This window comes from Rubripirellula reticaptiva (assembly GCF_007860175.1).
Taxonomy (GTDB): domain Bacteria; phylum Planctomycetota; class Planctomycetia; order Pirellulales; family Pirellulaceae; genus Rubripirellula; species Rubripirellula reticaptiva.
Window position 1 is genome coordinate 1,038,087 of the sequence record NZ_SJPX01000005.1, and the last position, 52,028, is coordinate 1,090,114.

The window sequence follows — 52,028 nt, forward strand, 5'->3', positions numbered from 1 at the left end:
TTGGTCGGGCGACGATGTCCGGGCGCGAAAACGAGCGACAAAAGGTTCGCGGTGCAACAAATCGTTTGCATCCGTCATCGAACCGTAGGCGTACGGGTCATGTTCGATGCGAGTGGTGTCGTATACGAAAGCGTACTGTTCAGTACTAATCGTACGGCCCAAACGGGGACCGATTAGGAAGCTGTACTGGCTGCCATCGGCGTTGATCGCTTCGATAAAACGCGGCAGAATCTCATCGCTTTGCGCTCGTATTTCTTGAATCGCGACCACATCGAACTGGCGAACCGCGTCAGCCAAAACATTGACAACCTCGGGCTTGGACAACTTGCTTTCGCCAAAGACTTGAATGTTGAAGGTTGCGATCAGAATTCGATCGCTTGGCCGTCCTGTTGCTGATTGTGTGGCTGCTGACTGTGTCGACGTTGACCGAGTTGGCTGAGACTGCGCTGACGCAAGTTGCCCCTGCACTGAACGATCGGACGTCGAATCGGAGCCCGTGAGCGCGTCTACAATACGGTCTTTGAACGACGGCCTATTCGATGGTGGATTGTTTGGGCCGGTTTGCGAAGGAGATTCCTGCGACGAATCAACTTGCGATGGGCCACCTTGGGCAATCCCAGACGGGTCGGGACCTGCCTCATCACCCGCCAAGATGCTGTCAACGATGGGTCCGACGATGGGGAAGTCGCGATAGAAATAGCCACCCGCACCGCTGCCGAACGTTGTCAGCAGTAGCGTTTTGAAAATCGTCGGTAACCACGACGAACGTCGCGATCGACTATTCCTGCTTGCCACACCAGGCCTCCCTGCCTGTTGTCTTGATCCGGCCTGCCGTCCTGGCAAACAACTTTTCTGCGGCCGATTACTCGGCGAAATCCCGCTTCGAGAACGTCATCGTTCCCTAGCGACTGTGCTTCGCGACTATCGCAACGCGCCACCGCTTTTTTCCAGTGGACACTCATTCACGATGATCGAGAGTTGATCCATAGTCGCTGAGGCAACAGTGAAGCAAGGTCAGATCTTGCTTAGGTTGCCTGCCGACCTTCGGCGAAACGTTCCACGACAATCACGACAACTGCAGCGCCCAAAGCAAGCGTCACCAGCGTGATCAGGCTGCCATCCCAGTTCGCGGGTGAGACGTATTCCATGACTTGAAATTTCAGTTCTTCCGATGCCGTTTCCGAAGTCGGGCGCTGCAGCGGCCACAGCTTGCCGGCGCTGCCGATCATCAATCCCATCAACCACGCCATCGTGGTGCCGCGATGATGTTCAAGCAACCAACGCAGCACGCGTGAAAACGCCAACAATCCGATCAAGCAACCGCTCGCAAACACGGCGATCTGCGTCAGTGATTCGACCGAGAAGTTCCCCTTGGCGGCGTCTTTGATCAGACCCGTGACGCTGTGATAGACGCCTAGTAACAGCAAAACAAACGCACCGCTGATGCCGGGCAAGATCATCGCGCAGATGGCGATCGACGCCGAAAAGAACAGATACGGCAAACTCATGTTGCCGGTTCCCATGGGCAACAATGTGATCGCAATCGCTACGGCCGCGCCACACACCAGCGCAGCAATCCGGCTTGGCGTCCAGCGATCAACATAACCCTTGACGATCCAAACACTGGCCACCAACAAGCCCAAGAAAACGGCCAACGTTTCGGCCATTCGGAATTCAAGCAACCAGTGCATCAACCCCGAAAGAGTCACGATGCCAGTCGCAATTCCCAGTCCAAGTGCTGCCAGAAAACGCACGTCCAGATGCCGAGCCGCGTCGGCGAACCGTTTGTCTCTGACCAGCCCAAACAATTGGCTGTCGATGTGACTGATCGCTGTGACCAGCCGCGTGTAGTGACCCAAAATCAACGCCACTGTCCCGCCGCTGACTCCGGGCACCGTATCGGCGGCTCCCATGCAGAATCCACGAACCACGTTGATCACGTCGCCACGAACCGTGGCGGCCGGAACCGAACCACCGGCTTTGACGTGCCCCGAGCTTCCATCGCCAGACGTTTCACCAGCTGCCAACCCGTCATGTCCCTCCGTTGCGACCGATGCAAGTGGTGTATCCGTTACATCGGTGGATTTGCGGACATCAGAGCGTTCCATCAGTGCTTCCTTCGAGCGGGCCGGGCAACGATACTTGCGGCAGCGAATAAATGCGGGACATCGGTACAGCCATCGGCGACCGAGTTCAGCCACGCAACGTACAGCCACACAACATCGTCTGACCTTCCCCGAGTATCAACGACCCGTGATCGAAATTTTCATTCTTGCCGTGGTGCAAGGCATCGCCGAGTTCTTGCCAATCAGTTCGTCCGGCCACCTGGTTGTCTTGGGCGCGCTGATGGGCGAACTGAGCGAGTCGCCGACGTTAGAAGTGATTTTGCACGCCGGCACACTGGGGTCGATTCTGGTGGTTTACTGGCGACGCATCTTGGACCTGCTGACGCGCGACCGACGCGTGATCCCATTGTTAGTCGTCGGAACGATTCCCGCCGTCGTCATCGGGCTGACGATCAAGACTCAATTCGAACACATCATGCGATACCCGCTGTTGGCCAGCCTGATGTTGATTGTGACCGGCGGATTGCTGATCGTGCTGGGGCGACTGAAACCTCGTGACAGCGATTACCAGTCCATGTCACTGAAGAACGCCTTTGTGATCGGATGCTTCCAAGCCTTTGCGATCCTGCCAGGAATCAGCCGCAGCGGATCCACCATTCTGGGTGGCCGGCTGCTGGGGTTGAAAAATGAGGATTCGGTGACCTTTTCTTTCTTGCTAGCAATCCCAGCAATTCTGGGTGCAACCGTACTGACGCTTAAGGATGTGGTCGAGCAGCGAAGTGAAGGAATCCCGATGGACTTCACAGTTGCGGAGTTGGGAATTGGCGCGTTTGTGTCGTTTTTCGTGGGGATTTTCGCATTAAAGTGGCTGATTGGCTGGTCTCGCCAAGACCGCCTTCACTGGTTCGCATGGTGGTGCATACCGGTCGGAATCGCGGCCTCAGTCTACTTCGGGCGACTTGCTCTTTTTTCCTGAAACCCTTGACGGGACGATGGACGCGTGTTTAGCGTGTGGTAGAATCGACGTCACCCATAAGCGCCGTCGCACGCCTCCATTCGTACGAGTCAACCTATGTCCATGCAGCTAACCGATCGCCAACAAAATGTCTACGACATGATCCGTGGCTTGATCGTCAAACGTGGCTATGGCCCGACGGTGCGAGAAATTGGTGAACACTTTGGCATCAAGAGCCCTAACGGAGTGATGTGCCACCTGCGTGCACTGGAACGCAAAGGTCTGATTTCGCGAAGCCCGAACAAGTCTCGCGCAATCGAACTGACCCACGCCGCTGACCGCAATGGAAACTCGTTGCCGATGGCAGGAATGGTTGCCGCGGGTCCGACAACATTGGCGTTTGAACAGAACGACCGAATCGATTTCAGCGAAATGCTGTTCAAAGAAGATCGATTCATTCTGCAGGTGTCGGGTGATTCGATGATCGAAGCCCAGATTGCTGATGGCGACTACGTCGTTGTGCAAAAGCAAGAAACTGCGTTACCAGGCCAAATGGTTGTCGCGCAAACCGACGAAGGCGAAGCGACTTTGAAGTTCTGGTTCCCCGAAGGCGACCGCATTCGCTTGCAACCCGCCAATTCGTCGATGGAACCTATCTACGTCCGCAACGCAAGCGTCCTAGGTGTCGCCGTCGGCGTCGTCCGCGCTGGGCTGTAGTCCACGGTTTAAGCTGCAAAAGCTTTAGCACGAGCTCATGCCGCGTTTCTTGACTTAGTCACTCAAATGCGTCCCTGCTTCGGCGGCTAGTTGATCTTCGCCTAGCGATAGATGAATGCTGACCAATAGGTCCAGTGCTGCTTCGCGTGTGCGAAGCTTCTCGGACGCGGTCGCTAGAGTGGCATAGAACTTTGCCGTTTCTAGATGGCCGGCGTCGGCTAGCACAAACGCGAACGGTAAAATCGCTCGTTCATATTCTGCTACCTCAAAAAGCTGCTCGTAGCGTTCGATCGCTTCGTTGGGCCTGCCTTGCTGAGTCAAACAATCCGCCAACACGAACAGACTTTCGGGGTCGCTCGGCCGAAGTCGTAGCGCATCTTCCGCTGATCGCTGCGCCTCGGAAAACTTCCCGGCCCAGTGCAACACTTTCGCTAAATTGCGGAACGCAATCGCTTGATCGTCGACGTCGATAGCCCCGCGAATCGCAGCGTCCACGCGCGCCGTTGCAGTGGTGTCGGGGACCGTGCCGTCGACTTGTCCTGAACGGACCAGTGTTTCTATGATCTGGCGAGCGAACTTTCCATGCACGTCGACCGTCGGATGAACGTGATCGAGAAAATACTCGTTACCCAAACAGGAGTGCCCGTATTCGGTCTCGCACATCGTGTGCAGAAGGTCGTTGAACCGAACCAACGGGACACCGTTTTCGCTGGATACTTCGCGGACAATTTCACGGATCGCTGATGTCGCTCGCAGGGAGCAAATGTCACGGTCGATTGCGGCCAGAAATTCATCACTCGCTTCGTCAAAAAGCCCTTGCTCAAAGAACCCAGTACCACGTTCAAAATGGTCGTCATCACTTTTGAACGGCGCACAGTCTTTTTCGTTGCAGGAGGGTTCAACAAAAACAATCGCCGCGTCGGCGTGTCGAGCGATTGAAATCATGCGTTCCAAGTTGGACCGATAATGCCGCAGCACGTCGGCGGTCCAGGCGTCGTCTCTTACATAGTCGACGGGACCGACGGTGTGATTGAGCCGTTCATCAACTTCGCCTGGCAACATTTCGATCGGCGAGTCATCACGCCCGCGAACTTCATCCACTGCGTCCTGAAGCACGGCGAAGGTTCGCGTCTTTCGAAGCGCCGCATCAATCGCCAGTTTCCAACGCGGCGTTTCGATGAGCCCTGCGTAGGTTCGGCGTTCCAAAAATTCGTTATGCGCCGAATAGACAATGAAGATGTCCGGTTCGAACTGCACCAGTTCTTCCATCACCGACGCGACTCGATAACTGGCATAGCTGACTCCGCCCGCGTTGATCACCTCCCATTGATTCGATGAGCCAGTTTCAGGCAACAACTTGCGAAGGTAGCCACTGTACGAAGTCGCATCGTCGAAGGGACGCCCAAACGTTGTCGACCCACCCACACAAAAAATCCGCTTAACGCCTGTTGGCTTTTTGGCCGCGAAGGATTGCGGATTGAACAGGCGAAGTTTTTCCGGCGCGGTGACCATCAAAACCTGCCCCTGTTCGTCGATTGACTCTTTCATCAACGGAATCTGCGATGAAAAACCGACGTAGGGATCTTCCAGGACTCGATCTTTCGGCAGACCTAGGACAGCCAAGCCGATTTCGATCATGCCAAAGAAAGCTACAACGGTTGCCGCGGCAAAGCATGCTTTTTTGCGCCACGTCAAATTCAAACGTCCACCCAACGCCTTTCGCGATGACTGGCCAACACGGCTTCACATAGCCGAACTTCGCGATCGCCATCGGTAAACGTTGGAAACGGAGCAGTGGCGGCGAAGTCGCCGGCGGCAATGTAGCCATAAAACGTCCGAAACATCTGCTTGAAGGTGTCCGGGAACCCTTCGTTGTGCCCGCCCGGATACTGCGAAATCCCGGCGGCCGAATCGCTCATCAACGCAGGATCCCGAATCAACGTTTCACTGGCTCGATCCCGGTTGCCGATCCACAAATCGTTCGGCGATTGGCTGTTCCAGGCCAGCGACTGTTCGGTGCCACCGATCTCGAACTGGCACATGTTTTTGCGTCCGGCCGTCGTTTGCGAAACCCAAAGACATCCGTTTGCACCGGAGTCGAGCTGCAGCATCACGGTACCGCAGTCTTCGGTATCAACGCGGACCGATTCCGTTGGCGGATTCGCCGCTGATTTCGCAGCTCCCGAGAACGTTTCGGCGCCGCCGATTGGGCGTAGGCGATTCGGATGCACTGTTCGTAAGTCCGCCATCACCGAAACGACTTTGCGTCCGGTCACGAACTGCACCAAATCCAGCCAGTGGGTGCCAATGTCCGCGACAGCTCGCAGTTCACCGCCGGCCTTCGATTCGACTCGCCAGTTGTAGTCGGTCGGACGCAGCAACCAGTCTTGCACGTACGATCCGTGAACGTGCATCACTTCACCGATCGATCCAGCAGCGACTCGCGACGCGGCTTCGTGACAGAGCGGATAGAACCGAATGTTGTACGCCACGCCGGCAACGCAGCCACTTTTGGCCGCAATCTGCAAAAGCTCGGCTGTTTGCGACGAAGTCATCGCCAATGGTTTTTCGCACAAGACATGGCGGCCCGACCGCAGCACCGCCGCGGCTTGTTCGAAATGCAGCTCGTTAGGCGTGGCGATATGAACGGACTGGACTTCGTCATCGGCTAGCACATCCGCCAGCGAGGCGTAACCTTTGGGAAGCCCCAACCGGGCTGCGGAAGCTGCTGATTTTTCGGGCGACGAACCGACGATCCCCGTCACGATCTGGCCAGCCCGGCGTAGGGCTTCGACGTGGACGGGACCGATAAATCCGGTGCCGACGACGGCAACTTTCAATGCGTTCATGGTGAGAGGTTGGTTGCAGTTTTTCAGGGTGAATAGCGGCGGTCGATTCACTGTAGCGGCCGAACTTTGCAATGCAACTGACGGGCCCCCATGCCCCCTCGCCACTGGCATCTGATTGCCTTCCCGCTATGCTTGGAAGATCGCTAGCGTGGCCTAAGAAAGACCCGCCGGCGGAGTCACCGTTTCAACGCTTGAGGTTTCGTTTTTCCATGTCTTCACCGATCACTTCGCCCGCCACTTCCACCGAAAAGACAGTCCCATTCACCAAAGCTCAGATCGACGAGATCCGCAAAACTCACCCGACTCCGTTTTACCTGTACGACGAAGCGGCGATCCGGGCCAATGTTCGGGCTCTCAATGAAGCCTTTTCGTGGTGCCCCGGGTTTCGTGAATACTTCGCGGTCAAAGCGACGCCGAACCCGCGACTGCTGCAAATTTTGATGGAAGAAGGCTGCGGCGCCGATTGCAGCAGCCTTGGCGAACTGTTGCTGTGTGAACGCGTTGGCATGACGGGCGAGAAAGTCATGTTCACGTCCAACAACACGCTGGCCAAGGACTACCAGAAGGCTCGCGACCTGGGTGCGGTCATCAACCTGGACGACCTGACTCACGTCGAATACCTAGACGAAAACGTTGGCACGCCCGATCTGATCTGTTTCCGCTACAACCCGGGCCCGCTGCGTGAGGGCAACGTCATCATTGGCAAGCCCGAAGAAGCCAAATTCGGATTCACTCGCGAACAACTGTTCACCGGATATCGCCAAGCGTTGGAAAAAGGCGCGACGCGATTTGGCCTGCACACGATGGTCGCCTCGAACGAATTGAACCCCGAATTCTTCGTCGAAACGGCCGTGATGCTGTTCGAATTGGCGATCGACTTGCACAAGGAACTGGGCATCAAGTTGGAATTCGTCAACCTGGGTGGCGGCATGGGCATTCCCTATCGCCCAGGCGAAATTGCACTGGATTACGAAGTCATCGGCAGCGGCGTGAAAGCCGCCTATGACCGCTTGATCGGCGGCACTGAACTCGACCCGCTAACGATTTACTTGGAAAATGGCCGAATCATCACGGGCCCGTATGGATACCTGGTCACCGAAGTGGTGCACGCTAAGAACACTTACAAAAACTATGTCGGCGTCGACGCTTGCATGGCAAACCTGATGCGTCCGGGCATGTACGGCTCGTACCACCATATGTCGATCTTGGGCAAAGAATCCGCACCGCATGATTTGAAGGCCGACGTGGTCGGATCGCTATGCGAGAACAACGACAAGTTTGCGATCGACCGCCAACTGCCGCAGGTCGAGCGGGGCGACGTGATGATCATTCACGACGCGGGGGCCCACGGCCATTCAATGGGTTTCCAGTACAACGCGAAACTTCGCAGCGCTGAACTGCTGCTAGGTGCCGACGGCAATGTTGAGCTGATCCGCCGCGCGGAAACGATGGACGACTACTTCGCAACGCTTAACTTCTAAGACTGCAGAACCCCGTTGGGGGTTTGCGACTTGGGCAACGACAGAAATCCAGGGCACGCCAACGCTGCGCGGGCGACCCTGGCCTTGGAATCAACACCGTTAGCGTATGCACTATGCCTTTGGCGTAGGTACTCTGGTCGGCGCATAAAAAAACCGCGACCTGGTTTACTGACCAGCCGCGGTTCTTTTGATTCGTTGAAGCCGTTTGGCTTACCAAGCGAAGTGAGCGAATGCCTTGTTAGCATCAGCCATACGGTGCGTGTTTTCGCGTTTGGTGTAGGCGACGCCTTCCTTCTTGTACGCTGACATCAATTCGTCAGCCAACTTCAGGTGCATCGGGCGGCCTTTTTTGTCCCGCACAGCGGTCAACAACCAACGGAACGCCAAGCTTTGCTGACGAATGCGGTTGACCTGCATCGGCACTTGGTAGCTAGCACCACCGACTCGCTTGCTGCGAACTTCGATGTACGGCTTGATGTTTTCAATCGCTGCTTCGAAGACTTCGATCGAGGTCAGATCCGCGATTTCGCCACGGCGACCGATTTCGTCGAGTGCGTCGTAGAAAACTCGAGTTGCGGTCGACTTTTTACCGTCTAGCATGAGGCAGTTGATGAACTTACCGGCCAGTTTCGAATTGTGCCGCGGGTCGCCTTTAAGCTGCGTGCGGCTGGATGTGATACGTCCCATCGATGACTTCTATTACTTTGATGAAGGTTGTTTTGCGGTTGGCAGAGATCGTTTGCGGGCATATCCCGCGTGAAACGACTATTTTTTCTTCGCACCGTAACGGCTGCGAGACTGCTTGCGACCATCGACGCCCAATGCATCGCGTGAACCGCGAACGACTTGGTAGCGAACACCCGGCAAGTCACGAACACGACCACCGCGAATCAGCACGATCGAGTGCTCTTGCAAGTTGTGCCCTTCGCCTGGGATGTAAACCGTGACTTCTTTGCCATTGCTCAAACGAACCCGCGAGATTTTTCGCAGAGCCGAGTTCGGCTTCTTGGGGGTCATCGTCCGAACTTGCAAACAAACGCCCTGCTTTTGCGGGCACTTTTCCAGCACCGGCGACTTGCTTTGGGTCTTTTTCAGTTTGCGTCGTTTACGGACGAGTTGATTGATCGTTGGCATAAAAAATGAATGGATACGGCTTTGCAGGAAAACGCGGCCAGACCTCGGCGGCGAATCGGCAAAGTATCGCCATCAAGAAATATCTGTCAATAGCTGACAGCGGTTATCTGGGAGTTGAGCCGAATTGGATGCGAAATGCGTCCCGATGCTTTCACCAGCCTCACTAGCCCGGTGGACACGAGATCACTGTTTTACCCCCGAAAATGATTTGTCTGATATTTCAAACTTTTCTCTGGCAAATCAGGCGGGAATGCGTCCGAGTCTTCGCCTAGTCACTTCGACGGCATGACGTCTGAGGCGAAACGCCCAATTCCCTAACCATTTTTGATCAATTCTTATCTCTGAACGTCTTAACTCTGAACGAAGGAACCATTAGCGTGAATCTCACTTTGGCACCTGTCTCTCAAACCCGCCCCACTGTCGAAGCAAAGCCAGCGTCTTCTGTTTCTGCACCTGCCAAGTCCGCACCCACTAAGCCTGCACTGGCCGACGTGGTTGCCGCGATCATCGGCGACGCTGGCTCGAATTCGCTGAAGTATGTGTTGCGAAGCAATACGCATCACGACGGCGAATAAGCCGGCTTTCAGCTTAGCGATTGAGTTTCACCAGATCGGCGTACCGGACTCCGTTGCCGCCGAACAGATCCAGAGCACTGCCGACGGTCACGTCGATTGCTCCACCGCTAGACTTCGAAATTTGTTGGACGTCGCCCATCGTGGCGACTCCGCCGGCATAGGTCATTGGGATCGCCACATCGCTGGCGGTCGCCCAGCGACCAAGCTGCTGGACCAATTCGTAGTCAATTCCCTGGCATAATCCTTCGACATCGGCGGCATGGATCAGAAACTCCGCTCCGTAGACGGCCAATCGGTCCAAAGACTCGGGCGTGATTTCGATTTCAGTGATCGTCTGCCACCGATTCATCGCGACTCGCCAGGTCATTGACTCCGCACCGGAAACTCGCCGACAGCTAAGGTCCAGGACAATCCGGTCACGACCGATGCACTGAACGAGTTCTTTTAAGCGGTTTTCGAGCAGGTTCCCAACGGCGTCGAACAGCCAACTGGTCACGATCACATGGCTGGCGCCGGCCTCGATCCACTGTTTTGCATTGTCGACCGTGATTCCGCCGCCAATTTGCATTCCGTCCGGATAAGCCGCCAGCGCCTCGGTGGCTGCTTGGTCGTTTCCGGGCCCCAGCTTGATGATGTGGCCACCGGTCAGCCCGTCGTCCCGGTACTTGGCTGCGAACCAGCCCGCGGGTTGGTCGGCGACGTAATTTTCGACGAGCATCTCCGCTGGTTTTTCGATCGGGCCACCGCCCTGGTCCCGCAGCGAACCGCCGACAATCTGTTTGACGCGGCCATCGTGCAAGTCGATGCAGGGGCGAAATTTGGTCACAAGTGCCCTAACAGGTTTAAGTGGACTGATCTGGTATAAATGAGTTGGCTCTAGCGATTGGCCCAACACCTTATCATTTGAACACGACTTTGATGCCTGCCAACCGACCCCTCGATCCGAAACTGACCTCGCTGTTGGAAAACCTGCGGGGACGGGTTCGCCGCTATGTGGTTTGGGATTCAGCCCTGGCGATCGCGGCAGTGATCCTGGCCGCGTTTTGGATTGGCCTGGCGCTCGACTATCTGCCCGTCCAGCTTGGCGGCACCGAGATGCCTCGGTTAGCCCGAATGTTACTATTAGCGGTGGTCGCCGCGGTCGTGATCGCCATTACCGCGTTGATGCTGGTTGGGCGTTTGCGCCGGCCGCTGCCGGACGACAGCTTAGCGCTGCTGGTTGAACGTCACCATCCGACTCTTGGCGGCCGATTGGTCACGGCCGTTCAATTGAGCCGCCCTCGGCGTGAAGGCGACTCGCACTCAGCCGCATTGCTGAATCACGTGCACCGCGAAGCGGCTGCAGAAATCGACAAAGTCGACCCGGGCAAAGTATTTCGCTGGCAACCGCTGGTTCGCAAAGCGATGGTAGCGGGACCGCTGGCGATCCTATCGCTGGGGCTGCTGATCATCAGCCCCTCGTCGTTCGCGCGTGCCGCTTCGCGGTTGACGCTGCTGTCGGATGAACCGTGGCCTCGGCGGGCTCACTTGGAAATGGTCGGCGTCGAGCTGCCCATCGTGACCGCCGTCGAAAGCGATATATCGGCGCCTAAATTGATCGAGTTCAACGACGCCAAAACCGTTCGATTGCCCCGTGGCAGCAATCCAACGCTGCGGATTCGGGCCGATGCCGAGACGTCTGAATTGCCGATCGTTTGCATCGTCTACTATCACACCGACGGCGGAACTCGCGGCCAATCCAATATGCGCCGAGTGGGACGAATCACCGACGGTTACCAATCGTTCGTGTTGGACGGACCGCCGCTGACTGGGCTTAGCGAGTCGATGACGCTTGACGTTCGCGGGCTGGACGACCGACTGGACGACTTTCGGATCGAAGCGATCACGCCGCCCGCACTGACCGAAATGAAAGTGTCGGTGCGATATGCAGACTATCTTCGCGGCGAAGGCAGCGGCGACGTTGACCTGGAAACCGATTACCAATCGGGACTTCGCATCAGCGAGGGCAGCCAGGTGACGATGGTGGCGACATCCAGCGAACCGCTGGGCGATACCGAAGTGGTGCTAAAGACGGTGACCGACAAACCTCAACCGTTCACGCTGGCCTATTCGGACGACCGCCGCCAACTGAGGCTGACGATGGACAACTTCGACGCCGCCACGACGGTGTCGTTGGTTCCGGCCGATGCGGATGGCATTTCGGCACAAGCGCCGTACCGATACTTCCTTGGCGTCGTCTTGGACCAACCGCCCGAATTGGAAATGCGATTGTCCGGAATTGGAAGCGCCGTCACCCCAATCGCTCGCATTCCAGTCACAGCCACGGTGGTTGATGATTACGGAGTCGAACGGCTGACCATTTCAGTGACCCCTTCAAAAGGGGAAGATGCTGAAGCCGGCGCAGACGATACCGAAGCGGCCGGTTCGAAAACCGCCAGCGTGTCGCCGAAACTTTCGCGCGACGGCGAAGCTAAGACCGAACTAGATTTACGCGACCTCGTTGCCGACGGCAGCTTGCCCGAACTGGTCCCCGGCGGTGCGATCAACGTGATCGGTGAAGCGAGCGACCTTTACGACTTGGCCGGTAAACACCTGACTCGCGGCGAAGTCTTTCGGTTGGAAGTGGTCACGCCCGAGCAGTTGCTCGCCCGTCTGGAACGAAACGAACTGGCGCTGCGATCTCGATTGGAACAAACCATCGACGAGACGCGAAATCTGCGAGAAACGCTGAACCTGCTACGCCGCGGTTTCAACGAAGACGAAAGCAACCTCGACGAAACCGAACAAACGCGACAACAACAGATCCGCCGCCTACGAACCCAACAAAGCGGCTTGCAGGCGAGCAAGACTTCCGAGGAACTCTCCGGGATTGCCGAATCGCTGGACGACATCTTGCGAGAAATGGTCAACAACCGAGTCGACTCGCTGGACCGTCAAGAACGTATCGGCGAAGGCGTCCGCGATCCGCTGCGATTGATCGTCAACGAACCGTTGGCAAGATTGCGGGATCAAATCATCGACATCGAACGCAGCGTCAACGATTCGGCCGATGCGATGGCGAAAACCACGGTTTCGATCGAAACGGCCGACGAAGTGATTGCTCGATTGACCGAAGTGCTCGACAAGATGCTGGACCTGGAAAGCTATAATGAGATCCTGGACATTGTTCGCGAATTGATCGAGGACCAGGACGAACTGCTGAAGGACACCAAGGACGAGCGGAAGAAGCGAGTGCTGAACCTGTTTGATTGAGTTGTGAGCTCGAGCTGTTTGTTTGAGCTTCAGTGTGCCTTTGCGGCGGCTTTATTCCAACCGAGAAACGAAGCGGACGATGCGATACCTACTGACCATGCTGATCGGATGCTGCTTGCTGGCGGCTGGACCATCGCGCGCCGACGAATCGCCGCTGTCCCAACGCCAAACCGGCGTCGCTGAACGCTACCAGCGACTGGAAGAACTGCTGCTGAGACTTGCGGACGTTGAAGCGACCGAGAACCCAGAGCGATCGGCGCTACTGCGTCGAGCAGCTCGCCAATCACGTGACAAGTTTGTGCTCGAACGTCTGCGAGGCGCATCGAAGTCGCTGGAAAGCCAAGAGTTCCAAAAAGCCGTTGACGCTCAAACCACGGCAACCGAAGAACTGGCGTCGCTGATGAAGCTGCTATTGAGCGAAGATCGATCGAAGCGAATCCGTGACGAGAAGGAACGCTACACCAAATTGATCAAGGACCTCAAACGGAATCTGAACAATCAGCGCAGCACCCGTGCCCGCACCGAAAACGGCGCGGACATCAACGAAGTCGAAAAGGAACAGAAGGCGGTCACAGAGAAAAGCCAGGAACTGAACAAGCAGATGGAGGAAGAGGAAAGCGAGAAGGAAAAGTTCGGCGATAATCGCGAGAGCGAAAACTCCAGCGACAAACAAGAAAGCGACGCGGAAGAAAACGATAACAGCGAAAAGCCATCGGACTCCGACGCGAAACCTTCCGATTCCGAATCAAAACCATCCGAATCGAAACCGTCGGACGCGCAACCATCGGATTCCAAACCTAGCGAGTCAAAACCATCTGACTCCAAGCCAAGCGAATCAAAGCCATCGGATTCAAAATCGTCCGAATCGCAGCCGTCTGACTCAAAACCGTCCGAATCGAAACCATCGGATTCCGGTGAATCGCAGCAATCGAAGGCACCGCAGCAACCACCGACCGCTGAACAGGAAGTGCAGAAGCAGCTTGAGCAGGCCATCGAAAAGATGAAACAGGCCGAAAAAGAACTCGAAAACGCGAAACGCGACGAGGCGACTGAAAAACAACGCGAAGCCGAAGAGAACTTGCGAGCGGCGATCGACCGGCTCGAGCGAATCCTGCGACAACTTCGCGAAGAAGAACTTCAGCGGGAACTCGCCAAGCTGGAAGCTCGTCTAAGAAAAATGGCAGCGATGCAGACCAAAGTGCTCGAGGACACCGTCTCGTTGGCGGCCACACCGACGAGCCAGCGGAGTCGTCAAACGGATTTGAAAGCCGGTGATTTGGCGTTCGAAGAAAAGAAAATCACGATGGAAGCCGACCGAGCGATGCTGCTGTTGCGAGAAGAAGGCTCAAGTGTCGCGTTCCCCGAAGTCGTTTTGCAAATTCGCAGCGATACCGCGAGAGTGGCCCAGCGGTTGGCCGAAACCAAGATCGACGCGGTGACTCAGGGGATCCAGAACGACATCCTGGCGGCACTTGGCGAGATGATTGAAGCCCTACAGAAGGCACAAAGGGACTTAGAAAAGCAAAAACAGGAACAAGGCGAAGGCCAAGCCGGGCAATCCGGACAAGGAGAACAACCGTTGGTCGAGGCTTTGGCGGAGCTAAAATTGATCCGAACGATGGAGACTCGGATTAAATCCACGACGAATCGCTATTCGAGCCTGCTAGAATCAGGTGAGTCGTCGGGTGACGAGGTGCTGCCGCTTTTGCAGGACCTTTCAGAGCGACAGAATCGTCTTTACCGAATCACCCGAGATTTGGTATTGAAACGGAATCAGTAACCGTGAGGTGAATGTGAATCGATTGACGTCAGTGCCGTACGGCTCGTTTCAACGTCTCTGCCGAATCCAAGCGATGGTCTTCATCGCGATTGCGGCCACGCTTGGTTCTCATCTGCAGGTCGCTTCGGCCCAGAACAGTGCGGCCCAGAACAGTGCGGCTCAGGACGGTCTCAAACGCAAAGCCAGCTGGAATCGCTTCGATGCGGCTTCGATGGCTCAAATGATGCGATCGTCGATGGACGAATTCGGCGTCACGCCTGACGCAATGGACCGCGCAGCCGAAGACTTCCTGAACGCGATCGAATCCGATGACGCCGACCCGCTGGACGCATTCGTGAAAGTCACCAGCCGGATGATCCCCGTGATCGGCGAATTGGTGTCGGTTTCCAACCAGAACATTTCCGTAGCGGCCGCCTCGGTCGACCCCAGCACGCCGACGTACGGCGCGATCGAATCTTTGCCCAAATCGATGCGAATGACGCTGCGGACCTGGCTGGGACGCGAACTTGTCCGCGCCCGACTTTACGACGAAGCCCTACCAGTGATCGCCGAAGTCGATCCCGTCGAATCAATCGACCCAGCGGCTGCGTTGTATTACCGCGGCGCTTGCTACCACGCCTTGATGATGAAGAAAGAGGCGCTTGCCGACCTGCGACGCCTGCTTGAGAACAAAGACCAAGCCCCTGTCCGGTTCACACGCACGGCTCAGTTGATGGTTGCCGACATCAAGGGGCTCGAAGAAGACTCGCTGGACGAGATTTCGCGATTGATGACCGACGTGACTCGGCGTCTGGACCTGGGTCACACGTCTGAAACGACCGAAAAGCAAGAACAAAAGATCATCGACAAGCTGACCAAACTGATCGAAAAAATTGAAGAACAGCAGAAACAGCAACAACAGCAGCAGCAACAACAATCTGGCGGAAACCCCAGCGGCGGCGGTGCTCAGGGCAACCCAATGGAGGACAGCAATATTGCTGGTGGCGGTGGCAATGGCGACGTTGACCGCAAAGGAATCGACGCCAAAGACGGTTGGGGCAACCTGCCACCGGCCGAGCGAAACCAGGCATTGCAGCAGATCAGCCGCGACCTGCCGACGCACTATCGCGAAGCCATCGAGGCTTACTTTCGCAAATTGGCGACCGATGGAGCCTGAAAACGGGTTCCGGCGGCGGACAAAGGCAAATCGATCGACCGCCATTTCGCAATGGTCATTGAACGCTATTGCTTTTGCGGCTATCTTCGCACTCTTCCCAAACGTGCCTTAGGCTGCGCCCGTATTGACGGGCTTTGATATCAGCAGCCGTAACGCCGGCACATGTCCACTGCGACCCGATCGGGCACGTCCATCGGTCGTCCCCCCCGGGACTCACCAGGTAAAGAGAACGACTCAGTATGAGCGTCGATTTAGAAGCAATTGCCCAACGCGGGCATTGTGAAATTTCAAGTTTGCGTTTGGCACTTCCACTCCTTGAACAAGGATATACGCCGCCATTTTTGGCGCGTTATCGTCGTGATGAACTCGGCGGCTTGGACGAATCAAGCCTTTGGGGGCTTTCGGCGGCTGTCCAGACGGACAAGCAAATCGTCGAACGACGCGAGAGTCTGCAAACGATCTGGGAGGCCACGTCGCTGCAAGATCCTGCGATCGGCCATGCGATCAACAAGGCAAATTCGCTGCGAATGCTGTCTCGACTGTCACGCCGACTCAAGCACGAAGCCAGTGAAACGCCGTCCGATGCGACTCGTTTAGCGGTTCGGGTTCTGAACCCCCGCAAGGGCGACAGCAGCGACTTCGCCGAGATCGCCGCCATGGTCGATGGCATCCAAAGCGTCGATGCTGCCTTCGATGATCTGGACAACGCGCTGGTTGAACGACTCGCTGGTGATCCGCGAATCATTAGCGCCGCGGTCCGTTGGTTGGCCAAGAATGCTCGCATCCATATCGCCAAGATCAGCGACCCGCACGTCGCAGGTGAAGACGACGCCGAAGCGGCACCGAAATCAAAGAAGAAGAAAAAGAAGGGTCCTAAGACCGATGCGACTGCAACGCCTGATGCGACTGTGGCGCCCGATGCGACTGCGGCCCCGGACGCCGCGACTGCGGATTCAGCCGACGTAAAAGCAACCGATGCCGAAGGCGCCGATGACGCTTCCGCTGCGACGGAAGTGGCTGCGACGGAATCGCCCGCCGCAGTTGTTGATGCAACAACCGCTGTTGAAACGCCGACCGCTGAAACGCCGGCTACCGAAGCAGAAACGACCGCACCGGTTGCGGAATCACTTGCTACTGCAGAAGAAACACCTGCAGTCGTCGCCCCTACAGCAGAGACTCCTGCAACCGAGACTCCTGCAACCGAAACTCCTACAGCCGACGCTCCCGCAGCCGACGCCAAGCCGGAACTTGAGATTCCTGCTTTTTCAGCGGACGATTCCGATAAGGACGCTACGAACGACAAGGCGAAGGCGACCGCATCGGTCAACAACGCCAAGCCGGCCAAGAAACCTAAAAAAGTCTCTCCACGCCAGCGCCGCCGCCGATGGCTCGTTGGCGTACTGAAGCCACTGCAAGGCAAACGCTTCACGTCTGACAAACTCAGCTCGTTCCAACTGGTAATGCTTGGCCGTGCTCTGCGCAGCCAAGTTGCCGAATGTGGATTTGAATACGACGCTGGCAAATTGGTTGCTGAATTGCAACGAACCGCCGCCGGATTCAATCACCATCTCGAGGACCGAATGCGGGACATTGTTCTGCAGAACGAAGCCAGCATTCGCGAAGCTGCCGAAATCGCGTGGTGGGACGACGTCCAAGAACGAGCTTCGGCTCGATTGGTCACGATCACCGCTGACCACTTGCGCCGCCAAGTCAATCGAGGCAGTGTCGACGCCAAGGTCGTCATGTCGATCGATGCCGTCGGTCCTCGCACCGCAGCAACAACGGTGGTTTCGGCTGACGGACGTGTGCTGCGCACCGAAGACCTGCCGTGCCAATTGTCAGCTTCCCAGCGTGGCCAGGCGGTCGCGCGGATGGGCGAACTGATCCACACTTATCACGTCGACTTGATCGTGATCAGCAACGGGCCGGCGCGACGTGCAACGATGATCGCGTTGGGCGATCTGATCGCCGCATCGCCTGAAAAATCGATCCGCTGGACGCTTGCGGACCGCAGCGGAGCCGACGCGTACTCGGGCAGTAGCGTGTCGGACCAAGAAATGCGTTCGACGCCGCGACGTTTCCGATCGGCCGCTTGGTTGGCTTTTTCAGTGCTACAGCCGGCTCAGTCGCTGGCCAAGGTTGATCCGCTGAAACTGCGACTCAGCTCGTTCCAACGCGAACTCGCCGATGAAGCTCTCAGCGAAACGCTGGAAAACGTGATGATCAGTGGTGCTTCTCGAGGCGGAGTCGATGCAAACTCGGCACCGCAATCATGGCTGCGTCGTCTGCCTGGCGTGACACCCGAAGTCGCTGCAGCAATCGATGCCGCTCGTCGCCAATCGCTATTCAGTTCACGAGACGCGATCAGTGAAATTGCGAACTGGCCAAGCGCCGTTGAAAGCCGTCAATCGCTGCCGTTCTTGCGAGTCTTCGGCAGCCCCGAAACTCTTGACGGTACGCTGATCCACCCCGACGATTACCCGCTGGCGAAGAAACTAGCGACCACGTTGGCGATTGAACTGCCACCGGCGACGCCGCCGGGATACTCGCCACCAGACTTTAGCGCGGGCGCGGCAAGCGACGAAATCAAGCCAATCGAAGTGGCTCAAGAAGTAACAACCGCCAAGGTGGAAGACTTCACAGCAAAGGGCGAAGAGTCGCCAGAATTTGCGATCTCGGATGATCCGTCAACCGAAACGGCCAGCGAAGAGAACCGTCTGGAATCCGAATCGACAGACGCAGAAACGGCGACCACAGAAACATCGCCTGCCGACGCATCTGCGGAAGCAACTGCAACGCCTGACAACGACGCCAGTGCCGAAACAACCGCCAATTCGGCGGTTGACACAGAGGCCGACTCGGCTTCGGAACCTGCAACGCCGACGACACCGGACACCGCCGTCGCGGCGACGGCCGACCCGATGCGTCAGCCACGTCCCGATCGCGCCAAGATTGACAAGTGCATCAAAGAATGGCAAATCGGCACACGGCGGACTCACCAAATCGTCCATTGGCTGTGCGACCCGTTCGGCGACAGCGACGCCAGTGGTTCGCCGCCGGCTGTCTTGTCGACGATGCCATCGACCAAAGCACTGCGCCCCGGCGATCCCGTCATCGGCGTCGTCGTTGGCGTGATGCCATTCGGTGTCTTCGTTGAACTTGCCCCTGATTGCAGCGGCTTGATCCACGTCAGCCGCGTGTCGGACTCCTATGTTGAAGACTTGCACGAGGCTGTCCAGATCGGTGACGTTGTCACGGCATGGGTAACCGGCATCGACGAAAAACGTCGCCGTGTTGGTCTCAGTGCCATCTCACCGGAACGCGAAATCGAACTCGAAGAAGCTCGCCGCGCTCGCACCTCGCGGCCTCAGCACGCAGGCGGAAATCGCGGTGGTGCAAACCGCGGTGCAAGCGGCGGCGAACGGTCCCAGGGTCAGGGGCAAGGCCAAGGCAATCGCGGCCGATCCGGCGCAGCCCCATCTGGCGATCGCCCACCACGCCAAGGCAGTGGTGGCGGAAACCGCGGCGCCCGAGACGGCAATCGTGGCGGACGTCCGACCGGTGGCGGTCGTGGCGGTGCAGGCGGCGGACGATCGTTCAGCAAGAAACCAGAAACGTATCGCGTGGTCGCCAAAGCGGATGCCAAACCGCTGACCGACGCGATGCAGGATGGCAAAGAACCGCTACGTTCATTTGGCGACTTGTTGCAGTTTTTTGGCAAAGACACCAAAACAGTGACGGAAAAGCCCGCGCCGAAACCGAAGAAGCCGAAGCCTGCTCCGACAACCGATGCCAGCGCCGAAGAGAAGGCCAAACCAGACGTTGCTCCGGAAACTCCTTCTGCTGCACCAGAATCGCCCGTTGCAGCACAACCGCCACAGGCTTCCGCATCGGAAACGGCAGCAACGCCGCCGAACTCTCCAGACCAAGCTGACAAGCCTGACGCATGAGTGACGACTTCGATTCACGACTGAACGCGGCAATCAATCGCGGGCAAAAAAGAGCTGACCAAAAAGCGTCAGCCCAACGCGCCAAAGAGATGTCGGAAGACGAACTGCGACGGCTGCACACGTCGTTGCGGCTGTCGTTGTCCGAGCGAATCGAACAGGCTGTCCACAAGGTTGCCGACCACTTCCCGGGTTTTCGCGAAGAATCGCTATTCGGCGAAGGCGGCTGGGGTGCGGCGTGCTATCGCGACGACTTGAAGTTGGTCGCCGGGCGGCGAGAGAACCAGTACAGCCGACTAGAAATGATGATTCGCCCCTACAGCGATTCACGGGTGCTTGACCTGAAAGGCAAAGGCACCGTCATGAACCGCGAGCTTTTCAACCGATCATTCTTTACGCCGATCGGCGAAGTCGAATCCGAAGAATTCGAGCAACTGATCGACAGTTGGGCGATCGAGTACGCGGAAGTCTACGCGTTAAAAACGCGAGTTTAAAACCACCAAGTGCATTGCCCGGTCCGTTTCCACTATGGCGAGGCTCGTCAAGACTTTGACGCGGCAAAAGTTTTGACGTCTTTCGCCACGCCATTTCAAGAAACCTGAAAGCGGCCGATTCGCAGATCAGCTGACCGGTTGGGCGAGTGACTTGCCGACTTTCACTAGCAAATCCTTGCTCTTTTGGATGCCTTCCATCTCGCCGAGCACGCTGCCTTCGTATTCGATGCCGACGTAGCCGTGATAGCCATGTGCGAGGACGATTTCCATCATCTTCGTATAGTCCGTGTGCGTCTCGTTTCCTTCGGCATCAAAGTCGTGCGTCTTGGCACTGACGGCCTTGGCGAACGGCATCAGCTCGGCAACACCTTGGTAACGATCGTACTCTTCGGGGTTGTCACCGCGCTTGATGAAGAAGTTGCCGAAATCGGGCAGCGTGCCACAGTTGTCCATTCCAACCATTTTGATCGTTTCCGACAACCACTTGCCATTGCTGCTGAGTCCACCGTGATTTTCCACGATCACGTTCAGACCATGCGGCGCTGCAAATTGACTTAGTTGCCGCAAGCCATCGGAAGCCAACTTCTGCTGTTCTTCGAAGCTGCCTTTGCTGGCCGCGTTGACGCGAATCGAATGGCAACCCAAGAATTTTGCTGCCTCGACCCAGCGGTGGTGCTTCTCGACGGCTTGCTTTCGTTTCGCAGTGTCAGGATCACCGAGATTGCCTTCGCCATCGACCATGATCAACAGACTCTTGACGCCTTCGCTGTCGGCACGGTCCTTCATGTCTGCCAGATATGCCTTGTCGTTGGCTTTGTCTTTAAAAAACTGATTGACGTACTCAACTCCGTCAATGCCGAAGTCTTGCTTAGCGATTCGAGCAAAATCGAGATTCGTGATCTTCGACGACTCATCTTTCAGTGCGCGGTGCAGCGACCATTCGGCTAACGAAATCTTAAATGGCAACTCACCCGATTCGGCTTCGTCGGCTCGTGATCGACCGGCCCCCAGCGTCGTGGCGAAAGCGGCAGCGGCGGTGGCTTGCAAAAATTGACGTCGAAACATAGAGGTAGTCTCTTGGTGAGAACGGAAGGGAAGGAAAACTAATGTGTCAGTAATACGCGAACTGCGTTATTTGGCGGATGGCGTCTGGGCCTCGATCGCCCATGTGTGGGCCATCGCCAATCGTTCATCACGAGGACCGTGCAAAAACAGCAACGCATCTGCGCCGCCAACGATATCGAAGGCCATTTCGACTTCGGGCTCGGTCAACAGACCGAGCGACTGGTACAGTCGGATTTCAGCAAGCGTTTGCAATGTTTTTGCTTTCGCACCGCCGATCAACACAGCGACTCGGCCGCGTGCCGCAGCAGCCGTCAGAGCCGTCGGCATCGGTACCAATTTGGTTTCGCGTTCGATCAAGGCAAACAAGGTGCCCATTTGTTCGGTGACGTAGGCTCGCTCATCCGCCATACGACCAGAAGCAACCAACTGCGAAGCTTCCAGGCTGTCGATTCCTTTGGTCAGCGCCAACTGCTTGCCAGTCGCCACGTTGAACAATCGGCAACGCGAAACATTTTGAGTCTTGCCCGTGCGACCAGGCTTTAGCAGCACGTCAAAGTGCAACAAGAAATCGATCCCATTCCGCTTGGCGTCCGCCAGCATGTCATTCGAGGGCCCGGAACCGACAAAGTTCAAACCAGGTTTCCACATCGGCAAAGGCTCCGGCGTGATCGAAAGCGTCTCATCCAATTCGGGCGACATCATCGATGATCGGACTGGCGGAGCTGCACCGACAGGTACAACCGGTTGACCGCCCGCTCGGGGATCAACGGGCGGCGGTGGCGCGACTCCGGTAAACAATGCACCAAAATCACCGGACGAGAATCGGCTCGCAAAATCTTCGGCAACCATGGTCGCAACCAGACCCAGGTTTTCGTCCATCACTTTTTCGGTGCCGGCATCCAGCATTTCTCGCACCTTTTGGACGGGCGGCTTGGGACGCACCATGGGTCCACCTGGACCGTCCATTCCATATTCACCATCCATCCCCATCCCAGACTGCATTGCGTCTTGCATTTCTTGTTCCATCCGCATGGAATCGTCCATTCCCTGCATCTCTTCGTCCGGATAGCCCGACATCGAATCGTCATACCCGCCGCCGCCCGCCGCCATTCGGCGACCGGGGGGAGTCGCACCTTCACGAATTGGCGAGGGATCGGTAACCTCTTCGCTGCCTCGGATCGCGATCGACGCGCCCCATCGCAACGCCCAAACGGGGCGTCGCAGCGACATGCTGAACTTAGCACTGCGGATCACAGCAGAAGCTTCGTCATACTCAGTCGCCATGTGCCCGCACATCAATTCGATCGCAATGGCTGAATTGCCGGCTGCAAACGCCTGATCGGCTTCGCGGCTGAGCACCGGTCCCGTCACAACTTCGACCGCAGTTTCGGGGGCAAACAACGGAGACAACTTAAATCCGTCAGTCAGCGAGACCAGGTCAGCGAGATAGGTTTGCGTCACATCAGACTTGGCATTTCCCCCGCCGCCGCCATACCCACCGCCATATCCGCCGTTCATTTCCTCCTCGTAGGGATCGTATCCCATCTCCATTTCTTGCTCTTCCATTTGCTGCCGCATCTGTTCCTCGTAGTCAGCGCCAGGGCCTCCAGGGGGCTGAGCAGCAGCGGTTCCGAGCAACTGGAAAGCCAGAAATGCAATTCCCAAGAACGTCGTGACGATTCGCAATACAGACGCAAACATGAGCTTCCTTTATCGAAACCGGCGATTGCCGGGACTCCCGGTCGGCAGAATTGCCGGCAAAGGTGCAGCAACTGCGAAACAGAACTTTTGGACAAAATTTCCTGATCATTCCAGGCACCGGGTATCATAAATCCTTCCGGTGGCGTTGTGGGGCGATTTCCCAACAATTCCGACCACAGGCTGCAAAGACGAAGGCTTCCGGCGGTTGCTCAATTGCCCCCCGAAGAGGGCTTCTGGCGAGTTCCAACCGGATGAGGGAAACTTTTGCACCGGTGGCTGCGTCTGATAGGACGAAAGTGGATCTTCGCTTACGGACGATTTTCTGCATTTCCGGATCTTCATTTCCTCTGTTTCATTGTCGAATAAGCACCCGATGGCTAAACGAAACAACCGCCTACGAACGCCTCGCCTCGAAGTCCGCCGTCGGCTAACGGTTGAACATTTGGGTGACCGCCGTGTCCTAGCGGCTATTACAGGCGAAGTTTTTGAAGATCTGAACGGTTCGCTACGAAAAGACGACGGCGAATTGGCGGCGGCAAGCCGACTGGTTTACATCGACGCGAATTCGAACGAAGTCCTTGACACCGGTGAGCTCACCGCCGTGACAGACTCAAGTGGAGCGTTCCGGTTCGACAATTTGGCCGACGGCAACTACTCCGTTCGCCTGTATAGCGGAACTGAATCGCAGACCCAGACGATTCCGATCCAGCCCCAACTCGTTCGATTTGTCATCACGATTGATGACGCTAGCGATGTAGTCTTTGGCGATGACTTTTTCGTCACCGCGACGGCCGGTTCGGTGGTCACAGCGTATCCCGATCAATTGGGCGTTCACTCGGTCAGCGTTGGTCAGGAACTCCGATCACTGCAGGCGATGCCCGACGGCCGTATCTTGTTGGTGGGGTCCGACACGACCAACACGACGTCGTGGATTTTCGATCCCGTGACACGCATGGCTACACCGGTTTCACTCCAAGACACATCGGGAGCCACGGTCACATCGCCAACGGGATGGGGATCCCTGTTGCTAAACGACCAGGGCCTCGGCGTGATCTTGCCGCAAATCGCAAACCCAGCGACGGCAAGCCCCTATGCCGTTCGCTCGATCGACGCTTCCGACCCAACTTCGGGCATCGAGGTCACAACGACCTCGACCATCGTCCCCGCCGACACAAAGGTATTGTCATCGGCAACGGGTGTTCGAACCGTTTTTGCATCGGAAGGTGCCACTGGATTAGAGTTATCGCTGTGGAGCAATTCGGCGGCCACGTTGATCACGACGACCCCGATCGAAGTCCCCAGCACGACTGAGATGCTATCGTTCGATGACGACGCAGGCATTCTAGCGCTGCGAACTTCGGGTGGCGGATTCAGCATCCATGATGTCGACGCAGGCTTTGCAACGCTGTATTCCTTCGATTCGGGAACGGCCGTGATGATCGACGCCGAACGTGACTTGCTGTTCACGTACTCGAGCGACGATTTCAAACTGCGGATGCTTAGCCTGACCGATGCGACGGTGTTATTCGAGATGCCTGTTAGCCTGACCACGATCGGCGACGTCACCAAGCTTGTTCGCGGTGATTCGCCCAATGCGATTGTCGCCGTCGGCACCGCCGGCGTGCAACAAGTTCGACTCGACGTGGCATCCGGAAATCAAGTCACGATCACCGGCGGCGTCGATGCAGACCCGATACTGTTTGGCATCAAACCCCACGGCACTAACTCGGCCCCTAGCTATAATCCGATTCCGTCATTCACTGCCACCGAAGACCAAACGCTAACGCTCGCTGCACCTGCGGCTCTTGCTGGCGCAACCGATCCGGATGGCGATTCGTTCATCGTGTTGCAGATGGACCAGGCGGCCAACGGGACCGCAACGATCCAAATCGACGGTTCACTTTCCTACGTTCCCAATCCTGATTTTAGCGGCACCGACACGGTCACCGTGACACTGAGCGATGGCCGCACGGCATCAGCGCCGATCTCGCTGACGTTCAACGTCCAGGCCGTTCCGGACGAGCCGACAGGGATCGAAATCGACATCGATCCAGTCCCCGAAAACCTGCCCGCCGGCACGCCCATAGGCGGCATCAATGTCATCGACGTTGACGGCGGTGGTGGACATGTCATCTCGATCGACGATCCGCGATTTGGCGTCGATGGCGGGGACATCATCTTCATCGGTGGCGACATCAACTTCGAAGCCGAACCGTTGATCCCGCTTGTGGTCAGCGCGACCGATTCCGAGACAGGCACAACCGTTACCGAATCGGTGTCTGTGCGGATCACGGACGCCAACGACCCGATCACTGGCATCACCCCGACCGAAGCCTTCGTGCTTGAAAACGCCCCGGGTGATGTCGTGACCGAATTGAAAGTTCTTGACGAAGACGAGGAACAGTTCCATACGTTCACCGTCGATGATGAGCGATTCATCGTCGAGAACTTCGACCTGCGTTTGGCCGACGGAGTGTCGGTCGATTATGAAACCGAACAAGTCATCGTGGTCAACGTGACCGCAACCGAAGTCGGTACCGGCGGAACGTTCACGCAAGCGATCACGATCACGGTCCGCGACTTGGTCGAGCAACCGGTCGGGATTGCATTGACTAAAGATTCCGTTGTCGAACTAACCGAAGGCGACGAGGTCGGCGATGTCCTTGTCGACGGTGCTGCCCCCGATCCGCGACTTGACGTGACCGTCGACGATTCGCGTTTCGAAATCGTCGGCTCGACCTTAAAGTTGAAAGAAGACGTGTTTGTCGAACGAGCGATCCAAACAGAGATCCAAGTCACGATCAGCGTCAGCGACCCCAACGGGGAATTGGCAACCGTCGAACAAGATTTCGTGATCCAGGTCCTGCCAAACGAAACTCCGCTGCACAACCTTAACGACCCCTATGACGTCAACCATGACGGTTCGGTGTCGGCGTCCGACGCGTTGGCGATCATCAACTACTTGAACATTTACGGCCCCGGGCCAGTCGGTTCCGGCGGGATGGAATACTGCTACGACGTGAACGCCGACGGATTCATCACGGCGCTTGACGCGTTGCTTGTTCTGAACCGATTGAGTCAGACTTCGTCCGGCACCGTGGGCGGCGAAGGCGACGGCGAGCAATCACCTGCACCGGCGCAAACTCCACGTCCCGAAGGCGAACAGTTGGCGACGGACCTAGCGTCCGATTCACAAGACACCGCGACACGATTTGACTTGTCGTCACCCTCGAAAACCCGCGACGCACTGTTCGTCCAATGGCAACAACGAGATGAGCGTCCGGATGACTTTGCCGATTTCGCAAACGAAGCAACTTCGGCAACCGACCAGGTCGACGAGTCGTTAAGATTGTTGTCGGACGAAACCGCCTAGCATTTGCGTTTCGCGGTTCGGACGTCCATCCTCCCCACGCACCGAGAACCCGCGTTATGCCACGATGTTTTTTTGCCTTTTTGATGTTGGCCAGCTTGATGACGGCTGGGGGCAATGCCCAGGCGCACCAGTATTACGAAGTCCGCAGCTATCTTTTGGGCGATAAAAGCGATGCTGGGGCGATCGACCAGTATCTTGAAAACGCGTTGCTGCCCGCCCTAAAACGTCAAGACATTGGCCCCGTCGGCGTGTTCACCAACTCGGCCGACGACAAAACGGGCAGTGCTCGGATCGTCGTTGTCATCCCTTACGAAAGCGCCGACCAAATCGCTAGCGTCGAAGCAGCCGTGCAAGCCGATTCGCAGTTCCAAGCTGACGCGAAAGAGTATTTGGATCGCGGCCCAGGAAATTCACCCTACGGGCGGATCAGCAGCGAATTGCTGGTCGCGATGGACTGCATGCCCGAGCTCAGCGTGGACGCCGACTCACTTTCCAACAAGGACCGCGTCTTCGAACTGCGTCTCTATGAAAGCCCCAACGAACGACTCGGTCACTTGAAAGTTGAAATGTTCAATGCTGGCGAAGTGCCGATTTTCTTGGACTGTGATATCCAACCGATCTTCATCGGCCAAGCCGTCGTCGGACCACAAACGCCAAGCCTGACGTACTTGACGACCTACCCAAGCGAAGCGGCACGCAACGAAGCGTGGAAGGCATTTGTGAAGCACCCTGACTGGGCCGTTTTGAAGGTGGTACCAAAGTATCAAGGCACCGTCAGCCGCATCGACAAGTTCGTCTTGGTGCCGAAGCCCTATTCGCAGATGTAACTGGTCGCAGATGTAACCGGACGCAGATGTAACCGGACGGCAAGTCGGTTGCCGACGGACAAGTTTCACTAGGCGTCAAATCTGACGCCAAAGTGTTTGATTTATGGGCGTTTTCCGACGCTGTGTGTCTGTCCGCCCGTCTTCGACTGCGGTACGATTTCGCCCATGACACCGATGATGAAACAGTACCATGAGGCCAAAGCAGCGTGCGGCGACGCATTGCTGTTTTTCCGCATGGGTGACTTCTACGAATTGTTTTTGGACGACGCTAAAACCGCCGCAGGCGTGTTGGGATTGAACCTGACCAGCCGCGACAAGGACAGCGATAACCCGACCGCGATGGCAGGGTTCCCGCACCATCAACTTGATTCGTATCTGCAAAAACTGATCCGCGCCGGATACCGGGCAGCCGTCTGTGAACAGATGGAAGATCCCAAGACCGCAAAGGGCTTGGTCAAACGCGAAATCACTCGAGTCGTCAGCGCCGGCACATTGACCGACGACGGATTGCTTGATCCTCGCGAAGCCAATTACGTCGCGGCGGTCTGCTTGCACCGTGACAAAAAGAAATCCAAAGACAACATCGAACCGCTCGTGGGCATCGCCTGGGCCGAACTTTCCAGCGGCCGTTTCGAGGCCGGTACGTTCCCCCAGTCGCGGATTGAAGACGAACTTGCTCGCATCGGCCCTGCTGAAGTCATCTATCGCGAAGACGATGCGCAGTTCTCCCCCGACACGACTGCCCCTTGGTCATGGACGTCGCGTCCGGCGTGGTCCTTTTCCGAAGACGCTGCCAAAGAAACTCTGTGCAAACAATTCGCGGTTAGCTCGTTGGAAGGATTTGGTTTCGAATCCGACGACGTGGCAGCCGTCCGCGCTGCCGGCGCGGTGCTGACCTATTTGCAAGAAACTCAGCGGCGTGACCTCGATCACTTTCAAAGCATCGCGGCGCACCACCAAACCGGTTTTCTGCAAATCGATGCAGCGACTCGGCGCAGCCTTGAATTGACCCGGACAATCCGCAGCGGTTCACGCGAAGGATCGTTGTTAGGCGTGATCGACCGAACCTGCACGCCAATGGGTTCGCGGATGCTGGGCGACTGGATCGCCGCCCCGCTGATCGACCCGGCGGCGATCGGCGCGCGACTGGACGCGGTTGATGAATTGGTTGGCGATGCAAAGCTGCGTTCGCAGGTACGCGAGACATTGAAGGAAACCTTTGACCTGACTCGATTGCTGGGACGGATCGCAACCGGACGCACCGGACCTCGCGATTTGCAGCAAGTCGCGCGGACGCTGGCAAGCTTGCCGAAACTAAAGGCTCGCTTGTCGGATCGATCGAGCGAGCGACTGACGTTTGTCGAGTCACACTTGCACCTGTGTCCTGAACTGCGATCGCAACTGGAATTGGCGCTCGCGGACGAGTGTCCACTGTCGGCTGTCGACGGCAACTTCATCCGTCCAGGATTCAGCGAAGAACTGGACGGACTACGAGAACTTGCCAAGGGTGGCAAGCAGTGGATCGCGGAGTACCAGCAACGCCAGATGGACGAAACCGGCATCGCTATGAAGGTCGGTTACAACCGAGTGTTCGGTTACTACCTAGAAGTCACCAACGCGCACCGCGACAAAATCCCCGAACACTTCATTCGCAAACAGACGCTGAAGAACTGTGAGCGATACATTACCCCGGAACTAAAAGAGTACGAAGAGAAGGTGTTGTCGGCGGACGACAAAGCCGCTTCGTGCGAGCAACTGTTGTTTCAAGAACTGCGTGCGAACACCCATCGCCATTTGTCGATCCTTGGCGAGGTTGCCGTCGCGATCGCCGAACTTGACGTGTTGGCATCGCTGGCCGAAATTGCCGTGACACGTCGCTGGGTTCGTCCCGTGATGACCGACGATTCGATTCTGAAAGTCGAAGGCGGTCGGCATCCGGTACTGGATGTCACATTGCCGCAAGGCGAGTTCGTCCCGAACGACTGCATCCAGTCGCCCGAGGCCGGCATGATCCTGCTGATCACTGGTCCCAACATGGCGGGAAAGAGCACCTACATTCGGCAGGTTGCCCTGATCACATTGCTGGCTCAAGCCGGCTCGTTTGTTCCGGCCGAGAGTGCTGAAATCGGAATCGCCGACCGCATTTTTGCTCGTGTCGGCGCTAGCGACGAACTCAGTCGCGGACAAAGTACGTTCATGGTCGAGATGGTCGAAACGGCCCGGATCCTCAATACCGCGACCTCGCGAAGTCTGGTGATTTTGGACGAAATTGGTCGCGGAACCAGCACCTATGACGGGCTGTCTTTGGCTTGGGCGATCACCGAACACCTGCACGAACAAATCGGCTGCCGAACTTTCTTTGCCACGCACTATCACGAGCTAACCCAACTCGAAGAATCGCTGCCGCGAGTGACGAACTTGAACGTGGCCGTCAAAGAGTGGAACGAAGAAGTGATCTTCCTGCACCGAATCGTGCGAGGCGGTGCCGACAAGAGCTACGGCATTCACGTCGCTCGGTTGGCCGGCATCCCAACGTCGGTGAACGAGCGCGCCAAAGATGTGTTAGCGCAACTGGAATCCGACCACCGCGACGCGCTCGATCGTCCAACGATTCAGTCGCCGACCGCCGCCCCGTCAGACCCAAACGGCAAATTTCAATTGACGTTGTTCGGTTTCGCCGATCACCCGTTGATCGAGCAGGTCGAAAAACTGGACGTCAATGCGATGACGCCGATCGAAGCGTTGCAGTTCCTGCAGAATGCACAACAGTCGATGAGCAATAAAAAGTCGTAACAGCTCGAATCCTTTTACCGCAAACTTGCTACCAAGCGATTGGCACTTTCAGACCGTCGTAGGCCAAGTCGATTCCGTCCGGCAATTCTCGCGTGGTGGTCTGGTGATCGAGATCGTGCGAGATGTGGGTTAGCCATGTTTGACTGGCTCCGACTTGCCGCGCGACTTCAACGGCCTGCTCGACATTGAAGTGCGTCGGGTGCGGCTTGTGACGCAGCGCCCCAACGACGAACGTTTTCACACCCTGCAATCGCTCGATCGATGACGGCGGGATCTCATTGGTATCGGTGCAGTACGCAAAGTCGCCGATGCGAAAACCGAGCACGTTGAAGTGCGGGCCATGTTTCAGAGGGATCGGCATCACCGAAACGCCCAGCACGTCAAACGCATCGTCGGGACCGATTGTGCGACATTCCAGTTGCGGCGTCGCGCCGGGATGCGTCGGCGTTCGCTCGGTGAACGCGTAATCAAACGACTTTCGAATGCGTGCTTCAACGTGCGGCTCACAGTACAGTGGCACCGGACCGCCCAACCGAAACGGAAACAGTCTTAAATCGTCGAGCCCAAACAAATGGTCGGCATGTTCATGAGTGAACAATACGGCATGGACCAGCGGAATTTTCTCGCGCAAGAGCTGCGTCCGCAAATCAGGCGGCGTGTCCACCAAGATCGTTCCACCATCGGTTTCGATCGTGATCGCGCATCGCGTTCGGTTGTTGGTCGGGTCGCTGCTCTGGCACACTTCGCAGTCGCACCCGATCGCCGGGACACCGACGCTAGTTCCGGTCCCCAAGAACGTCACAAAACCGCTGCGGGAATCTTTGGTCATTAAAAGTCACTGAAATTCGGTCCGAGAAGCCCCTTGGCCGTAGACGCCTGATTCTGCGATACTCTCGGGCTTCGAAACAGGACCCAACAACGATTCCACCGTCATTTGAAGGCCTAATCACTCGGTAGAACGGTGCCCAGTGGTGATTTTGCCGCCCCCCAACCCATTCTGACCAACGCGTGAACTTCGCGTTTTTCAACTTAAAACATCAAATACGAAAGAATCTTGCTCTATGAAGATGATCAAAAACTTTTCGCCCGGCTCGCTTGGCATCAACGGCCGTCAAACTGAATTGCTGGAATTGGCGCTGACTTACGCGTTCAACGGCATCGACATCGACATGCACGAAATGCTGCGTCGCAGCCAACGTACCGATGTTGCCGACGCAGCGAAGTACCTCGAAGCTGCTCGCAAGGCATTCAAGATCCGCATCGGCGGTTTCGACCTGGGCATCGATCTAGACGCCGACGAAGACACTTTCACCGCCGCACTGACCAGCCTGCACCCGCTGGCCGAATTGGCAAAAGAACTCGGCATCAAGCGTGCTTACACTCGCGTCCCCGCCGCCACCGATCGTCTGCCCTACCACGAATATTTCGAAGTGCAGCGCACGCGATTGGGCCAAATTGCTGACTTACTAGCCGTTCGCGAAATCAAGCTGGGCGTTGGTTTCTCGGCCGGCAAAGAATTGGAAGAGGGCAAGCAATTCCCATTCATCCGTAACGTCGAAGGCTTCATCGCGTTGGTTCGAGGCGTCGGGTCGGCAAACATCGGCTTCTACGTCGACACCTGGGATTGGGTGGTTGGTGACGGAGCTCTGGATCAATTCAGCGAATTGACTGCCGCCGACATCGTCGCGGTTCGCTTGTGCTCGCTGCGTCCCGAAAGCGATCCTGCGACCGCAGCTTCGAACGAACGAGTCGTTCCGGCTCAAGAAGGCCTGCTGGATCACGTCAAGGTGATCCAACACTTGGTCGCCATCAATTTCGAAGGCCCTGTCAGCCCCGGTGCATCGGGCGCCAGCTACAAAGGTCAAACTCGCGAGAGCATCGTGCAACGTGCTCAAGTCGCTCTGGACGAAATCTTCGTCGCAGCCGGCCTGACCGTCGCTCCGCTGCCGAAGGACCTGATCGAAGACATCCCTTACGAACCCAACCCAATCGGCTAATGAGCATGAGCTCTGACGACGCTGAGTTGAGTTAACATGAAACGAAAAACGCAGGCCAGGTTGAAACTTGGTCTGCGTTTTTTTGTTGAGTAAGACTCAATCGCGATTTCAGCGCAGTTCAAGTGCTTTGCGAATTCGCGTTGCCACGTGCGGATCGGTTTCTTCGATCATCAATTTTTGCAGATGGCTTTTCGCCGCTGCGTCGTTCATCGTTGCGATCACGGCAACAACTCTTAATCGCACATCGCGGCTCGTATCGCGGCTCATCATGAACAACCACGGCCGCGGATCAATCGACGGCTCTGCAGCGATCATGTCGACCAGTTGCATCCGCGTCGGCACATCGGCGGCAGAGATCCGTGTTGCGAGCGACAGCTCGCGCTCGGTATAGCCGCGCGACATCAGTTCTAGCCGAGCCTGTTCGCGAAGCTTGTTTTGGTCGCTGGCCAACCAGTGAATCACCGACACGTCGTCGTACGCTTCCATCGGCGTCGACACAATCGTGTCCTCGACGACCGGTGCGATCGATTGGGCGGGCTGGACGTGATACACCGTCTCGCGTGGTGCGACTGGCTTTTCCACCACCACCGGCACGTACTCGTCAATGTCGCGAAGCTCGACTTCTGCGTCTGGCGGAAGCGGCTGCAATCGCATCGACGCTGACTTGTAGATCGACGCCGACGGCGGATTCGTTTCTTCTTCGATCGTTTGAACTGGCAACGGGCGACTGCGGACCTGCAACCGCTGCGGTGACATCGGATCGAGTGGTTTGTCAGCCAGGACACTAGGTCCGGGGCGTCCCGACAACGTCAACATCTCAAGTGTCTCGTTCGCGCTGGCATACAGATCGCGAGACGGCGAGTCCTCGCGTGTCACGAAATCCGAAATCGTTTGCTGCAGCAGTGATGCCGCCCAACCGGTTCGATCGTCCGAAATCCGCGGAGCGATCGACTCGACCGCCGCGACAAGTTCGCGATGACGAGTCTGCTGGGTTGCCACATCCAACACCGTCCAATCGTTTTGCAGTCCGTGCAGCAATTCAAACGCACTTCGCGCCACCTCGATATTTTCGTTGGTCATCGCCTCAACCAACGGAACAATCGCAGGCGTTCCCATTTCGGCTAGCTGGACCAACCGAGATTGCTGTTCGAGCGCACCGACCGAATCAAAATCGCTAAGCAGTCGATGCAGCAAGAATCGCTTGCTGCCGAAGCTGATTGCCAGCACGATTGCAAAACAGACGGCCACCAACACCAAGAACTTCAGCGATGACCAAAGTGCCGTACGCCGGGGTCGAACAGGTGCCTGTCCGACCATCGCGAAAGGATTAGGAACGTTTGAAAAATCGGCGGAATTCATGTCGTTTTTGCCTGGGTAATTGCTGGGCCGATTGTCGGCGTAGCGGCCCACTCGAGGCAAGATCAGTTGCTAGAAACCGCGACTTCGCCGCAAGCGTGATCATAGGCGGCAAGCTGTTCGGTCCACTGCGTCCGCAAACGGTCTGGCACGTCGACGCCCGATAAAACATCGCTAATCGCTGCTCCGAACGAAGCCAACGTAGCCGGCGAAAACTGATCATCGACCCACATGACCGTTCCCGACGCATCCACCAGCACGGCGCTCCCGGGGTTCATTTCCAACGACTTGGCGAAATCGCCGCCCTTGTCAACGACCACAGGAACCGTGACATCGGCGGGGATCGTTCGCGAAGCGTCGGCATCGACCAGAACCCCCGTGCGGATCGTGGTGGTCAGTTCATCGGACCACTGGTCGGTCCACGACTGAGCCGTCATCGCGGCCGCGATCGTGTTGGTGTCGACCGAAACTCGAACCAAAAACGTCAGCTTCTGGTCGCCATCTTTAATGCGAAATCCGGGGACGCGTGTCCCCAAGATGCGTGCTGGTCGCGGCGGCGGCAACGGAATCAGCCGAGAAACCAATTTGGGCGACTTGGGCAGCGGCTCGATCGCGGGCGGTTTGTTCGGCGCATCAAAAGTTGCGCCGACCAAATCGATACTCAGTTGAATCGGCTGCGGCACTGCGCCCGGCACCAACGGAGCCACGATCGGCGGCAAGTCGATACGCCGGACGATTCCAGCACGGTCATCGATCCAAAACTGATACCGTTGCTCGCCCGCATCAACGATGACACAGCGACAAGTCTGTCGTTCGATCGATTGAATCGGCCCGAACTCAATTCGATGGCTGGGATCAAACAATGCCTTCATCGGCTCGGCCGAAAATAGCCATTCCAGTTGCGGCGGTGGTCCCGCCAAACCGGCTGCGACGCGGCCCGCCAAAATCGGATCGGCCAACAACTGTGCCCCAGTTGGCCGGCCCGGAATCGGTTTCGACTTCAAGACTTGCGAATCAAAATTGTCGGTCGACGGGTCAGCGATCCAGCCCGTTAGACCATCGGGATCACTGGTCAGCCGCACGTCATAGGTTTCAAGATACAGTTCATTGCGATCGAGCCAAACTCGCATCGGTGCCGAACGAGTTTCGGTCGAGCCGCCGTTCTGGTAGCGGATTTGAGCGCGGCCATTGTCACGGTAAGAAGCCGCGCTGGCATAGCGGGATAATGTTTCGCCCAACAGGTCTCGGGCCGAGATGGCCGCGAACGAAGCAGGCTGGACGACTGGAACCAAGGGTTCTAAATCATCGGTCAGCGGCGGTCCACACCCAACGATGGTGGCGGCGAAAACCAGGTAAATCGCGGGTCGACAGAGACGAAATCGGATCACAGTTGACGTATTCTCCTCAGGCGAGCGACTTCTCGAATCCCCGCAAACCTACTAAAACCTGACTCTCCCGCACAATCGCGATTGATCGATCTTGGCGGATCCGCCGATGCCCGCGGCTGCAACACGATGCGACCTGCATGTTACGGCTCTGCGAATTGACTGTTTTTTTGACTCTACTTCCCACTTCCTGCTCTCTGACGCCTGAAACCCACTCTCTATGTCACTGAAGTTTTCTAATACGATTGACGTTCTGGCCAGCAAGCAGGTTTGGCAGTACGAAGCGGTATCTGATCGCGTCTGCCCGGACGTGGTGACTGCAACCTACGTTGCACTGCAAAAACCCGATGATTTTCCGCCGCTTCAATCCGCGATTGTGCCGGGCGACCGCGTCACCTTGGCCGTCGACCCAAACGTGCCCCAAATCGCTGAAGTGATCCGCGGCGTTGTCCGCGCGATCGCAAGCACTGACGCCGGCGGGCTGGACGTCGTGGTCTGGGACGAAGCCACCGACGAAACAATCGAATCCATCAAGGCCGAAGTCTCGCCGACGTCGCGAGTGGTCCGCCATCGCAGCGCCGACCGACGTTCGCTGGGCTATTTGGCCGCTGACGAATCCGCCGACCCGATCTATCTGAACCGGTTGTTGGTCGACGCCGATTTTGTGCTTCCGATCATGGCGGGGCGTCCGGCGATGGTTTCGCGTCCGCGCGATTTGACAGGCGTTTATCCGTGGTTTGCCGACTCATCCGCTCGCGCTCGCTACCGCGATTCAGCACCGCACGCGACTAAAGCGAATGCCAAGATGGCTGCCGAAACGACTTGGTTGTTGGGCGTGCAAATCATGATGTGCGTGACACCGTCGATTGATGGATTGGCCAGCGAAGTGATCGCGGGCACGATCGATGCGATCGAAAAAAGACTGCACGTCGAAGCAAGCGAAGAACCTGATTTCCCACCGCCTGCGCCGATCGTGGTTGCGTCGCTTGACGGTGATCGGCAACAACAAACGTGGGCCAACGCCGCCCGGGCGGCTTCGGCCGCGATGGACCGAATCTTGCCCGGCGGAACGATTGTGCTGTGGACTGATATCACCGAGTCGCCGTCGGACGCGTTGATTCGCCGCGCCAATCAAGACGATGCCGACGAGCAAGCAGACGAACTGGCCGACCAGCACGGTGCAAATTCCGACGGCTCGGATTCGAACGGCAGCGACATCGATAACGACGCCAAAAACGAGTCACAAGACGGCGACGACGAGTTCCCTCGCTGGGACGATTCAATCGCAATTTCACGTTTGTTCGCCGACATCACCGCGGAATACCGGCTGCTGATTCACGCTGCGATTGATGACCACGTGATCGAGTCAATGGGGATGGGATCGGTGGCCGATGGCGCCGGCTTATGCCGATTAAGCAAGTCGTTCGACGGCTGTGGCGTGTTGCGTGCCGCCCAGTTTGCGTGAGGCAAATTGCTAGCAAATCGCCGTGTCTGGGCTGAATCTTGATAAGTCTTTCCGCTCGTAACGATCAGGGGATGCGAGGACTTCCAAATTTCGGCGCAAAGGCTCGTTTTTGCTCAATTCCAAGTTGAGCGGATCGCTGGGACGGATAGGATCGGAGTCGTGACTTGGGGTGACGCCCTGATCGGCGACGGACGCCGGCGACTCTGAGCCACGTGAACGAAAAGCCCCCTGCCGACGAGGCGAGCAATCCATGGACATGAGCGAGACGAGCCGACCGGTTGTCGATGAGGTCGACTTGATGTTGGCAAACGCCCGCTTGCGAGACGAGCTGGAACCGTACCGTGACGAATCAATCGACTCGTCGCTTCATCGGATGCCGCTGCGGACCGAAAACGAGTACTTAGCGTCAATGTTGGCCTGGGAGCGAGCCCCGGCTCTCCCCATTGCAAGCTGGTTCTCACCGGTGATGGAGTTGCCGCCACCCGATTCCCTCAGCGACCAAGCTCTTTCGGAACTGCTGATCGGAACCATCATCCGGTTGCATTCCCAGCGAGTCGTCCTGCGTTGCACGGACCACCTGACTGATCGCGAGCTTTACAAGATCATCTACCGCGACATCCTGCCGTGTTGCGAAAAGAAGGTCGAACTGCCAGGCAAGTTTCTGGAGTGGCGTTGCATCGAAGACAACGACACATGGCTGCGTTACTACGCCGACGCAGTTGAACGACGACGATTCCAAGAAGAATACGAAGTCGATTTGCCGCCCAGCGAAACGCCACCGTACCAACGGGACCTACCGTAATCGATAAAGTCGTTTGACGTCGCGACAAGTCGCCAGAGAGTCTCGGCAAGTATCTTATCAACTCGAAACTCTTGCGGAATTTCGCAACCTGAAAATCAAGTTGACGCAGAGCGTTAGCCCTTGCGGTAACGCCACATGCAAGCGAGTGCGGACACGGCATCTCGCCAGCCAATTTTCTTGCCTTCTTTGTAACTACGAGCCTGATAACCCGTCGGAACTTCGATCAATTCGTAGTGACCGGCGGCAATCTTGGCCGTGATTTCCGGCTCAAAACCGAACCGGCATTCACGCAGTTCCATCGATCGAATCAAATCGCCGTCGAAGGCTTTGTGACAGGTTTCCATGTCGGTCAATTGCAATCCGGTCAAGCAATTGCTCAACGACGTCAGCATCCAGTTGCCCAACCGATGCACGACAGACGAATCATCCCAGCCATTCAAATAGCGGGACCCGTACGTGGCATCGGCGTCACCATCAAGGATTGGCCAAATCACTCGCAGTAAATCCGCTGGATCGTATTCCATGTCGGCATCTTGAATCGCAACAACTCTGCCCTGACTGTGCCTGATCGCTAGTCGAACGGCCGAACCTTTGCCATGATTGGCGCGGCGACAGATGATTTGGCGCGACGCGCTATGCGGCAGCGATTGCAACCATTCCGTCGTGCCATCGGTGCTGCCGTCGTCGACGATGATGATTTCGGTCGCCGGCGGCATGACTTTTTCGATGCGTCTGATCACGCGCTCGATCGTGCGAATTTCATTGAAGACGGGCACGATCACGGTCACGTCGAACCGAGTGACTGGAATCTTTCCGGCGGCAACGGAGTTGGCTTCGGCAATCAGGTCGAGCGCTTCGTCGATCCGCTCGATCGCTAACTCATGTTCTGACCGTGGCTGCCAAGTCGCCTCGTCACGACCGACACCGAATACGACCGCGTCATTTTCGGTGGCTGGATTGTTCGAAATCGCCTGTTCGTTCTTCAGCGTTTCGTTTTTCAGCGTCGTTGTCATAGAGAATGCGCTCTGCGTTGGATCGATGGATTCGCCGCTGCTTTGTCGGTTGCACGAGATGCAATACGACAAACGGTTATTCAAACGATGCGACACAACTAACGACCGCGCCGACACGAATCGACCCGATCGATCATTTCCGTCGGGCGCGATGGGCGAGGTGAGACGGTTAGATCGACTGTTCCGATTGTTCCGGTCTTAACCCGCGCAGCAAATCTGAAAGTTCGCTGCCAAACGCAATAGAAAATTGCAGGCCGGTCCGGCAAGACAAAGAAGAAAGTCCAACAGCGGACTGGCGGTCCTCGAGCCGCCCCTGCCAAACGAACCGCGTCGGTTCGCTGGCGTGCCAAAATCGTGCAGATCGGATCAAGAGCAGACCCGGATCACGATTGGTCTTAAGACCTTCGATGGCTTCTTAAGCCTTCGACGGCGCGTCGGTGGTGCCCAACTGGGCCAACACCTGAAGAACGCCATTGAGATGTGCCAAACGGGGGCCAAATCGATCAACAAATTCGTTCAACATGTACTCGCCTTCGATCAAATGATCTTCGCTATCGGCGACTTCTTCGGTCAACGTTCCCAAGAACTCTGTTTGCACGCGGCTAAGCGTTTCAGCAGCACGACGACACGCTGTTGCCAATTCTGGGTTTGCATTCTTCCATTGCTGCAGTTCACTGGCGCGTTGGTTGTTGGCAGCAGCAGTTTGTTGAATCAAATTTTCCAACAATTTGTTCTGCTGTTGCTGTCCGGCCACCAATTGACGCAACAATTCGATCGCAACCCGATCGTTCGAAGCTGGCGGAGTCGAATTGGATTCGGCCGAGACATCAATTCGAAACATGGGCGAAATAGGCTCGTGATCGTAGGACATATCGATTGGGGCTCTGAAGCGTTTTGGGTCAGTTCGCTGAAATGTTCGCCGAGTATAACCCACTAAAATTTGGGTTGTCGAGCAAACGCCATCGAACTCGGTTTTTTGTTTTTACGCGAACAAAACTTCCGGATAATCCGCAACTTTTCGCTTGCAAGCAATCAACGAAGACTTTACCGATACAACCCCTAAAGTCGCGATAACCGGATCGCCGAAGACAACCTCTAGAGACCTTCACCGGATCACCGGTGCTGCGTTTTTTCAGCACCAGCGTGAAACTTCCACGTCCTTGGTGACGATCCTGTTCTCTTTCCACGTTTGACTTTAACGCATGGCCCAATCGGCAATCACGATCGCCTATTTTACCGTCGTCGAAGACGAACGCACCGGATGGACCGGTGGGCTGCTGCTGTTGAACGGCGGCGGACGCCCGCTTGAATTTCAGTGCACGTTACCGGTACGCCCGTCGCGAGCGCACGAAATTTTGTTTGGCCCAACTCTTCGCGATCACATCATTGGCGAAGTGATTGGACCGTTGCTGGTCAAGAAATGCCGCACGCCAATCGGCTTCTTGTGCTGTGACCAACCCGAATCGCTGATCATCAGCCAAACAGTGTCGTACCCGATCGCACTAGTGGTCGAAGCCGCCGAGTTAGAAGAAGGCCCGATCACTGACGACACGCTGATCGGATCTAGTGAAGTGGCACTGGCCGGTTCCACGCTGCGAGTTCCGATGGAACAAGTCGACGCGGTGCGCGCGATGACCGAAAAACTGATCGACTTGCCCGATGCGATCGAACCATTCGAACGCATTCGCGAAGCCATCAAAGAAGCGCAGTCACAAATCGCACGATCACAAAACGTGCCCACCCCAAGAATCGCTGACGCCGCTTAATATGTTTCAACGAAAATCAGCGTCCGACATGATCGCCGAAATCGACACGGCGAACAGTTGGTGTGCCGACTCGTTGGTGCCCACCGGGACGTACGAAATCACACTCGAGCGGATCGAACCGCGTTCGTTGCCCATTCGTGTGTCACCGCTGACGACGCGAGTCACGGGATTTCTGTTTCCCGAGGCGAACCAGTGGGTGCCGCCAAAACCGCCGCCTTCGGAATCGTCGACCGACAAAGCCGAAACGGCAAAGGTGCGCAAACGTTACAAGACGATCAAGCATCACCGCATCAAGCCACCCAATGACGTGGTCAAACTGCAAGACCGGTTGTACTACTTGCTGCAACCACCGCTGGACTTGTTGGTCGGCAGCGGACAACTGAACTTTCCGTTCGACCCGTTTGCATACCAGTTAGACGGTATCGCGTTCTTGTTCCCGCGTTACGCCGCCGTCTTGGCTGACGAAATGGGACTCGGCAAAACGATGCAAGCGATCAGCACGATCCGATTGCTTTTGTGCAGCGGCGAGGTGCGCAGCGTTTTATTGGTGTGTCCCAAACCGCTGGTCAGCAATTGGCTGCGCGAGTTCCAAGTCTGGGCACCAGAAATCCCGGTCGCCGCGATCGAAGGAAACGCCGCCACCCGCGAACATGCGTGGCGATCTCCTGAAATCCCCGTCAAAATTGCCAACTACGAACTACTGATGCGAGACAAAGAAACAGTCTTGGACAGCGGTCTGCATTTTGATCTGGTCGCGCTCGACGAAGCCCAACGGATCAAGAATCGCAACAGCACGACCAGCGAGATCGTGCGTGCGATTCCTCGCACTCGTTCCTGGGCACTGACCGGCACCCCGGTCGAAAACTCGCCAGACGATTTGGTCGGCATTTTCGATTACCTGTCGCCCGGCTATTTGAAGGTCGGCATGCCGATGGGCGAAATGGCCAAACTGTCCAAAGACTTCATCATGCGCCGGACCAAGGACATGGTGATGAATGACATGCCGCCCAAACTCTATCGTGACGCCGAACTTGACCTCACACCCGAGCAATGGTCGACCTACGAGATGGCCGAGAAGGAAGGCGTGGTCCGACTCGAAGAAATGGAACAAGATTTGACAATCCAGCACGTCTTTGAATTGGTGCTGCGATTGAAACAGATCTGTAACTTTGATCCAGTGACTAGTGCCAGCGCGAAACTGGAACGCATGGTTGCCGACATGGAGGAAGTTGTCGCGAGCGGTAAAAAGGCGATCGTGTTCAGTCAGTGGGTCAACAGCATCGACCGAATGTTGCCCGCGATGGAGCGGTTTGGACCGCTGCAATATCACGGAAGAATCCCACACAAGAAACGCGAAGGCGTCATCGACCAATTTAAGAACGACCCCAAGGCTAGCGTCATTTTGATGAGCTACGGTGCTGGAAGTGTGGGACTGAATTTGCAATTCTGCGAGTACGTGTTTCTGTTCGATCGGTGGTGGAATCCCGCGGTCGAGGATCAAGCCATCAACCGGGCGCACCGCATCGGTGCTCGCGGCGCGGTGACTGTCACTCGAATGTTGGCGATGAACACCATCGAACAGCGGATTGCAGCCGTGCTAGACCAAAAACGCGAAATGTTCGACACGCTCTTCAGTGACCAGAGCGGCCCAACCAAGGGCAGTGGCGGCGGTCTAAGTCGCGACGAAATCTTTGGACTGTTTGATCTGCGGGCACCGGGCGGCAAAAAAGTCAGCTAGCCGAAACTGACAAAAGACCGACTTGCGATCGGGCAACCCTGTGTGTTGGGTTTCGGATAAGATGGTGGTACTAGTCTGGCCCCGACACCATCTTGGAAACCACGCCCCAGCGATGAGCACTTCTGTAGAATCCATGCAGGCCGAAGCCGCACAGTTCCGCGACCGCTACAACGCCGTGCGGGACATGATCGGCCGAGTCATCGTTGGACACGACGACATCGTCCACGGTGTGTTGACGGCAATTCTTTGCGGTGGGCACTGCCTGTTAGAGGGCGTCCCTGGACTGGGCAAGACGATGCTGGTGCGAACACTCGCCGAAGTACTGGACTTGGAATTCAATCGCGTCCAGTTCACGCCCGACCTGATGCCAGCCGACATCCTCGGCACCAACATGATCGTCGAAGACGACGCGGGTCGGCGAAAATTCGAATTTCAAAAGGGTCCGGTCTTCACTCAGATCTTGTTAGCCGACGAAATCAACCGTGCTACGCCCAAGACACAGTCGGCGATGTTGGAAACGATGCAGGAAGGCACCGTGACGGCCGGCGGCAAACGGTTCGAACTGTCGAAGCCGTTTTTTGTCTTGGCAACTCAAAACCCAATCGAACAAGAAGGCACCTATCCGCTTCCCGAAGCACAACTGGACCGATTTCTTTTTAAGCTGGTGGTCGGCTACAGCAGCCGCGAAGACTTGAACGTGATCGTCGACCGAACCACGCGCGGCGAAAAAATCTCGCTCGATAAAGTCATGGACGGCGCCGAACTGATCAAGTGGCAAGGGATGGTCCGCCAAGTGATCCTGGCACCCCATGTTCAAGATTATTTGGTGCGTCTGAATTTGGCGACACACCCCGACGGCCCCCACAGCGTCGATGCGACCAATAACTATGTGCGATGGGGTGCGAGCCCGCGGGGTGCGCAGACGTTGGCGTTGGCGGCGAAAGTTCGTGCGCTGCTGGACGGACGATTCAATGTTTCGTTCGAAGACGTTCGCCGCGTCTTCTTGCCGGCGATGCGACATCGAGTGCTGTTAAATTTCGAAGCGCAAGCCGAAGGCATCGAGCCCGACACGGTGCTGTTAGACATCTTGGAAAAGGTTCCCGAAAAAGCCGACTGATCATGTTCGATGACAATCCCTACCGCCCAACGGCGGACTCACGGGTGGCGGATACGCCAGATGATTCAATTGTCATCCCGCCGATTCCCCGTCAGCGGTCCGCGTGGAACGGGGTATTGTTGGGGTTTGCGATCGGAGCGGCGATCCCGGTCGGCATGGGGGTATATAGCATCGCCCAATTTTCGGCTTACCAAGCAACATTGCCATCTGGGTCGGCGACTTGTGGCATGCCAATGCTTGGCGCAATGATGATCATCTTCTTTGGCGGTCCCTTTGGTGGATTGATCGGCGCGCTAGTCGGCGGAGCGGTTTCCTATTTCAACCCGAGTCGCCGATGAACCTGTTTTTCGTCTGCGTTTTCGTGACGCTTGTCCCGGCCAGCATGATGACGATGATCACATGCCTTGCCGTCGGCCTGTCGCTGGGGCCATCACGAATATCCGTTCGATTGCCGATCTTCTTGATCGGATCAGCGATTTTCGCGGGCGTGATTTGCCTGTTCGAATCAAATTCCGAGTGCTGGCCGCTGGGGATTGCAACGGTCGTTCTGGGGTTGTTGGCACTGGGGATGCGAGATCGATTCATCGCGATGATCGCGATCGGCTGTGGATTGCCGCTCGTCTTGTTTACCGCCATGCAAGTCATTTCCGGCGGTTTCCAAACTCGTTCATTTACCGCGACCATGTTGGCATCCGGTTTTCTGGCCTTGATGTTTTCAACGTTGCGATTCGCAGGATACCGTTTGACTCGGTTGGCAAACCCGGTGTCGGCAACGGACTTGCACTTGGCAACCGGCACGCCTTTGCACCAGTGGATTGCCGAACTCGACCGCTCGGATGCATTGCCTGGCAATTATGCCGAAACAATGTCTCGTCTCAGCGATCGAGGGCTGACGAATCACTGGCAAAAGATCATCACCAAATCCTACGAGCGATCACGGGGCAGGATGCCGATCGAACGATCGAGTGACGGACGCCCTGTGTTTGTTGCCCCGGATAGGCTGGCAAGTTTTTTTGGGTGGTCGTTTGGCCAGCTCCGACATCGCTTTAGCGTTTGGCAGATGATGGTTTGGTCATTCTGTGCAGCGACCGTATTTGGTCTGGGCCGTCAATTGCCGCCCCTGAATTTGCCGAGCGAGGCCGTTGCGATTGCCGTTCCCATGGCTGCCGCGATCACCATCATCGCACTTGCGTGCATGCATGGAATTTTGTCTCCTCGACTCGGTCGAGCTTCTGCCAAACATCACATTTTGATCGTTGCCGTAACGATCTTGGTGTTCCCCAAAGTCGTCGGACTGGCTCCGGGTGATCCGCGTTTCTTCATCCTGATGGCGTGGCTGATCACATCGATGACGTTGTGGTTTGCACTGGCGTGCATGGCTGCTCGCGAGCAGGGCCTATCACTTGTCCGAATGGAAGCCCAACAAAGCACCGCCCCCCGGACGGCGGGAACAAGAAACGACGGTAAAAATGGGGAAATGACGAATTTTCGGGATTTGCCTAAGGCACCCGTTTCGCATATCATCATCACCGTTCCAGCCAAGGAAATTGAGGCTGAAACGCCTACCCCTTACAGGTAGCAGTGACCATCCACGCAAGGCATGTTCGCTGGTTTCATGTGCCGTCGTTTGAACGAATTGGTTCGTAAACGGCTCTCTTTTCTAGCGAAGGATCGAATCAGTGAAGTTCCCATTCGCACGGCAGACGCGAGCCGCCGAGCCACGATTGCGTTCTAGCAAACATCGGTCGGAACTTAAAAGCCTGATTATCGAGCAACTCGAAGCTCCCCTGCCGACGAAAAAATCACCCGTTCGAACACGTCCACCGATGCCCCGAGTGGATGCGGCAACGCCGTTCCCGCCGCGAATTTCACGGTCACCGGTTTCTCCTACGTCGAGCGTAACGCAGACTCCTGCTCTGCGGCCGGAAATCTCTCCCCTTCCCGTGCGCCGCATTGACCGAGCCACCTTGGCCATAACGGACGTGACGGTTCTCGACTCACCTAAGGTGACAGCAAAAATCGTCGCGACAGCGATCGAAAAGTCAACCATTCCCGATCATCAAGCGCCTGTGTTTCCGTTTGTCGCATTTGCGGTGACGAGCGAGATCTCCAGCACGGCAAGTGAATCGGCGACTGAATTTGCGTTGAACCATTTCGCGCTGAACCATGCATCGAAGCACGAATCTCTGACGCTGCACCATTGGTCGGCCGTTGCTGACATCAATTGCCCTCAATCGATCAAAATCGACCTGACGAGCTCGCGATTGGTAAGCGGATTCCGATTGACCGCCAATGGCTCGGCAACATGGTCGGCAGTCACCTGTTCCACCGTGACGCAAAACGATCACGACCGTATTGCTAGCGATGCTGCATTCATGACCGACTTCATTGACGCCAGCTCCCGATCGGCAAACCCGAGTCCGGCGACACAATCACAAGAACGCCTGCATACACTCGTTCCCGTCCATTCACGATTCGCGGCCCTTGGCAGACGATACCTGATTCTGCCCAATCGATTTTCGTCGCGACTGTTACGAAACTACTTTGGCCGGATCACGGCGACGTCATCTCGCGTGTCGATGGACCAGATCGACAAGGTTTACACGGCCCGAGCATCAGCCAAACAGATTCCCGCGCCGAAATCAGAGCTGCGGATTTTCAATGGCGAAGCCGCCGAAACAGTCGGCCGGCGAACGTCCCAGCCATCTTGCCATGCATCGGTCACGAACCTCCGAATCAGCGAGATTGATGAATACCGGAACGACGAAGGTGGTTCAGTCGAATACGTCGAACTTGAAAACTTCGGTACCAAGACCATTTCGTTGGCCGGCGTTGCCTTGGTCGACGCAGTCGATTTCCAATTCGACACCGGAAAAATTGATCGGCTCGAACCGGGCGAATTTGCTTTGGTCGTTCGAGACCTAAGCGAAATGGCGTCGACCGATGGGCATGACCTGCCAATTGCTGGACAATTCGAAGCGTCGAAAACAAACAACGATCACGCCACCATCACGGTGCTTGCCGCCGACGGTTCGATCATCCAGTCCTACGTTCGCAATCCGGACAATGGAACTTGGCAATTGCCCCATGCGGTGAACGAAACGTCGATCTCGTTGCACCGAATCTCGAACATGGCCGCCACGCGGCCCGCGGCCGAATCGCCAAACGTTACTGCGACGACGAAGAAGTCTGATCCAACGAACGAGAACCCACATACGGCGCCTCGCGGCGTTGCCCAAGTCGTCCGCCGCGGAGTCGCCTACGCGAACGCACCATCGGCACTTGGCCCAATCGCCATCGCCGCGAACGTGACCGGACTGCTGCCAGGCCAAAAAGCGACCTCGGCGAACTACACGAATTACTTGCGAGGCTTGACCCAAGTCTTTATCGACGTCGATGGGCTGCCGTCGACGCACCTGAGCGAAGAAGATTTTGGATTCAAGGTCGGCAACTGCGAAGACCTGTCGGCGTGGCAAGGCGCACCCTCGACATCAGCAATCGATGTAGCGTCCGGCGCTGGCGAAAAAGGAGCGTCGCGAGTCGCCATCACTTGGGCGGACCACGCCATCCAGAACCAGTGGCTGCAAGTCACCATGCTGGCGTCCGATGCAACCGGACTGGCAATGGACGACGTTTTCTACGTTGGCCACCAATCGGTGCGTCCTACGGAAACACATACCACCGAAACGAGTCCCACCAACCGGTTGCTAACCCCGCCCCCGGCTGCTGCCGAGCCTTTTGACGCTCACGGCGAGGCCCTGCGAATGATCTTGGCTCCGGCGGTAAATGCGACGACGCCAACCCCATCGAATAGCCAGAAAATCCTGACTTTCAGCCGTCGTGGCCCGCTACAAAACCCGGCCGTAGTCGATTCGATTTTCTCCGATAAACCGGTTAAAACGCGACTCTCTCGAGCCGAATAATGATTCGGTCTTGATCCCAACACTTTTTCCGTTTTCGTGACGTCACAACCACGCGAGCGGCGCTATTCATCGGCATTTTCTCTGCCACTGCAAACGCGCCCCACGGCCTCTAGCCGAGGCAGTTAGGATGGAGTCTTCTTCGAAAAGATTGATTCCGCGTTTCGTAAAGGATTCCGGGATCAATCGACGCCTAGCTTGCGTCTAAAGAGACCGGCTGTTGCGCGCAGAGTTCTGTTGGACTTGGCGACAACAAACCGGCCCATCATTCCAGATGATTCCCTCAATATCGCAGCACCATGAAGCTCCGTCGGCACCACTCAAACTGTTCGCGTAATCATCACCCCCGCCGTTTGCGACTCGAATCGCTCGAGCGACGACGAGTGCTGGCGTCGTTTGCAGTCACGACACCGTTCGATGTTGTCGACACTGACGACTCGCTGGTCAGCCTGCGCGAAGCGATCACGCTTGCCAATGACACCGTCGGAGTCGACCAGATCACTTTCGACGCGGCGGTATTTGCCGCCCCAACCACGATCGAACTTTCACTTGGCCAGCTAACGATCACTGACGGCGTCGACATCCAAGGCCCCGGCCAAGACTCTCTGACCATCAATGGCATGTCGGCGACTCGGATTTTCGAGATCGCCACGGCACCCTCTGACGATCGGGCGGTCACGATTTCTGATCTGACCATGACGGCCGGACGCACGATCGGCTTCAACGAAGGCGGTGGTGCAATCCGGCAATTTTCGGCATCCACACTGACGCTGGATTCCGTCGCAATCACGAACAACCGCACGTTTGGAGGAAACTCGGGCGGTGGTGCGATCGAATCGGCGGGCACCTTGGTGATCCAAAACAGCCTGATTGCTGGCAACGGGACCGCCAGCGACAACTCGCCCGGCGGCGCGATCACGGGGACGAGTGTCGTAACGATCCAAAACAGTCAATTGATCGGAAATTTCACCGAAGGTGTGGGGTCACGTGGCGGCGCTGTTTCATCAACCGCCAGCCTGTCGATTGCAAACAGCAGCCTGAGCCACAACAGTACCGCGGGCCAGGACGCCAACGGCGGTGCCGTCGGAGCCAACAGCCGCATCACAATTCAATCAAGCAGCTTCACCGCCAACGAAACCCGTGCTGCCGATTCGGACGGTGGCGCGATCGCCGTCTTCCAAGCAAGTGAAGCGTTTGGCGGCAGCCTGACAATTCAAGATACCGAAATCGATAGCAACCAGACGCTCAACACCGGTGCTCGGGGCGGCGGAATCTATGGTGACGCATCCGACATTACTGTCACCGGTTCGTCGATCACTCGCAACGAAACCTCCGGCGACGGCTCAAACGGCGGCGGAATTTGGCTGACGCGATCCAACTTGACGATCTCGCAAAGCACAGTTTCGGGCAATTCGACACTAGCCACGAACTCGATCGGCGGCGGGATCGGAATCGTCGGCGGATCGATGACCGCCGACGGAATCACGGTGACGGACAACGAAGCGGAAGGCGAAGCGGGCGGCATCCAATTTGACGCGGATCTTGACACAGCGTCACTGAACATTGTCAATTCCATCGTCGCCGGAAATCGAGTGACAGCGGCGACGGGCACAGCGTCCGACCTTCATTTTTTCCAAGCGACTCCGACACTTTCGGTGCAATCCAGCCTGATCGGCAACAACGGCGGCACGCCGCTGTTGGCTGCTGCCGTTGCTGATTCAGACGGCAACCTGATCGGCGGATCGACGTCGACGACTCAATTGGACGCCGGCTTGAACGCACTGACCGTGGTGGGCCAAACTCGCATTCACCCGCTTTCCGCAGGCTCGATTGCGATCGACGCAGGCAACGAAACGTTTTCTCCGGGTACAACATCCGACCAGCGAGGCGATGGATTCAGCCGAGTCGCGGGCGCCGCCCAAGATATGGGCGCGATGGAGTTACAAGTGCCGGCGGCCACCGATTTTGTCGTCACGACATTGCTAGACGAAATCGATTTTGCGAATGAAACGATTAGCCTGCGCGAAGCGATCATCATCGCCAACGGCAACCCAGGTGCCGACGTGATTTCGTTTGACGAAAGCCTTCGCGAAACCGACGGAATCATCACGCTTGCCCAAGGTACGCTTCGAATTACCGATTCGGTCGCGATCACCGGACTCGGTCGCCAGTCATCGACGATCGATGCAGCCGGACTTTCGCGAGTCATCGAAATCAACGGCGATATCGATGTCACCATCGAAAACCTGACCATCACGGGTGGCCGATCAACAGGCAACAATCCGACCCTGCCAAACTTTTCCGATGCCGCAACGACCCTGCAAAACGGCGGTGGATTGCGATCCGATACATCCGGCTTGGTCACGCTGCGATCCGTTTCGGTCATCGACAATCAAACCCTCGGCAGCAATTCGATCGGCGGCGGAGTGTGGGCGACGTCGGGAACACTTGTGATCGAAGACTCTCTGATCGACAACAATCGCGGCAGCGGAATCGCCGTCGCCAATCAGTCGCTGTCGATGATCGGCAACTCGGTGACACGAAATACCGAATCCGGGATCATGATTGACGCGTCCGAGGCAAGCATCGTCAACTCGACCGTGTCGACCAACACCGGCACGATCGGCGGCGGGCTGCTGGTTACCGGCGACAGCACGGTCGCACTGGTCCAGTCCACCGTTTTTGGCAACTCAGCCGAAACCGGCGGCGGCATCTCGCTTGCGGACGAAGTCACCCAGCCGGTCACGATCGCCAACTCAATCATCGCCGGCAATACGGGCACGGTTTCGCATCCCGACCTGACGCTGCCCGTCATCTCTTCCAACGTTGACATTGCTTTCTCGTTGATTGGCGACAGTTCCGATACGGTGCTGACCGAAACACAGACCGCCGACGAAAACGGTAACCTGATCGGTCACGACGAAGCCAATGGCGGCAGCGGTGTGATCGACGCACTCGTCGGACCGCTGGTCGCGTCAGGGATTCACGGAATGCTCGTCCACTTGCCATCCGCATCAAGCCCCGCGATTGACGCTGGCAGCGATGCACTGGCAATCGATTCCAGTGGCGCCGCACTGACCAGCGACGCGCGTGGATTGCCGTTCCAGCGAATTTCCGGCACCGTCGATATCGGTGCGGTCGAATCACAGATAGCCACGCCAATCATCGTTTGGAACGATCCTGCCGACATCCCCGTCGGCACACCGCTTGGCCAAGACCAACTTAACGCGACCACCCAAACGCCGGGCACTTTTGCCTATACCCCCGTCGAAGGCACCGTCCTTGATCTGGGCGATGACCAAGTCTTGACGGCGGTGTTCACGCCCGATGACTTGACGATCTACCAAGAAACAACGGTCACCGTTTCGCTGGACGTCGTCGACCTACTCGACCGCGGCGACGCGCCCGATTCCTACGGCACGCTGATCGCATCGGGCGGAGCCGCCCACAATGCGTCGCCGCTCACACTCGGTGAATTGTTTGACGGTGACGTGGATGGCCAACCCACGCCTGCGGCCGATGGCGATGGTGCCGATGATGACGGCGTCATTTTCATGACTCCTATTTTTGCAGGCAGCAACGCAAGCACGGCAAGTCTTCTGGTCACAGCATCAGCCAACAGCAAACTCGACGCCTGGATTGATTTCGACGCAGACGGAACCTTCGATGCAGTGACCGAAAGTCTTTTTGGCGCCACATCCCTGTCGCTCGTCGCCGGCGTGAACGTTGTTCCGTTCACTATCCCATCGGGCGCGACCGCAGGCGAAACGTTCGCTCGGTTCCGAATCAGCACCGAAGGTGGCCTGATGCCCAACGGAATCGCGGCCGACGGGGAAGTCGAAGATTATGCGGTCACCATTTTGTCTGACTCCGCACCGACGGACGCAGCCGTCAGCGTTACCGGCAGCCAGATCACTCTGGTCCGCGATGGCGACGCCGTTGTCGTCAAACGACGCACCGTCGAAGTGTTTCGAGTCGCTAGCACGGCCATCGACCAACTGACCATATACGGCGACGAGTTCAGTAATGTCTTGACCGTTGACCAGACCTCGGGCGACGCCATTCCAAATGGCGGACTGATTTTCGAAGGTGGTGACCGAGTCAACACCTTGCGCTGGGTTGGCGGTGCAGGCACACTCGACCTGACGCCGACCGGCAATTTAATACTAAGACAAGTTGACGCGATCGATCTGACCGACGCGGGCGCCCAATCCGTTCTGGTCGACTCGGCCGCCGCACGAGAAATGGATCCGGATGGTGGCGGGGTGATCATCACCGGACACGTTCCCGTCGCTGGTCAGCCCAGCGACCAGATCATGTTCGCCGATGGACCACTGTGGCGAATGGGAACTCCCGAGGTCATCTTCGGAACCGCCTTCCGCAAAATTTCGCTCAGCGACACCTTCATTCAAACCGATTTCGGCAGCGGCTGGCAAAACATCGCCAACCCAAGTGACGTCAACAACAATGGATCCATCACGGCCAACGACGCGTTGGTGATCATTAACGAATTGGGACGCCGATCTTATAGCAACCGCGTCGGGAGCGTTCTGGTCGATCCGGCAACTGTCGACCCATGGCCTGGTTTCTACTACGACCAAAACGGCGACGGACTGGCGACCGCGTTGGATGCATTGCGAGTGATCAACCAGTTAGCCCGGCTGACAACTCCGGCAAATCCTTCGGGCGAAGCAGAATCCGCAGCGCTGATTGGCGAAATCAAGAAAGATAAAACCAGCGACAACATCGACCGTCTGATCGCAAACGACGCGTTCGTCAGCTCGCTGTTTTAGAGAACGCCGCCAAAGCCACAACCCAGTTTTGTCCATGCTTTGCGCCAACGGCGTTTGATCCAAAGCCCAGGGTCGCTGCACATATTTTGGACCCTGGCTTACGGGACAGTCCGGCGCCCGGATTACCCCACCGAGGCTGGACCGGATTGATCGTAAAACCCCATTGGGGATTGCCTGGCGTGGACGATGCACAGCCGGGGGTGCGGCAGCGCTGGAGCAGACGAACCTGGGCTTTGGATCAAACGCCAACGGCGTAGGAGCTGGAACGGTGCAAGCAGATGCGTCGGATAAAATTTTCGATGCGCGCACGAAAAAACCCGCTCTGGCAGGCGACGCTCCAGAGCGGGTCATTCGAGATTCATTGGTGATGAAGTGGCTCCGAGGAACCTGTTTTCTGTTGAGTTGTTTGGAGAGTCATTTTCACAGATTCAGTGATACCGGTCACCCGGTGTCACCATATTCTAAGAATCCTTAGAAAGGAGGTGATCCAGCCGCAGGTTCCCCTACGGCA

The 52,028-nt window shown here is 56.8% G+C and carries 36 protein-coding genes (1 of these 36 only partly in view); 22 read left to right on the forward strand and 14 right to left on the reverse strand.

Translation table 11 applies throughout. The features are described 5' to 3' along the window. Window positions 1-795, reverse strand: partial view of an endonuclease/exonuclease/phosphatase family protein gene (locus Poly59_RS25080; protein WP_186776500.1) — the 5' portion only. 432 nt of this gene lie to the left of the window's left edge; 795 of the gene's 1,227 nt are visible here — the first part of the coding sequence; the start codon lies at window positions 793-795; the stop codon falls past the left edge of the window. A gap of 230 nt (window positions 796-1,025) precedes the next feature. Beyond that, complete coding sequence (locus Poly59_RS25085) at window positions 1,026-2,108, reverse strand: DUF368 domain-containing protein (RefSeq protein WP_146536807.1); 1,083 nt, start codon at window positions 2,106-2,108, stop codon at window positions 1,026-1,028. Between the two features lie 145 nt (window positions 2,109-2,253). On the opposite strand from Poly59_RS25085, the gene Poly59_RS25090 reads away from it, so the two are divergent. Both Poly59_RS25090 and lexA read left to right on the forward strand, forming a co-directional pair. Beyond that, window positions 2,254-3,042 (forward strand): undecaprenyl-diphosphate phosphatase, encoded by a 789-nt coding sequence (locus tag Poly59_RS25090; RefSeq protein WP_186776513.1) that lies wholly within the window; start codon window positions 2,254-2,256, stop codon window positions 3,040-3,042. A 96-nt stretch (window positions 3,043-3,138) separates the two neighbouring features. Further along, window positions 3,139-3,738 (forward strand): transcriptional repressor LexA, encoded by a 600-nt coding sequence (gene lexA / locus Poly59_RS25095; RefSeq protein WP_146536809.1) that lies wholly within the window; start codon window positions 3,139-3,141, stop codon window positions 3,736-3,738. 54 nt (window positions 3,739-3,792) lie between these two features. On the opposite strand, the gene Poly59_RS25100 is transcribed toward lexA, so the two are convergent. Further along, a complete protein-coding gene (locus Poly59_RS25100; RefSeq protein ID WP_146536810.1) occupies window positions 3,793-5,433 on the reverse strand; it encodes a tetratricopeptide repeat protein in 1,641 nt (546 codons plus the stop codon). 2 nt (window positions 5,434-5,435) lie between these two features. Then, on the reverse strand, window positions 5,436-6,587 hold the full coding sequence (locus Poly59_RS25105; protein WP_146536811.1) for a Gfo/Idh/MocA family protein: 1,152 nt from the start codon (window positions 6,585-6,587) through the stop codon (window positions 5,436-5,438). Window positions 6,588-6,796: 209 nt separating this feature from the next. On the opposite strand from Poly59_RS25105, the gene Poly59_RS25110 reads away from it, so the two are divergent. Further along, window positions 6,797-8,068, forward strand: a complete 1,272-nt coding sequence (locus tag Poly59_RS25110) for a diaminopimelate decarboxylase (RefSeq protein WP_146536812.1) — start codon at window positions 6,797-6,799, stop codon at window positions 8,066-8,068. Between the two features lie 210 nt (window positions 8,069-8,278). On the opposite strand, the gene rpsG is transcribed toward Poly59_RS25110, so the two are convergent. Both rpsG and rpsL read right to left on the reverse strand, forming a co-directional pair. Next, window positions 8,279-8,755 (reverse strand): 30S ribosomal protein S7, encoded by a 477-nt coding sequence (gene rpsG / locus Poly59_RS25115; RefSeq protein WP_146536813.1) that lies wholly within the window; start codon window positions 8,753-8,755, stop codon window positions 8,279-8,281. A gap of 78 nt (window positions 8,756-8,833) precedes the next feature. Then, complete coding sequence (gene rpsL / locus Poly59_RS25120) at window positions 8,834-9,202, reverse strand: 30S ribosomal protein S12 (protein ID WP_146536814.1); 369 nt, start codon at window positions 9,200-9,202, stop codon at window positions 8,834-8,836. Window positions 9,203-9,579: 377 nt separating this feature from the next. Here rpsL and Poly59_RS25125 point away from each other — a divergent pair, with 377 nt between their 5' ends. Continuing rightward, window positions 9,580-9,777 (forward strand): hypothetical protein, encoded by a 198-nt coding sequence (locus tag Poly59_RS25125; protein ID WP_146536815.1) that lies wholly within the window; start codon window positions 9,580-9,582, stop codon window positions 9,775-9,777. Between the two features lie 13 nt (window positions 9,778-9,790). Here the strand turns inward: Poly59_RS25125 and hisA are convergent, their stop codons facing one another. Beyond that, window positions 9,791-10,603 carry a phosphoribosylformimino-5-aminoimidazole carboxamide ribotide isomerase gene (gene hisA / locus Poly59_RS25130; protein ID WP_146536816.1) on the reverse strand — a complete coding sequence of 271 codons (813 nt, stop codon included), beginning with the start codon at window positions 10,601-10,603 and terminating at the stop codon, window positions 9,791-9,793. Between the two features lie 92 nt (window positions 10,604-10,695). On the opposite strand from hisA, the gene Poly59_RS25135 reads away from it, so the two are divergent. From Poly59_RS25135 to Poly59_RS25155, 5 genes are all read left to right on the forward strand, one after another. Continuing rightward, window positions 10,696-13,029: a polyketide synthase gene (locus tag Poly59_RS25135; protein WP_146536817.1), complete on the forward strand. Its 2,334-nt coding sequence runs from the start codon at window positions 10,696-10,698 to the stop codon at window positions 13,027-13,029. 79 nt (window positions 13,030-13,108) lie between these two features. Continuing rightward, on the forward strand, window positions 13,109-14,809 hold the full coding sequence (locus Poly59_RS25140) for a coiled-coil domain-containing protein (protein ID WP_246151921.1): 1,701 nt from the start codon (window positions 13,109-13,111) through the stop codon (window positions 14,807-14,809). Between the two features lie 13 nt (window positions 14,810-14,822). Then, window positions 14,823-15,965: a hypothetical protein gene (locus Poly59_RS25145; protein WP_222436164.1), complete on the forward strand. Its 1,143-nt coding sequence runs from the start codon at window positions 14,823-14,825 to the stop codon at window positions 15,963-15,965. A gap of 239 nt (window positions 15,966-16,204) precedes the next feature. Further along, on the forward strand, window positions 16,205-19,915 hold the full coding sequence (locus Poly59_RS25150) for a S1 RNA-binding domain-containing protein (RefSeq protein WP_146536818.1): 3,711 nt from the start codon (window positions 16,205-16,207) through the stop codon (window positions 19,913-19,915). Further along, window positions 19,912-20,406 carry a hypothetical protein gene (locus tag Poly59_RS25155; RefSeq protein WP_146536819.1) on the forward strand — a complete coding sequence of 165 codons (495 nt, stop codon included), beginning with the start codon at window positions 19,912-19,914 and terminating at the stop codon, window positions 20,404-20,406. Before Poly59_RS25150 ends, Poly59_RS25155 begins: the two co-directional genes overlap by 4 nt. 126 nt (window positions 20,407-20,532) lie before the next feature. Here the strand turns inward: Poly59_RS25155 and Poly59_RS25160 are convergent, their stop codons facing one another. Together Poly59_RS25160 and Poly59_RS25165 are read right to left on the reverse strand one after the other, a co-directional pair. Beyond that, window positions 20,533-21,471, reverse strand: coding sequence for a sugar phosphate isomerase/epimerase family protein (locus Poly59_RS25160; RefSeq protein WP_146536820.1), 939 nt, complete (start codon window positions 21,469-21,471; stop codon window positions 20,533-20,535). A 66-nt stretch (window positions 21,472-21,537) separates the two neighbouring features. After that, a complete protein-coding gene (locus tag Poly59_RS25165; RefSeq protein ID WP_146536821.1) occupies window positions 21,538-23,172 on the reverse strand; it encodes a hypothetical protein in 1,635 nt (544 codons plus the stop codon). 373 nt (window positions 23,173-23,545) lie between these two features. Between Poly59_RS25165 and Poly59_RS25170 the strand changes: the two genes are divergently transcribed. From Poly59_RS25170 to mutS, 3 genes are all read left to right on the forward strand, one after another. Continuing rightward, window positions 23,546-26,545, forward strand: coding sequence for an Ig-like domain-containing protein (locus Poly59_RS25170; RefSeq protein WP_146536822.1), 3,000 nt, complete (start codon window positions 23,546-23,548; stop codon window positions 26,543-26,545). 56 nt (window positions 26,546-26,601) lie between these two features. Beyond that, complete coding sequence (locus Poly59_RS25175; protein ID WP_146536823.1) at window positions 26,602-27,372, forward strand: NIPSNAP family protein; 771 nt, start codon at window positions 26,602-26,604, stop codon at window positions 27,370-27,372. A 165-nt stretch (window positions 27,373-27,537) separates the two neighbouring features. After that, the gene (mutS, locus tag Poly59_RS25180) at window positions 27,538-30,165 is read left to right on the forward strand and encodes a DNA mismatch repair protein MutS (RefSeq protein ID WP_146536824.1); all 2,628 of its coding nucleotides are present in this window, start codon (window positions 27,538-27,540) and stop codon (window positions 30,163-30,165) included. Window positions 30,166-30,193: 28 nt separating this feature from the next. Here mutS and Poly59_RS25185 read toward each other — a convergent pair whose 3' ends face one another. Then, window positions 30,194-30,994 carry an MBL fold metallo-hydrolase gene (locus Poly59_RS25185; RefSeq protein WP_146536825.1) on the reverse strand — a complete coding sequence of 267 codons (801 nt, stop codon included), beginning with the start codon at window positions 30,992-30,994 and terminating at the stop codon, window positions 30,194-30,196. 232 nt (window positions 30,995-31,226) lie between these two features. Between Poly59_RS25185 and Poly59_RS25190 the strand changes: the two genes are divergently transcribed. Continuing rightward, window positions 31,227-32,162, forward strand: coding sequence for a TIM barrel protein (locus tag Poly59_RS25190; RefSeq protein ID WP_246151922.1), 936 nt, complete (start codon window positions 31,227-31,229; stop codon window positions 32,160-32,162). Between the two features lie 108 nt (window positions 32,163-32,270). Here the strand turns inward: Poly59_RS25190 and Poly59_RS25195 are convergent, their stop codons facing one another. Together Poly59_RS25195 and Poly59_RS25200 are read right to left on the reverse strand one after the other, a co-directional pair. Further along, window positions 32,271-33,521, reverse strand: coding sequence for a hypothetical protein (locus Poly59_RS25195; protein WP_146536826.1), 1,251 nt, complete (start codon window positions 33,519-33,521; stop codon window positions 32,271-32,273). A 62-nt stretch (window positions 33,522-33,583) separates the two neighbouring features. Then, window positions 33,584-34,906, reverse strand: a complete 1,323-nt coding sequence (locus tag Poly59_RS25200; protein WP_146536827.1) for a hypothetical protein — start codon at window positions 34,904-34,906, stop codon at window positions 33,584-33,586. A gap of 217 nt (window positions 34,907-35,123) precedes the next feature. On the opposite strand from Poly59_RS25200, the gene Poly59_RS25205 reads away from it, so the two are divergent. Together Poly59_RS25205 and Poly59_RS25210 are read left to right on the forward strand one after the other, a co-directional pair. Continuing rightward, entirely contained in the window at window positions 35,124-36,368 is a 1,245-nt protein-coding gene (locus Poly59_RS25205) for a hypothetical protein (RefSeq protein WP_146536828.1), read from the forward strand. A gap of 256 nt (window positions 36,369-36,624) precedes the next feature. Further along, a complete protein-coding gene (locus Poly59_RS25210; protein ID WP_146536829.1) occupies window positions 36,625-37,170 on the forward strand; it encodes a hypothetical protein in 546 nt (181 codons plus the stop codon). 113 nt (window positions 37,171-37,283) lie between these two features. Here the strand turns inward: Poly59_RS25210 and Poly59_RS25215 are convergent, their stop codons facing one another. Further along, on the reverse strand, window positions 37,284-38,183 hold the full coding sequence (locus tag Poly59_RS25215; RefSeq protein WP_146536830.1) for a glycosyltransferase family 2 protein: 900 nt from the start codon (window positions 38,181-38,183) through the stop codon (window positions 37,284-37,286). 415 nt (window positions 38,184-38,598) lie between these two features. Continuing rightward, window positions 38,599-39,024, reverse strand: coding sequence for a hypothetical protein (locus Poly59_RS25220; RefSeq protein ID WP_246151923.1), 426 nt, complete (start codon window positions 39,022-39,024; stop codon window positions 38,599-38,601). Between the two features lie 361 nt (window positions 39,025-39,385). Between Poly59_RS25220 and Poly59_RS25225 the strand changes: the two genes are divergently transcribed. From Poly59_RS25225 to Poly59_RS25255, 7 genes are all read left to right on the forward strand, one after another. Then, window positions 39,386-39,949, forward strand: coding sequence for a hypothetical protein (locus tag Poly59_RS25225; RefSeq protein WP_146536832.1), 564 nt, complete (start codon window positions 39,386-39,388; stop codon window positions 39,947-39,949). A gap of 1 nt (window position 39,950) precedes the next feature. Further along, window positions 39,951-41,687: a DEAD/DEAH box helicase gene (locus tag Poly59_RS25230; RefSeq protein WP_146536833.1), complete on the forward strand. Its 1,737-nt coding sequence runs from the start codon at window positions 39,951-39,953 to the stop codon at window positions 41,685-41,687. A gap of 112 nt (window positions 41,688-41,799) precedes the next feature. Continuing rightward, a complete protein-coding gene (locus Poly59_RS25235; protein WP_146536834.1) occupies window positions 41,800-42,804 on the forward strand; it encodes an AAA family ATPase in 1,005 nt (334 codons plus the stop codon). 2 nt (window positions 42,805-42,806) lie between these two features. Continuing rightward, the gene (locus Poly59_RS25240; protein WP_146536835.1) at window positions 42,807-43,142 is read left to right on the forward strand and encodes a hypothetical protein; all 336 of its coding nucleotides are present in this window, start codon (window positions 42,807-42,809) and stop codon (window positions 43,140-43,142) included. Then, the gene (locus Poly59_RS25245; RefSeq protein WP_146536836.1) at window positions 43,139-44,383 is read left to right on the forward strand and encodes a hypothetical protein; all 1,245 of its coding nucleotides are present in this window, start codon (window positions 43,139-43,141) and stop codon (window positions 44,381-44,383) included. Before Poly59_RS25240 ends, Poly59_RS25245 begins: the two co-directional genes overlap by 4 nt. Window positions 44,384-44,483: 100 nt before the next feature. Then, window positions 44,484-46,727: a lamin tail domain-containing protein gene (locus tag Poly59_RS25250; RefSeq protein ID WP_146536837.1), complete on the forward strand. Its 2,244-nt coding sequence runs from the start codon at window positions 44,484-44,486 to the stop codon at window positions 46,725-46,727. 296 nt (window positions 46,728-47,023) lie between these two features. Continuing rightward, window positions 47,024-51,517, forward strand: coding sequence for a choice-of-anchor Q domain-containing protein (locus tag Poly59_RS25255; RefSeq protein ID WP_146536838.1), 4,494 nt, complete (start codon window positions 47,024-47,026; stop codon window positions 51,515-51,517). Window positions 51,518-52,028: the final 511 nt, after the last annotated feature.

Excerpts from the sequence above, each read along its gene's own strand:
- Poly59_RS25235 (WP_146536834.1), top strand. The coding sequence starts at position 41,800 with ATGAGCACTTCTGTAGAATCCATGCAGGCCGAAGCCGCACAGTTCCGC.
- Poly59_RS25135 (WP_146536817.1), top strand. The coding sequence starts at position 10,696 with ATGCCTGCCAACCGACCCCTCGATCCGAAACTGACCTCGCTGTTGGAA.
- Poly59_RS25225 (WP_146536832.1), top strand. The coding sequence starts at position 39,386 with ATGGCCCAATCGGCAATCACGATCGCCTATTTTACCGTCGTCGAAGAC.
- Poly59_RS25105 (WP_146536811.1), bottom strand. The coding sequence starts at position 6,587 with ATGAACGCATTGAAAGTTGCCGTCGTCGGCACCGGATTTATCGGTCCC.
- rpsL (WP_146536814.1), bottom strand. The coding sequence starts at position 9,202 with ATGCCAACGATCAATCAACTCGTCCGTAAACGACGCAAACTGAAAAAG.
- Poly59_RS25185 (WP_146536825.1), bottom strand. The coding sequence starts at position 30,994 with ATGACCAAAGATTCCCGCAGCGGTTTTGTGACGTTCTTGGGGACCGGA.
- Poly59_RS25245 (WP_146536836.1), top strand. The coding sequence starts at position 43,139 with ATGAACCTGTTTTTCGTCTGCGTTTTCGTGACGCTTGTCCCGGCCAGC.
- Poly59_RS25150 (WP_146536818.1), top strand. The coding sequence starts at position 16,205 with ATGAGCGTCGATTTAGAAGCAATTGCCCAACGCGGGCATTGTGAAATT.
- Poly59_RS25140 (WP_246151921.1), top strand. The coding sequence starts at position 13,109 with ATGCGATACCTACTGACCATGCTGATCGGATGCTGCTTGCTGGCGGCT.
- Poly59_RS25230 (WP_146536833.1), top strand. The coding sequence starts at position 39,951 with ATGTTTCAACGAAAATCAGCGTCCGACATGATCGCCGAAATCGACACG.
- mutS (WP_146536824.1), top strand. The coding sequence starts at position 27,538 with ATGACACCGATGATGAAACAGTACCATGAGGCCAAAGCAGCGTGCGGC.
- Poly59_RS25195 (WP_146536826.1), bottom strand. The coding sequence starts at position 33,521 with ATGAATTCCGCCGATTTTTCAAACGTTCCTAATCCTTTCGCGATGGTC.
- Poly59_RS25255 (WP_146536838.1), top strand. The coding sequence starts at position 47,024 with ATGAAGCTCCGTCGGCACCACTCAAACTGTTCGCGTAATCATCACCCC.
- Poly59_RS25085 (WP_146536807.1), bottom strand. The coding sequence starts at position 2,108 with ATGGAACGCTCTGATGTCCGCAAATCCACCGATGTAACGGATACACCA.
- Poly59_RS25210 (WP_146536829.1), top strand. The coding sequence starts at position 36,625 with ATGAGCGAGACGAGCCGACCGGTTGTCGATGAGGTCGACTTGATGTTG.
- Poly59_RS25110 (WP_146536812.1), top strand. The coding sequence starts at position 6,797 with ATGTCTTCACCGATCACTTCGCCCGCCACTTCCACCGAAAAGACAGTC.
- Poly59_RS25170 (WP_146536822.1), top strand. The coding sequence starts at position 23,546 with ATGGCTAAACGAAACAACCGCCTACGAACGCCTCGCCTCGAAGTCCGC.
- Poly59_RS25175 (WP_146536823.1), top strand. The coding sequence starts at position 26,602 with ATGCCACGATGTTTTTTTGCCTTTTTGATGTTGGCCAGCTTGATGACG.
- Poly59_RS25165 (WP_146536821.1), bottom strand. The coding sequence starts at position 23,172 with ATGTTTGCGTCTGTATTGCGAATCGTCACGACGTTCTTGGGAATTGCA.
- rpsG (WP_146536813.1), bottom strand. The coding sequence starts at position 8,755 with ATGGGACGTATCACATCCAGCCGCACGCAGCTTAAAGGCGACCCGCGG.
- Poly59_RS25190 (WP_246151922.1), top strand. The coding sequence starts at position 31,227 with ATGAAGATGATCAAAAACTTTTCGCCCGGCTCGCTTGGCATCAACGGC.
- Poly59_RS25215 (WP_146536830.1), bottom strand. The coding sequence starts at position 38,183 with ATGACAACGACGCTGAAAAACGAAACGCTGAAGAACGAACAGGCGATT.
- Poly59_RS25160 (WP_146536820.1), bottom strand. The coding sequence starts at position 21,471 with ATGTTTCGACGTCAATTTTTGCAAGCCACCGCCGCTGCCGCTTTCGCC.
- Poly59_RS25155 (WP_146536819.1), top strand. The coding sequence starts at position 19,912 with ATGAGTGACGACTTCGATTCACGACTGAACGCGGCAATCAATCGCGGG.
- Poly59_RS25220 (WP_246151923.1), bottom strand. The coding sequence starts at position 39,024 with ATGTTTCGAATTGATGTCTCGGCCGAATCCAATTCGACTCCGCCAGCT.
- Poly59_RS25240 (WP_146536835.1), top strand. The coding sequence starts at position 42,807 with ATGTTCGATGACAATCCCTACCGCCCAACGGCGGACTCACGGGTGGCG.
- lexA (WP_146536809.1), top strand. The coding sequence starts at position 3,139 with ATGTCCATGCAGCTAACCGATCGCCAACAAAATGTCTACGACATGATC.
- Poly59_RS25205 (WP_146536828.1), top strand. The coding sequence starts at position 35,124 with ATGTCACTGAAGTTTTCTAATACGATTGACGTTCTGGCCAGCAAGCAG.